This window comes from Vibrio sp. 2433-A1 (genome assembly GCF_056726085.1).
In genome coordinates, this window is record NZ_JBRESC010000002.1 from 57,672 (window position 1) to 114,670 (window position 56,999).

Below are 56,999 nucleotides of genomic sequence, written 5' to 3' on the forward strand. Positions count from 1 at the left end.
AGACGGCGCAGCCCCAAACAATCAACACGGATGCACACAAGGTGGCATTGGTATCGCAGCTTTTAATGAGCAGGGTGAACTAGAGCATCAAGATAGCATCACCATTAAGCGTAATACCACCAATGCCGAATTAGAGCTCATGGCATTAATCGAAGGTCTAGAGTATGCCCAAGATGGCGATATCATCTACTCAGACAGTGATTTCTGTGTAAAGGGCTACAACGATTGGTTAGATAACTGGAAAGAGAGAGGTTGGCGTAAGTCAGACAAGAAGCCAGTAAAGAACCGCCATCTATGGCAACAAATCGATGAACTGCGTTCTAAGAAATACGTAGAGGTGTTTAAGGTCAAAGCTCATTCAGGTAATAAGGGTAATGACATGGCAGATTTGTTAGCCGTTGAAGCGGCAGAAGCCGATTAAGACGATGATGCACAGTTTGTTGGCAGACCGCTAGCAAGCTGTGCGGTCGTGTTTTTGCTTTATCCCTAGGAACGGTGATTCGTCTTTAGGGTAGCGTTAAGCGTTTTTATAGATAACATATACCTGTGAGTAGATGCGATGTAGGGGGAGATCTGGTGGTCGCTCTTACTGCTTCGCAAACTTTGACCAAAAGTGTTTTAGATGGGAAGCTTGTATAAAGAAGCAAAAAAAGAATGGGGAGCGATCACGCTCCCCATTGTCATTTTTAGCCTTGGCTGGTGGCACTACTTCTCTTTGATGGCTTCACAACCTTTAGGAACCGTAACTGACGATACCTGTTTTCCTGTGTTTAGAGCTGCTTTCACATCTAGCTTGTATTGAGTGCATTTGCCTACACTGACATTAACCGCTCCCGTTTCTACCGATGGATTACCTCCAAGCGAACCACCACCTTGAGCCAAAACAAAAGGTGATGCTAGGGTAGTCAGTAGAACAAGTGTGTTTGTTGTGATGTTTTTCATTGTCGATCCTTATTGGTAGTTATAAATAGATGAGTTGTTTTGCTTTCGGTTTAGAAGGTGTAAACAAAGGTGCCAGCCGTTGAGGTGACTTCAATTTCTTTCACGTTATCGACGGTGCAGTTGTTGCTGTATCCCGTGTAGGTTTCACCGAACTTCAATGAAACGTTTCTAGACAGCTCTGAGGCCGTACCAGCTGGAAGACGACAATTACCTCGGTTAATTACAACGTCGGTGATGACGGTGTTATCGGTAATCGCTTGTAGGTCAAAGACTAAACTTCCCCAATGTGAGTTGGTGGATATCGATACTTCTATATCCGCAACGGCTTCAGGAGATTCTTCCTGCTCAGTGCATCCTGTTGCTCCAATAAACAGGGCTATCGTGACTGCGTATCGAACCGATTGGTTTAGTCGATGTTTTAGTTTGGTCATGGGTTTACTCTCCTCATTGGTGAGTGAAATTCTGGGTAGCCTGTTCCTTCGTGAGTCAGCATGAACTGCTCAACATTGAAGTCAGAGGGATAGGTAAATGAAAATGTCGATACACTGGCCTCATCAATAAGTGGTAAGGCAACGGTGTGTATTGGATGTTGGTCGGATAACCGAAAGAGCAGCAAGAGCGCGTCACACTGAACCGAGAGTCCCAGTGGTTCAATGAACGTTTGCTCTTGCTGCAAAGCTTGGCTAGAGACCTTTAGCATTCGGTTGTTAAGTAATGCTTCATGGACTGACCCTAAGACTTGTTGCTGCTTGTTACTCCAGCTTCTCGTATTAGGTAGGTTGAGATGTACTTTGCTTAGCCAAAGTCGTTCTTTTGAAATGGCTGAAGCCTTATCCAGTAAGGGTTTATCTCTCTCCGAGGGCCGACCTTGCCCATAATTCAGCGCATCAGGAATCAGCGGTTGTAAGTACTTGTTGGTCAGTTGCCAATAGAGCATTTCTTGCTTATTTAGCTTCAGTAATTGCTCGGATGTTTTTCGGTAAACATGGGGTATGCTCATCGAATCACACTCCACGTTAAACACCTCCACAATGACTTCATCGAGGTAGCGTTTAATACTGCGCGTGGTGCGGTGGATATCGATTAGGGCTAACTGCTGCTGCAACTCCCTAACGGTAATCCATCGATGTTGAGGAATAAGCATCAGCGTGTGCAGCAAAGCAGATAAGCCTTCAATGCTGGTTTTATTGCTCATAGCTGCTCTCTCAATACATAGCACTCCACACCGGAGTCGGACATTTAATGTCGGGAGAATAGAGGTGGGTTCGACACATAATGTCCAACGGTTAAAGCGTCATCAATCGGCTTAGCGAAAGCGTGAGTCGATTAACATTATCGATGGTTGTTTTTATCTCTCAGCTCTGAGATGGCTACCAGTAACCCAATCAGCAGTACCACTAGAAAGCCTAAGGTCGTTAGGGTTCCAATGGCACCAAAGAAAGGGGAAAGAGAAAGTAACGTGATGAGGGCAGAGATAAGTTTGATGGTTTGTAGAAGAAGGGAAGTCATGAGTTATTGCGGGGTAAGAGTAATATCGTCGAATGCCTCCATCTCAACGTATGCGAGAAAATTACTCTCCCACAATTTATACAGTTCGATAGCCCCACGGTTATCTTTCATTGAAAACCAGCCGTGGTAGCTGGCAAAACATTGACGAGCACGAAAGTCAAAATCCAAATTCCGCTCAAGCTCAGGGTAGTAGTTCCCCATATAAGCAAAGTCCGTGATGTACTCAATACACCATTCTCCTGTTGAAGATTGGCAAATAGACATTTCGACAGGGTGAAAGCCACCAGCATCAGCACTGTAACTTTTATCACGAAAGTTAAAGACCACATGACGGCTGGTGGAGAGCGTTTCATTGTTAAGTAAATGAGCCGAGTAACGCCCATTAAGCAACGCATACAGCTTCTTAGAAACTGGTAGGGGTAATGACGTAAAGGTTAATTGGGACATCGACAGTCCTCCTTGTTTAGGGATAAATCAGAAAGTAGGTAGGGGGTTAGTTAAACGAGCTGACCAACGAGAGTTGCACGCTATCAAAGACGTTTCGGGTTAGGTGGCGAGTTAATGCATTCACCCAAGCAGAGAGTACCTCTTGCACTTCTGGATGAGATAAATCCGTTGTTCCTGTATCGGGTTGATAGAACCAACGATTAGCAAGGTGAAAGTACAACTCTGGCTCTACTGAAGTACTGTTGTCATTGGGGTAAGAAAAGCTCGCAAAGAACACGATAAGCCAAGGACCTGAGCGTGAATCTCGTTTGAGCTGTATCTCAATCGGGTGCAGTCCTTGACGATGGCGGTAGTAACTCATTTGACGGCAGTTCAATACCAGTCTTTCAGCCTGTTCAGGCAGTGTATAACCAATAAGAAGATTTTCTAGTGACGAGAGCAGTGCATCATTAATACTGATATCACCATAGTGTTGTTCAATCATAACCAGCCTCGCTCAGCAAATGAGGTGCAGGTTTCGCCTGTTACGATATGGTCGAGAACGCGAACATCCACCAGCGCTAAAGCGTCTTTGAGTCTTTCGGTGATACGTCTATCCGCTTTTGAGGGGGTAGAGTCGCCTGAAGGGTGGTTGTGAGCCATAATCACCGCTGCTGCATTCACTTCCAACACAGTTTTTACTACTTCTCTTGGGTAGACACTGGCGGCATCGACGGTGCCATGAAAGAGCTCTTTAAACTCAATCAGTCGGTTTTGGTTATCCAGTAGCAGTAAAGCAAACACTTCACGTTCATAGCTGCCTAGCTTGCAGCGTACATATTCTTTAGTGGCGTTAGGACTAATTAAGGCATCACCACGCACATAGCGCGTCGCGAGTATCTCAGCGGCATGCTCTAGGATTTCATTCTCCTGATAGCGCTGTTGTTTTTTGTAATCAGAATTTTGGGTAGTTGCCATTACGGGCTCCTGTCGGATTCAATGATGGGTATTCACATTGATGACATATGCCTGAATATTTTTGGGGTTAGGGTGCGAAGCGATGGAAGATCATAAGGAAAGATGTGTTATTGAAGTGGGCGTATGGTTTGTTAGTTTTAGAGGTAGGTTAGAGAGGAAATCTGATAGCGTTAGAATGAGAGAGGGCAGGAGAGAGTCGCTGGTGATCACAACCAAACCGCCCCAGTGGTTAGCTCGGATCTTGCCCCAAAGTTTGTTTCGTCAAAAAGAACAGGATTGTTACTGGTTGAATTTTGACCAAGTATAACTAATCTGACATCCACGATTCACAAAGTACGAAAAATGGGCATCATTGTGCTGTTCTTGTTTCAAGCGCACTCGCTGACTTTTGCCCTGTAAATCAAGTTCAAAGTGTCACAAACTTTCAAAACGATTTTGGGCCATTTAGGTATAGATTTCTTATTAAAACCGTTGCTAACGCTTTCTAGGTAACAGGAAGCCTGATTTTTGATAGCTAACTTACGGATTTACCATAGTAGGAATAACCTGCACTTAAAAAAGCCTCCCGAATGGGAAGCTTTTTGGTTGTGATAGCTCATTCGTAGCAAGCTACTAGAAGTTATATCTCATACCAACTGTCACACCTTGAATGTTGATATCTACACCATCAAATTCAGCAGACCTGTATCTGTAGCCGATAGCAAGGTCTACATTGTCAAGCATGTAACCTACTTCCAATCCTGCTTGATAAGAGAACTTGGATTCTGATTCAGATATACCGAAGACGTTGGCTTCGCCCTTTAATGAACCAACGCCAAGAATGAGTGCGCTATATAATTTATTACCTTTATCTATAAACTTAGGGCGTGCGTTAATATAAAAGGCATCACCTTTAACACTGGCATCTTCATTAAATTCAGCTTCACCAAAATGTTGGTATTCTAACTCCACACCTAAATCTACATTAGGGTGAACTGCAAAATTATAACCAGCATACACACCTCCACCTAAGTCGTTGCTTTCATCAATAGTTGCAATACCAGCATCTAACTCAGTATTGTGACCTACAAGTAAATTGCCGCCGACATAAAAATGGTCTACCTCGTTTGCACTTGCACTTGCACTTGCACTTAAGAGTGCTAGTAAAATCAGTTTTTTCACTTTAAGTCCTTATAGTTGATTTGGAGATATTATGCATGCATGGGAGTATCGTTAATAGCGAATATTTAACGTAACGCTCGTTGTGCGCCTCAAGCCAAAGCCTAATCTTGAGGCAATCCTTTTAGCTAGCGCTATCTTAACCGAAGCGCTAGCTCTCCCAAACTCACTTTGCCATACAAAAAGTAATTTATGAATTGCTAATTTAAGTAGATGCTCTAGCTGATTTCTGTCCAGAAATTAGTTTCAAACCTTGCAAGTTGACTGTGATCACCAAGCGACTTTGGCGTTGATAATGGCAAAAAAAATAAGACTACATTGAAAGAGGCGAATTGATCGCCTCTCTTTCTTTTATTCGTTTATCGCGATCTCTCCTAAAGGCACATAACGTGCTTTGTTTTCTGTTCGGTAAAAGCTGATTTTCTTTATCTTCCAGCCGTAACGCAGATACTTGGTATCGGTTAGGTAATAGCCTTCTCCCATGGCAAAGCGTTCACGGTGTTCAACGCTTTTATCTGGGTCATTAAGAATAGCCGTTTCAGGGTGATTTAGACATGCTTTGCGCAGCTCTGGAAATAGGTTTCGAGAGTGTTTCGACCAAGCGAGAATAATAGTCTTCAACGTTTTGGTGTGAAACTCTCCTGCATACGGTTCACTGATTTCAGCGTCATAGTCTGTGAGTGTGGCAACAATCACGCCCTTTGCCCATTGTGGTACTTCTAAGGTTTCTTGAAACGCCTCTTCCGCTTGCTGGTGTTTACGCCACGCTCTTTCCCGCTCCTGTTGTTGAGCTTCTTCTTTCGCGGCTTCTTCGGCTTTAGCTTGCTCCTCGACCTGTTTAACCTGCATACGCCCTAGGTCTACGAATGAGTGGTCTAATTCATAAGTGTTTATGAGTTCGATTAACTGCTGGTGGTGTTTGTCATAAAGCCAAGGCTTATCGACATCCCCTTTATGCTGGCGATAATAACGAGCCATGCTTAAACAGTGCTCAGCAAAGCCTTGATCATTGCCACCACAACCTAAATCTAAGCGGCATTCGTGCTGATGTTCATTGTCAAAGGTCACGGTTACTTTTGTCTTATCGTACCCACCTAATGGATTGCGTTTAGCAACCTCCAGAGCTTTCTTTTCGAATTCATTAAAGTCATAGAGTGTCTCTTCAGTGAACTCGCGAGATTCAGACCACTGAACAAGTACCGTGATCGGTTTAATTTTTTTTGCCTCTGATGTGAGTAAAGAATCCTGTTGGTCTTTGGATGAGCTGTTTGGTTGTGTTGTTTGCATGAGTGCTTCCTTTTTACGAATAAAATAAAAAAGACCACCTTGTTATCAAGGTGGCCTCCAGATGGTGGGTGAACGTGTTTGTGGGTCGTTAAGCTGGTGGGTTGTGTTTAACGTATTAGATAGAATGCTTCTTTACAGCGTGATAGGGCGGTTCTGAGCCATTTATCCAGCACTTGCCTTGGTAGCCATTGATGAGCTGCTGAAATAGCCACATCTCAAAAGCAGATTTGGGTTTTATTGAGACATCAAAGCCATCGTCATCAAATCGTTGCCGTTCTTTCCAAGTTGCATCTAAATCACTTAGCTGCGTTTTTAACTCATCTAGTTGGGTTTGTTTTGAGGTATCTAATGGCGTTTTAAGCCATACCTCTAGGGTGTGACAATACGGCATCACTCCATAGTCTTTAGCATGATTCAGTGTGTTACGTAATGCACGTATCCAACCTTCTGCTTTGGTGTCACGACCATTGAGTTTGACATCTCCTGATTCAGCGGCTGCTGACCAGTCACAACCGTATTTCACGAGTAGTTGGTTGAATGTGTCTACACCACAGAACTGCCAGCTACGAGCTCGTTTGTTTGTCTCCGTGTCAAAGAGATTGCTAGAGCCAATGAGCATGTGGAGCATAAATAGGTCGTCTTCACGCAGTCTAAGTCTGTAACGTTCATACAGGGCTTGTTTGAGTTCGTTGGTGCTTTGGGTGTCTGTGTAGTTGAGGCGTTTTCTGAAGAAGGTACAGGCTTGCTGAGCGACATCTTCTTTTGGCATACGCAGTGCTAGTTGCTCATAGACAATGTCATAGGACATAAAGGGTTTCTCCTGTGAAAGAGTAAGGTAGTAAAATCGTGGTGATAGCTAGAAGCTAGGGAGCGGTGGTGGTTATCAACTGCGCTCAGGTATTAGCGGCTACGCAACTCGACTTGCTTGTAGACTCCCTTGGCTAAGTTAGCGATAAATTTGGATTCCCATAATGTGTATAGCTTGTCGATATTGGGGGCAGTCATACTCTTTAGGCCGGAGTATCGAGTGAAGACCGTGGCATGAGTGAAATCGAACTCAATGTCTTGCTCAAGTGTCGGGTAAGGGTATCCATTGAAGCTGAGGTCAGTGATGCAAAGGATTGTGTACTTGTTGTTAATGTCTTTCTTCAGTGCAATCTCAACAGGGTGGTAGCCTCCATGTTCAGCGGAGTAGTGCTTGTTACTGAAATGTATGGTGTGATGACTCTCTACGAGTCCTGTGTGTTTGTTTAGAACGTTGTTTAATGTATCCAGAAGAGCCAGAGAGATAGGCAAAGCTGTCTTGTTGAATGAAGTTGCGGGTAAGAGATTTCTATGCATAAGCAGCTCCTTTTTCTATCGGTGGGGTTATGCATAGTGATGAAATATATTTGAAAAGATTTTGATTCGAATGGATGGCAGGGGAGAAGGGCGTGATGCTGAATGGTGAGTCATTTCGGCTAAAGCAAAAAGTTACATATGAAACCGGAGTGCTGAAAGTTTGGTTTTGCGCATTGTCGACGTTCTAATTCTCCCGTATTCTCCGTGTTTCAAAATGGATAAAGAATTCGCGAGTGTACAACTCGGTGGTTGCTGAAATAGTAGCGATTAAAAAAATCAGCGACATAGTTAAAGTCAGCTTAGAAAAACACTTAGAGACTTGCCTTTAAAGATAGGCTCTCATCGGCTTCAAAGTCGGTGGCTTTTTGGCATTTAAGAGTGAAGCTCTCAAAGCGTAGATATAAGAGCAAGAAGTTCAGGTGAACTGAGCCTCCAAACACAATATGACGAACATGTGCCGACTGTTTTCACGATGTCGGTCAATAGTTGAAATGAATTGAGCAGAATATGAATAAGCAACAATTAGCGGCAAAAATCTGGGAATCAGCGAACCAGATGCGTTCAAAGATCGAAGCAAACGAATACAAAGACTACATCTTAGGTTTCATCTTTTATAAGTACCTCAGCGATCAACAGGTGCAGTTTGTCACCAAAGAAGGGATGACGTCTGATGAAATCAAAGCGCTAACAGAAGAAGACGCTGAAACAGTCAAGTACATTCAAGATAACCTTGGCTATTTTATTGCTTACGAAAATCTGTTTTCAACGTGGGTTGCTCCAACGTCCGACTTTGATGAATCAAACGTGCGTGATGCGCTTTCTGCTTTTAGCCGTTTGATTTCCCCTACTTACAAAAAGTTGTTTGAAGGCATCTTTACTACCCTAGAAACAGGGTTAAGCAAACTTGGCGAAAGTGCGGGTAAGCGAACTAAAGCCATCAGCGATTTGCTGCACTTAATCAAAAGTATCCCTATGAACGGTCAGCAAGGCTATGACGTTCTGGGTTACATCTACGAGTACCTGATTGAAAAGTTTGCGGCTAATGCGGGTAAAAAAGCCGGAGAGTTTTATACGCCTCATGAGGTCTCGGTTCTCATGTCGCACATTATCGCTCATGAGCTCAAAAATAAAGACACCATTGAGATTTACGATCCAACGTCCGGCTCTGGCTCACTCCTTATCAATATTGGTGAGGCTGTTGAAAAGTACGCTAAAAACAAAGACAGCATTACCTATTATGCTCAAGAGTTAAAAGCGAACACTTATAACTTAACTCGTATGAATCTCATCATGCGTGGTATTAAAGCCAGTAACATTAAAACCCGCAATGGCGATACTCTAGAAGACGATTGGCCATACTTCGATGAGAACGACCCACAAGGCACTTACGATGCTTTATACGTGGACGCTGTTGTCTCTAATCCGCCGTATTCACAGCAATGGGACCCTAGCTATAAAGATAGCGATCCTCGTTATTCGCGTTTTGGTCTAGCCCCAAAAACTAAAGCCGATTTTGCCTTTCTATTGCACGATCTCTATCACCTAAAGCCCGATGGTATTATGACCATTGTATTACCTCATGGTGTGTTGTTCCGTGGTGGTGAAGAGGGGGAGATCCGCAAGCAGCTGATTGAGCAGAACCACATCGATGCCATTATTGGTTTGCCGGGTAATATCTTCTTTGGTACGGGTATTCCAACCGTGATTTTAGTGCTCAAGCAAAAGCGCCAGAATACCGATGTCTTGGTTGTTGATGCGTCTAAACACTTTATTAAAGAAGGCAAAAACAACAAGCTGCAAGCGAGTGATATTAAGCGTATTGTTGATGTTGTTATCAATCGTGAAAGTATCGATAAATTCTCACAAGTCGTGAGTAAAGAAACTTTGCGCAGCAATGGCTACAACTTAAACATACCACGCTATGTGGACTCTTCAGCGGCGGCTGAAAGCTGGGATTTACACGCCACCATGTTAGGCGGCATTCCTAACAGTGAAATTGATGAACTCAATGCATACTGGCTTGCTTTACCACAGCTACGTGCTGCCTTGTTTACGGCTAAATCTTCCGCGTACAGTGAGCTGACTATTGCTAAAGACGCTGTTAATACAAGCATTAGCAGTCATCCACAGGTGGTTGAGTTTATAGCGGGTTATGAACAGGCTTTTGCAGGGTTTGATGAGGACTTAAACACCAAACTCATTCAAGATTGGGAAGGGGTTAAACGCAATCAAAAAGAGGCTTCATTAAGTGTTGAGCTATTTAACCGCCTAAGTCCTATTGCTTTAATCGACAAATATCAAGCTTACCAGCTCTTGAATAACCAATGGCAAATCATTAGCGCCGATTTAGAAATGATGCAAACCGAAGGTTTTGATGCGACTAAGCAAGTTGACCCAAACATCGTTATCAAAAAGACAAACGGCAAAGACACGGAAGTACAAGACAAAGCGACTCCATGGAAAGGTCACATTCTGCCTTTTGGCTTAGTGCAAAAAACTCACCTAAGCGACGACCTAGCAGCACTGGCTAAACAAGAGAATCGTTTGGCTGAAATCTCAAGTTCACTTGAAGACATTTTAGAATCGCTAAGTGAAGACGATAAAGAGCTTGCTACGGTCAAAGAAAGCAAAGATGCCTTTGTCAATGCTGAAGTAGCTAAGGCAGCTAAGGCATTCTTGAAAGAGCAGAAAGATGGGAACGTTAAGTTCACAGAAGATAGTCTTGTGCTTGAAGAAAGCTACAAGGCCAAAATTATTCGTGCTAACAAACTTATCAACGAAGAAAAGGCTCTAAAAAAAGCAGTGAAAGAGGCAGCAACTAAACTGCATCTTAAAACCAAAACTGCCATTGAGGGCCTAAGCGACGAGCAAGTGAACCACCTGCTGCATCTAAAATGGATCACACCATTGAGCAACGAGCTCGCTGCAATGCCAAGCAGCTTGATTACCCAGCTTACCAATAAGGTACAAGCCCTTGCGGATAAATACGCTGTAACCTATTCACAAGTCGCGAGTGACATCAAAACCACCGAAGATGAATTAGCGGAAATGATGGACGGGCTTACGGGTAACGAGTTTGATATGCAGGGCTTAGCCGAACTGACTAGCTTATTGAAGGGCGAATAAGATGAGTGTGGAAAATAAGGTGCCTGAGATTCGTTTTAAGGGATTTAGCTGGGAGTGGGATGCAGCACTTTTAAAAGATGTGTCAACATATTCAAACGGCGGTAGCTTTGAAAATGATGTTAAAGATGAAGGAAAGTATGAACTTGTTACTTTAAAGTCAGTGGATATGAACGGAAATTTAGTGTCTTCTGGGCGATGTATTGATGTGGAAGCACCAACTTTACCGAAAGATACTTTAGTCATGATTTTAAGCGAGCAATCTCCTGGCTTACTCGGTATGACAGCGAGAATACCAGTTAGTGATAAGTATGTGTTAAATCAGCGAGTAGCAGAAATTCGACCGTTGAAAAATATTGAAAGTTATTTTTTATCAATGGCCGTTAACAGGAATCAACGATATTTTAGTGAGCGTGGTGCAGGTACAAAAGTACAAAACATCTCAAAGCCAAATGTAGAAAATTACGAGTTTCTGATTCCTCAAAAGGAAGAACAAACCGCTATCGGCAACTACTTCCAAAAGCTCGATAGCCTAGTCAACCTGCATCAACAAAAGCATGACAAGCTCAGTCACTTGAAAAAAGCGATGCTGGAAAAGATGTTCCCGAAGCAAGGTGAAACCATTCCAGAAATCCGCTTTAAAGGGTTTAGTGGGAAGTGGGAGGAGAAAGAGCTAGGTAGTATTGCGCAAGTAACCATGGGGCAGTCGCCAAGTGGTCAAAATTATACAAATAATCCAAATGACTTTATTTTGGTTCAAGGTAACGCGGATTTAAAAAATGGGTTTGTTGTACCAAGGGTTTGGACTTCAGAAGTAACAAAAAAAGCGGTTAAGGGGGCTTTGATTTTTAGTGTCAGAGCACCTGTTGGGGAAGTCGGTAAAACTAATTATGACGTTGTTCTCGGCCGAGGAGTTGCTGCGGTATATGGCAATGAATTTATATATCAACAGCTACAAAAACTTAAATCTGATAACTATTGGCACAAGGTTTCGGCAGGTTCAACGTTCGATGCCATATCATCCACAGAATTAGCTTCGACGCTGATTTGGATTTCAAGTGAGCCAGAACAAGAAAAAATAGGTAATTATTTCCAAAAACTTGATACGCTGATTAACCAACACCAACAACAAATCACCAAGCTCACTAATATCAAGCAGGCTTGCTTGAGCAAAATGTTTGTTTAAGGAATGACAATGACCATTTTTAAAACCGAAGCGCAATTTGAGCTGGCTTTTATTGAAGTTCTCACCCAAAAAGGGTGGGAGTCGGAAATACTTAAAAACAAAACAGAGGCCGAGTTACTGCAAAACTGGGCAGACATTTTGTTTGAAAACAATCGCCAACAAGATCGCTTAAACGATGTGCCGCTGACTGTAACTGAAATGCAGCAGATTATTGAGCAGATAAAAGAGTTGAAAACGCCGCTCAAACTCAACGGTTTAATTAATGGTAAAACGGTCGCGATTAAACGAGACAATCCTGATGACTCGCTGCACTATGGCAAAGAAGTCAGTTTGAAAATTTATGACCGCCAAGAGATCGCAGCGGGTCAAAGTCGTTACCAAATTGTGCAGCAACCCAAGTTCGAACGAGGTAGCCCGTTACGTAATGATCGTCGTGGTGATGTACTGTTACTAATAAACGGTATGCCCGTTATTCATATTGAGTTAAAACGTAGCGGTGTTCCGGTCAGTCAAGCAGTCAACCAAATTGAAAAGTACTCTAAAGAAGGAATTTTTAGCGGCCTCTTTTCGCTTATCCAACTCTTTGTTGCGATGGAGCCAGATGAGGCTAAATACTTTGCTAACCCCGGCCTAGATGGCAAGTTTAACCCTGACTATCAATTCAGTTGGGCCGATTATAATAACGAACCTGTGAACCACTGGAAGGATATTGCCTCTACGTTGCTATCGATACCGATGGCACATCAGTTGATAGGTTTTTATACCGTCGCTGATGATACCGATGGGGTCCTTAAAGTCATGCGCAGCTATCAGTATTACGCTGCTAATGCGATATCGGATCGAGTAGCTAAAACCAACTGGAAGCAGTTAGGTGGTGTAAACAATAAAGACAGGCTAGGTGGTTATGTGTGGCATACCACAGGCTCTGGTAAAACCATGACCAGCTTTAAGTCAGCGCAGTTGATTGCTCAATCAAAAGACGCCGATAAAGTGATTTTCTTAATGGATCGCATAGAGCTTGGTACTCAGTCTCTCATTGAATATCAAGGGTTTGCCAGTGATGGAGAAGTGGTACAAGCCACTGAGAATACCCATGTACTGGTGACCAAACTAAAGAGCACTAAACCTGCTGATACTTTGATTGTTAGTTCCATTCAAAAAATGAGTAATATCTTTGAAGAAGTGGGTGATGAGGGAGTAGCAACAAACTCGGCTGATATTGAAAAAATTCGAGCTAAGCGCTTGGTGTTTATTATTGATGAGGCGCACCGCTCAACGATGAGCGCAGGAAAAGAAGATAAAGAAGGCATGTTGGTCAGGGTGAAAAAAACCTTTCCTAAAGCTCTCTTCTTTGGTTTTACAGGCACGCCCATTCATGAAGAGAACCAAGTCAATAGTAATACGACTACTGATGTGTTTGGTAATGAGTTGCACCGCTATAGCATTGCTGATGGTATTCGTGATGGAAACGTGTTGGGTTTTGACCCTTACAAAGTGTCTACCTTCAAGGATGGCGAACTAAGAGAAAAGATCGCTTTACAGCAAGCTAAGGCCGACTCGGTTATTGATGCGATGGCAGAGTCTGGCAAAAAGAAAAAATTTAATCACTTTATGAATGATGTGCCGATGGCGGGTTATAAAGACGCCGCAGGCAAATATCATAAAGGCATTGAAGACTATGTCCCTAAAAGCCAGTATTTGACGGATGCTCACCAAGAAAAAGTCGTCGCTGACATCTTGGATAAATGGGATGTGCTGAGCCAAGGCAGTAAATTTCACGCTATTTTAGCCACTAATAGTATCGCTGAGGCGATTGATTATTATCGCCGTTTAAAAGCAGAGAAACCTGAGCTAAAAATATCGGCCCTATTTGACCCTAACATTGAGAACGATGGTAGTGGTGACCGTGGCCCTACGTTTAAAGGTGATGGTCTAGAAGAGATTATGGCTGATTATAACGCCCGCTATGGCCTAGAGTTTGATTTTGCCCGTCACTCGGCCTTTAAAAAAGACATCGCTGCGCGTCTTGCCCATAAAGAGCAATATAAGAATATTCACAAAGAGCCTTCAAAGCAGCTAGACCTACTAATCGTGGTCGATCAAATGCTGACTGGCTTTGATTCCAAGTGGTTGAATACTCTGTACTTAGATAAAGTGATTAAGTATCAGAATATCATTCAGGCTTTCTCACGCACCAATCGTTTGTTTGGTCCCGACAAGCCTCACGGCATTATTCGTTATTATCGCTATCCACATACCATGGAGCAGCACATTAATGATGCTGTCAAACTCTACTCCGGCGACAAACCTATTGGGCTGTTTGTTGATAGGTTAGCAAGTAACATTGAACTTATGAATAGGGTGTCAGCGGATATCTCTGAGCTGTTTGTTAATGCTGGTATTGAAAATTTTGAAACGCTGCCAGACGATGTAGAGCTCTGCGCTAAGTTTACCGAATTATTTAATACCTTTAACAAGCACCTAGAAGCTGCCAAAGTACAAGGTCTGAATTGGGAGCAGTCTACCTACACTGACTCGTTAGAAAGCGAGAATGGTGCTGAGCGTGAGGTCACTCTGGCTATCGATGAACTCACTTACATGAGTTTAGTTCAGCGTTATAAAGAGCTTGCTGGCAAAGGGGATGGCAAGGGAGAAGGAGCGGGTGGTGATGTTCCTTTTGATATCAGTGGTTATTTAACAGAAATAGACACGGGTAAAATCGACGCCGACTACATGAATAGTCGCTTTGATAAATATCTAAAGGAGCTTAATCAGCACCAAGACTCTACTAGCGTTGAAACTACACTCAATGAGCTACATAAGTCATTTGCGTCACTAAGCCAAAGCGAACAAAAGTATGCCAAGCTCTTTTTACACGATTTGCAGCGTGGAGATGCGCAGTTAATTGAAGGCCATACTTTTAGAGACTACATCAATGACTATCAAAATCAGAAAGAACAGTTACGAATAGCCGCTATTGTTGAGGCTCTTGGTTTAGATAAGGATTTACTTCTTCAGTTGATGACTGGTGATGTGAATGAGCAGAACATTAACCGCTTTGGTCGCTTTGATACACTGAAATCAACGGTCGATAGAACTAAAGCAAAAGTCTTCTTTGAGCGTCTTGAAGGCTCGGCGATCCCCCCGTTCAAACTGAATATGCGGATTGATAAGTACCTTCAAGAGTTTATCTTTGGGCAAGCGGAGGATTTTCTGGGCGATGTTCGCTTAGGTGATCTCGAAGATATTAATAGTTAATAAGAAACTAATTAAAGAAGAGAAAGGCACTCAACACTAGCACTAAGAGCTAGCGAAATATGACCCTAATGTGAAAGTTTAAAATTTTTTATAACTTAAACATTTACTTCCAGTTATGAAGAGGCAGCTTTTGACTGCCTCTCCTATATGCACGAGCTATCAGCATATCGTTATGTACAATGCTTTAGCTAACTAGTAGGGTTAGTGAGTATTGAGGCTTGGTTGTCAGCTCCATAAAGATTAACTAACAGCCTTTAGACTTTTATAACCAGTTAAAGATAAATTACCGTAACTGGCTTGCTCGATATATTTATTCACCAGCTTATTATCAGACGTCTACGTTTAAGGATAACATCTAAATGACAATGTAATTTTTAACTAAATTAGTGACTTTTCCCAGTGCTTCTTTGCGCTCTTCAAGGTAATCATATCTATCGTAGATACCTTCTACACCTTTTAACTTGTGATTTAAACAGCGTTCAGCAATATGGCTAGGCACTTTAACTGAAGCTAGTAGGCTACGGCAGGTGCGGCGTAGATCGTGAACCGCAAAGTGTTTGATATCGCCCATTTTGTTTTCTGGTTGTACCTTACGCCCTGGCTCTCGGCCAAATAGCTTTGAAATAGCCCTGTTCAGTGTGTCTTTGCCCATGTGCGGTACTTTGCTTTCCCTTCTATTTGGGAAGACGTACTCCGAGCGACAAGCTCGCTGATGTAGTTCTTTAAACCATTCAATACACAGCTCCGGAAGCGGAATCGTGAAACCTGTTCCAGACTTGCTTCGCTCCGCTGGCAGGTGCCATAAAGCATGATCAAGATCGAACTCTGCCCATCTTGCTTCTATTAGCTCTGATTTGCGAACGCCAAGACAAAGAAGCAGAGCACAAGCTAGGTAATTGTCTCGATTGAAGCTATAAATGTTTTGGTTGAAGACGGAAAAAACATGTTTAATTTCTTCAAGCTCTAAGACCCGATCTCGGCTCTCTTCAATACCACCGGCATCATAGTTAGAAAATGCTAATGCAGGATTAGACTCAATAACACCAATCTTCATACCGTGTTTAAAAAGCTGCTTACAATACATTAGTGTGTCGTTAGCTGTGGTTGGACGGCCACTGTCTGCGACTATTTGGATGATATTACGGATATCTAAAGGTGTGACACGTTTCAACGTGTATTGACCAATTTGCGGAGAGATCTCTTTCTGGTAGATACGCTTAGGTATATTGGGGTGCTTGAGCCTTTTGGACAAATCCTTGTACCAGTCTTCGAAGAGATCATCGATTATTTGTATATCGGCTTGCTTACTCCGTTTTCTTTCTGCAATTGGGTTAATCCCTTCGCTTATTTGCTTTCGAAGCTCAGATGCTTTCAACCTTGCATCTGCAAGAGAAAGTTCATTGACCTTGCCAATAGTCACCTCCCTTCTTTTCTTAAAAAGGGTGTACCTTAGCATCCAGTATGGTCGGCCTACTTTAGGGATCATTAGATAGAAACCATCACCATCGGCATGACGACCTGTTTTTTGGTCTTTTACTAGCGCCTTAACTTGGTTGACGGTGAGATTACCCATCTCTATCTCCTTGAATCCATAGCTCTAATCGAAGTTATTATTACATCACTCTCCAGAAGTGGGGAGTATGTTGTGATATTTATACTACGGTGGGGAGTAAATAGCAAAGTTCTACCCATAATACTCCCCGTTTGTTCGTGGCTGTTGATGAATTTTATGGATGTCTATGGATGGTAAAAACAACAAAGCCCTTATAAATAAGGGCTTTATGGAAGTGTGTGGAGTAGAGGGGAATCTATTCTATATTTTGGATCTGTTCACGCATCTGTTCAATCAGAACTTTAAGCTCAACACCAGACGCTGTGATATCAGTGCTGATTGACTTAGAGGCTAGCGTGTTCGACTCACGGTTAAACTCTTGCATCATAAAGTCTAGACGGCGGCCACAAGCGCCACCTTTGTTCAGGATATTGGTAGCTTCTTTGACGTGCGAATCTAGGCGGTCTAGCTCTTCCGCTACGTCAGATTTTTGTGCTAGTAGGATTAGCTCTTGTTCTACGCGTGATGAATCAAGTTCAATTTTGGCTTCTTCAAACTTCGAGAACAGACGCTCACGTTGCCATTCTAAAATTTCAGGCATACGCGCACGCACTTTAACCACTTCTTCAGTGATCGCATCTAAACGCTGAACAATCAGCGCTTTCATGTTTTCGCCTTCACGGCCACGCGCTTCAATAAACTCGCTGACGGCTTCATCGAATGCACCTAGCAGGTCTTTGTTTACCGCATCCATATCTTGCTCAGACGTTTCCATTACACCCGGCCAGTTCATGACTTGGAATGGGTTTAGGCGGCTTTCTTCGCCCGTCATCTGCATTACTTGGTTTGCAGCATTGATCACTTGTTGTGCTAGGCTTTCATTGATGCTTAGCTCGCCTTTTGCCGCTGGGTTAGCTTCAAAGCGCAGTGCACATTCAACTTTACCGCGCGCTAGGCGCTTACGGAAACGCTCACGCAGCATTGGCTCTAGGCCACGGAACTGTTCTGGCAGACGGAAGTAGGTTTCAAGGTAGCGTTGGTTAACACTACGAATTTCCCATACGGCGCTGCCCCAATCGCCTTTCACTTCTTTACGTGCGTAGGCTGTCATACTGTAGATCATCGAATTTTCCTGTTTAATCATCTTTGAAAATAACGCGAGGCAATAGTAGCACAAATCTCGGATGGATAGCTTTGTAGAGCAAACTTCGCTATAATCCTGCTCCAACCAAAAACGTCTCCCCCTTCATAATAAGGTAGATGCCCATGCGTCCAAACGATCGCAAGGCGGACCAAGTTCGCCCAATCAAAATTACTCGTAACTACACAGCTTATGCAGAAGGTTCTGTATTGGTTGAATTCGGCAATACAAAAGTACTTTGTAATGCGACCGTTGAAGAGAACGTTCCACGTTGGCTAAAAGGTCAGGGTAAGGGCTGGGTAACGGCTGAATACGGCATGCTGCCACGCTCAACACACTCACGTATGCGTCGTGAAGCGGCAAGTGGTAAGCAAGGTGGTCGTACGATGGAAATCCAACGTCTGATCGCTCGTAGCTTACGTGCTGTGGTTGATCTAGAAGCAATGGGCGAAATCATGGTGACAGTAGACTGTGATGTAATCCAAGCGGATGGCGGTACGCGTACTGCGTCTATCTCTGGTGCGAGCGTTGCGATGGCAGATGCATTCCAACACCTAGTAGAGAAAGGAAAGTTAAAAGCGAACCCAATGAAAGGCCATGTTGCAGCTGTTTCTGTGGGCATTCTAGGTGAAGATATCCTTTGTGACCTTGAGTACACAGAGGATTCAGCAGCAGATACCGATATGAACGTAGTGATGACCGAAGATGGTCGCATGATCGAAGTTCAAGGCACAGCAGAGGGCGAACCGTTCACTCACGCTGAGCTGATGAAGTTGCTGGAGTCGGCGACCAAAGGTATTACCGAGATCGTAGCGGCGCAGAAGGCGGCGTTAGAAAATTGATTTTATTAAATAGCTTCCATTTGGAAGCTATTTTTTTGTTTTCTTCTTAGATAACTTAACAGCGTTGTTAGCTTCAACTTTTCACTCCATCACATAGCGCACTATGCTCAGGAGCTGAAAAGTATTGCTGCCTAGCTGTAAAGCTATCTACTTTGAAAACACTCTTGTAGTTTGAGTTATCTTTTCTAGGGACTAGAGACTAGGAACTAGAAACTAATAAACGGAGAAAGTAATGAAAGCATACCAGCGTGAATTTATTGAGTTTGCACTAGAGAAAGAAGTCCTAAAATTTGGCGAGTTTACTTTAAAGTCTGGCCGTAAGAGTCCGTACTTCTTTAACGCTGGTCTTTTCAATACGGGTCGTGACTTGGCGCGTCTAGGTCGTTTCTATGCAGCAGCGCTAGCGGATTCTGGCATTGAGTTCGACGTACTATTTGGCCCTGCGTACAAAGGTATCCCAATTGCGACGACAACAGCGGTAGCACTTGCTGATCATCACGATGTGGATACGCCTTACTGTTTCAACCGTAAAGAAGCAAAAGATCACGGTGAGGGTGGCAACCTAGTCGGTAGCGCGCTTGAAGGTCGTATCATGCTGGTGGATGACGTTATCACAGCAGGTACAGCAATCCGTGAGTCAATGGAAATTATCCAAGCAAACGGTGCGGATCTTGCTGGCGTTTTGGTTGCGATTGACCGCCAAGAGAAAGGTAAAGGTGAGCTATCTGCAATTCAAGAAGTTGAGCGCGACTTTGGCTGCGCAATCATTTCAATTGTTAGCCTGACAGACCTAGTGACGTTCCTAGAAGAGAAAGGTACTGACGCAGAGCACCTAGAAGCAGTAAAAGCGTATCGCGCTGAGTACGGCATTTAATTAAGCCGAGAGCTTCGAGTCGCTAGTTGCGAAAAGCAAGATAAAGAAAAAGGGTTGACGCTTTCACGTCAACCCTTTTACTTTCGAAACTCGAAACTCGAAACTCGAAACTCGAAACTCGAAACTCGAAACTCTACTTATATCGAATGCCTTTCTCGGCACTTTCATCTTCCATCGTCTTATAGCGCTTATGTACCCACATCCATTGATCAAGCCCTCTTAAGATGACTTTCTCGATGGCTTTATTCATCACAATAGCGGCACCTTCCGCATCCTTACGCGGAAAATCAGCACTAAACTCATCATCAACTTGAAGAGTATAATTTGTTCCTTTTCTGAAGCTTGATGCTGTCACGACCGCACATTTACTAGCATCTATGAGCACGCCGGTACCTGCTGTCGTACATGCCTTTTCTACGGCAAAGAACGGGACGAAAACGGAGTTACGACGGCCATAATCATGATCAGGTAAATACCACAAGCGGTCTCCTCTGCGTAATATTTTCAGCATTCCTTTCACGTTTTTACGGTCTACCATTTTATTTCCACAACGTGTTCTTCCCCAGGTTTGGATAAAATCATACACTGGGTTGCTATGTGGCCGGTAAACGCCATAACCCGGAGCAAAAGTAGCGAATGCTCTGGCGGTAATTTCTAAATTAAGCGCATGCGTACAAACAACCAAGACCCCTTTTTTGTTCTTATCCAACTCTATGATTGGTTCAATGTTTTGAAATTTGATAAGGCGTTTAAAACGCCATTCAGGCCAAAACCACGCAATCCCTGTCTCAACTAATGCCATCCCAGTATTTTTAAGGTTCTCTGAGACCAGTTGTTCTCGCTCGGACTCATCCATTTCTGGAAATGCCAGTTCCAAGTTACGTCTAGCAATCGCAACACGTTTTTTCGCCAGTCGTGGTGCAAATGAACCCATTCCACGCCCCATCGTCAGCAACAGTCGGTATGGGAGCAGAGTAACGATAAGTGCGAGCAGGCCAAAGCTAATCCAAACCCCCCAAAATTTAGGCAACAAAAAGTGTTTAGAGAATGGAGGTGAATAAGTCGTATTATCTTGAGTCATAATATTTACTTAATTTGTGCGCTTAGTAGAGCCCAGTACTCTTCGAAATTAGCAGTAGGCTGGTATTTAAAGTCAGAACGAACAAAGCGGTTAAGGCTACCTTCCACCTGTCCTAATAATTGGGCAGCTAAGATTTTTTCATCAACAGGGAAAGATTTACCTTCACGCAACTTACGCTCACGTAAAATTTGACGAATAGAGGTTTCGATACGCTCAAATAGTTGATTGATGCGTTCACGTAGACGTTCATTTTCAAACATCAAAGCGTGGCCGGAAAGGATTCGGCTCAGACCTGGGTTACGCTCTGCAAAAGCTAAGATCAGCTGCAATACTAATCGAATACGAGTCAGGGTATCTTTTTCTTCATCTAAGATACGGTTGATGCGAGACATTAATGACTCTTCGATGAACTCAATCAATCCTTCAAACATGCGAGCTTTGCTCGGGAAATGGCGATACAGAGCAGCTTCAGAAACACCAACTTGCTTCGCTAGCTTTGCAGTCGTGATGCGAGAAGCGCCTTCATTGGACTCCAACATTTCTGCTAATGCTTGCAAAATTTCTTCTCGGCGGTTGGATTTTCTTGTTCCGGCCATGAACTGTTTTCCTTCTGTTACCATTCTGAATTAAAGGCTCCGTTAATCTCGAAGCCAAATAGTATAAGCTCTATTACTTATCGCTGAGGATTACTCAATGAGAGCAATGGCTGTTTAGGCTTCTAGTCGCTGTGCGATAGTAAGGATGATTTGTGATGCAATCTGCTGCTTGGATGCTAGAGTAAGTGATTGCTTACCATCTTTCCAGTACATGGTGATGGCATTGTCGTCACTGTTGAATCCTTGTCCTTCTACTGAGACATCGTTAGCACAAATCATGTCAAGGTTCTTCTTTGTAAGCTTGGTGCGTGCGTAGTGTTCGACGTCTTGAGTTTCTGCTGCAAAGCCAACAGTAAACGGTCTTGATTCGCTAAGCTTGGCGACAGAAGCAACGATATCGGGATTCTTGACCATAGTAATCGTCATTTGGTCACTATCATCGGTCTTTTTGATTTTCTGCTCAGCGATGGTTTGTGGGCGATAATCAGCCACGGCGGCACAAGCGATAAAGATATCGTGTTTTGTTGCGTTATCCATCACGTTATCAAACATGCTTTGAGCACTATCGACATTAATGCGCTCAACGTTAGCCGGAGTTGCCAGTGACACTGGGCCTGAGACCAAAGTAACTTTTGCACCGAGCTGAGCTGCCGCTTGTGCTAATGAGAAGCCCATCTTGCCTGAACTATGGTTAGAGATATAACGTACAGGATCAATTGCTTCACGAGTAGGCCCAGCAGTAATAAGTACTGACTTACCTTGCAGAGGTTTATCACCAAAGAACTGTTCACAGCGCTCAACAAGCTGCATTGGCTCAAGCATTCGACCAGGGCCGACATCCCCACACGCTTGCTCGCCTGCAGCCGGTCCCCAAATGTGCATTCCTCGACGCTCCAGAGTAGCGATATTCTCTTGAGTCGCGAGATTACGATACATCTGTTGATTCATCGCTGGAGAAACGGCAATAGGGGAGTCCGTGGCTAAAACCAGTGTAGTGAGCAAGTCATTACCCATGCCCGCACTCATTCGCGCGATAAGGTCAGCCGTAGCGGGAGCAAGTAATACTAAATCTGCCCATTTCGCCAACTCAATATGTCCCATAGAGGCTTCAGCGGCAGGGTCTAATAAACTATCTGATACTGGTCTGCCAGATACGGCCTGCATGGTTAATGGAGTAATGAACTCTTTTGCTGCCTTAGTCATGACAACTTGAACTTCGGCGCCTCGTTCAATAAGGCGGCGTGTCAGTTCGGCACATTTATATGCGGCAATGCCACCACTAATGCCCAAAAGGATCTTTTTGCCAGCGAGTGTTTGCATGATGATCTTCCTTAAAAATACTGCCCGTAAGATACCATGGCTGCTATTTACGTGCCTAGTTTCGGTATCTGAGATATTGAAGTTGAAATATGAGTCAGCACGCCAAACGGCCTACTTTGATTGTAATTAATACATTAATTATGAGGAGTTAGCTCGTGTTCCAGCGGTTAACTTTCAGCTGCTCGTGGTTGTTTAAGTACTCTCTTGGCTATAAATCAGCCAGAGAGTCTATAAATGAATGCGCTACCCAAAGAATCCATGCCGCGAGAGAAGTTACTTTCACATGGTCCACATTCGCTCACCGATGCTGAGCTGTTAGCGATATTTCTGCGCACCGGAACGCAGGGAATGAACGTATTAGCGTTATCAGACCAGCTTATTAAAGAATTTGGCTCACTAAGAGCGTTACTTTCAGCTGATCTTGATGAATTTTGTGGTCATAAGGGGTTAGGTGTGGCTAAGTTTGTTCAATTGCAGGCGACGTTAGAGATGACTCAGCGCTATTTGGCTGAAACACTTAAGCGGGGTGAAGCGTTGACGAGCCCAGAACAGACCAAGCTCTATTTATCCGGATTACTAAGAGATAAGCAGCGTGAAGAGTTTTATGTACTATTTTTAGACAATCAGCACCGAGTGATTTGTGGTGAGCCACTATTTCAAGGCACGATTGATGCGGCCTCTGTGTATCCTAGAGAGGTGGTGAAGCGTTCATTAGAGCATAATGCAGCCGCTTTAATTCTTGCTCATAATCACCCTTCAGGCGTTGCAGAGCCTAGCCAGAGCGACCGAAGAATTACTCGGCGTATTATAGATGCTTTGGTTTTAGTCGATATTCGAGTTTTAGACCATTTTGTGGTTGGAGATGGTGAAATTGTTTCCTTCGCAGAACGTGGTTGGATTTAAATCACATTTTTAGTTGTGAGTTCGCTGATTTCTGCTACAATCCCCCGACATTTTTTAGCACATAAATCAGCTCTGCCTAAAAAAGATCAGGAAAACCTGTAAAAAGGATCTGTTCGGGTCTTGAGCAATGCTACTCAAGTTAGTATAATGCGCGACCTTTGATAGCCTTGTATGGGTTTCCATAGCGGTATAAGACCTCAAACTTCTAATTTAGAAACTGAGAGGTTCGGCCACCAAGGTTGATATCGAGCTGAAACGATTTTGGAGAAGACATTCATGTCACGAGTATGCCAAGTAACTGGTAAGCGTCCAGTAACGGGTAACAACCGTTCACACGCACGCAATGCTACTAAGCGTCGTTTTCTGCCGAACCTACAAACTCATCGTTTCTGGGTAGAGAGCGAAAAACGTTTTGTTAAACTACGTCTATCTGCTAAAGGTATGCGTATCATCGACAAGAAAGGCATCGATGCTGTTCTTGTTGATATCCGTGCAAACGGCGAAAACGTTTAAGAGGAAATAGACAATGGCAAAGAAAGGCGTACGTGAGAAAATCCGTCTAGTATCTTCTGCAGGTACTGGTCACTTCTACACGACTGATAAGAACAAGCGTAACATGCCAGGCAAATTTGAGATCAAGAAATTTGATCCAGTAGTTCGCCAGCACGTTATGTACAAAGAAGCTAAAATCAAGTAATTGATTCTTCTTTGAACTTCCTTCGGGAAGCGTGAATTGAAACCCAATCATAGCAATATGATTGGGTTTTTTATTGCTAGAAGAAAGCTCGGACTTCGTCCTGCGAGTTTCGAGTGCGGCTTCGCCTCCGAGTTTGAAGTTACGAGCATTGAGTTGACACTAAAGCTTACTTATGCAAAATTTTTCTCGCCACTCGCCACTCGCCACTCGCCACTCGCCACTCGCCACTCGCCACTAGCTAGTCTTTCCACTTTGCAGAAGCTATTATCTAGTCACTATCTTCTAGGAACTTCTTTTCATGCGAGTGTCACCTGCCCGTCGCCGACGTTGGAACAACATCCTGATTCTGGGTATTATTGCCTTTATTGGTTTGCTGAATTTACCAACGTTAATCAAAACCTACTTAATTGATAAGCCAGCGGTTGTCAGTCAGCACCCGTATCTACTCAATCCAACTCAAGATATTCAAGCGCTGCATTTTGCTAATTGGTCACTAGAAAATAACCAAGGCCGTTGGCGAAGCTCTATTCCTAGTGCGATTCCAGAAGCTGACCTCGTAAAACGCTGGCAAGAGCTAGTGGGTACAGAAGTTAATCAACAAAGCTTTGATGATTTGAAGCCTCAATTAGGCTCACCTGAAACTATCGAGGTGTGGTATTTCGATCAAGAAGAGCCGCAAAGGATCACTTTTTACCAAACTCCGCAGTTTTGGCTGCTGAAAAATTGGCAGGGCAAGTGGATAGCAATCTCAGTCGAACCTCGTTATCTTATGCCTGAATAGCCACATCATAGGACATTGTCATGCCTGAATTACCTGAAGTAGAAGTCAGCCGGATGGGAATCTCTCCACACTTGATTGGAGAAACCGTTGCTAAGCTGACATTTCGCACGCCAAAGCTGCGTTGGGATATTCCCCAAGAGTTAAAGCAGATGGAAGGACAGGTTATTCGCAACATCTCTCGCCGAGCCAAATACTTGCTGATTGAGACCGATGTAGGCTGTGCGATTGTCCATTTAGGTATGTCTGGTTCATTGAGAGTACTGAATGCTGAAATTGCACCAGCCAAACATGATCACGTCGATCTCAAGCTAACTAATGGTAAAGTGCTACGCTACAATGACCCAAGACGTTTTGGAGCTTGGTTATGGACGGAAGATGGCAGTCATACTGCGCTTGGCGCAATGGGGCCTGAGCCGCTAACAGATGAATTTAATGCTGACTACATAGCCGAAAAAGCCAAAGGGAAGCGTGTTGCAGTTAAACAATTCATTATGGACAACAAGGTGGTTGTCGGAGTGGGGAACATCTACGCCAATGAGTCTTTATTTAGCGCCAGAATTCATCCAACTCGCCCAGCAGGCAATATAACGAGCAAAGAGTGGGCATTACTTGTTAGTGAGATTAAGCAAGTACTCAATACTGCTATCAAACAAGGGGGTACAACCCTCAAAGATTTTGCTCAAGCCGATGGAAAACCGGGCTATTTTGCTCAGGAGTTGCAAGTGTATGGCAAAGCTGGTGAGCCTTGCCCAATTTGTGCAGAGCCGATCTCAGAGCAGAAGATAGGTCAGAGAAATACGTTTTTTTGTGGTAATTGTCAGAAGTAAAGTCAAGATGTCCGTTTTCTTACACAGTATTACTAAGATTGCGTGAAACATATGTACACTCAAGATATAATTTGTTCCTTTGTTTCGCCACATATTGTTGTAGGAGATACCTTAAATGGTGCAACCCATTGAGCATGTGTTTGTTATTCACGTAAGTGAAGGATATGACGAAAGACGAGAACATATCGACAAACATTTACCAGAGTCAGGTCTGGAACGCTTCGAGTATATGCTTGATGGTGATATTAAGGATTTGACAGAGGACGTTTTAGGAACACTTTTTAAAGGTAGTGACCAAACGCCACCAGAGCAGTCATGCTTTTATAAACACTATCTTACCTATAAAGCTATAGTAGAGAGGAAAATCCCCTTTGCTTTGGTGTTGGAAGATGATGCTTACTTAGCTAGTGAGTTTTCTAAAAAGCTAGATTCAATACTTCAAGAGTTAAACGGAAAGTCAAATTACTTAGTTAATATTGAAAGTGCTTATCTTAGTGTTCCCCTAAAGTATCGAAAATGCAATCAGCATATCTACTTAGCGAGTCATACAAAGATGACTGGTGGTTATATTATTGATTACGTGGCGGCAAAGAAACTCTATAATTACCTTAATCAATATCCAGTTCATTTACCTATTGATACCTATCAAAGCGAAATGCGTGATGTAATTGGCTTCAATATATATTGGTCTCAACCTGCTTTAGTTCAGCAAGGGAGTAAAAATGGTACTTTTGCGAGTGCTATTAACGCTGAAGGTACAGGGGTAATGGACAAAGTGCGCTATTTAATAAAAAACTGCCATAAAAAATATATTTGGAGTCATGTAAATAAACGAGTTTTAAGAGTTTTTAATAATGTTAAATATCATAAAGAGTAAGAAACTCCCCTCAGTATTGTTTCTTATTCCAGTTGCATGGATGACTACTGGAATGTTGTGGGATGGGGATGGAGATATGCGTTTGGTGCCAATGGTTTTGGTCATTGCTGCTATTTCCATGTTTCAGTTTCGCTTTGAGGTAATCAAAGATAATTTTAAGAATAGTTTTTGGATTAAATTGCTGCTTATCAATGGATTATTTGGTGCTATTGCATACGAGGTGTATGGGTTTGACTCGAGAGAGTTAAGGGCTACTTTAGTTGTGTTAGTTTTACTAGTGGTGACCCCTCGACGTTTGTTTAGTAAGAATATTATGCAATGGGTTCTTTTAGTCGCTGCAATTTTCTGTGTACTATATGGCTACTATTATCAATATTATATTCACTTATTTCGTGGTGACTGGCCTATCAATGCAATTCCATTTGCTACTATTTGCGGTTTGATTCTTCTCACTGCTCTAGGGCTCTTTTTTACTCATTTCGAAGAGAAATCATTGATTGCTATACTCTCGTCAATTATTCTTTCTTTGGTCAGTTTATTACTAAGTCAATCTCGTGGCCCCCTAATCGCCCTATTATTAGTTGCATCATTTCTTCTAATATATGCATCGCAAAAAAAAAGCAAGTCTTTGACGATATTTGTTTTGCTTGCAATTTTTGTCTCTATAGTAGGGGTTTCGCAGCTTCCAGTCATAGAGAAAAGGGTGGAAATAACCATTCAAGAATATAACCAAATCAAGGAAGGAAAGTTTAACTCTCCTGTTGGGGAGCGTCTTCAGATGTTCCATATAGCTAGTGACCTATGGTTGAGTAACCCATTGGTAGGGTATGGTACAGATATAAAAGTTGAGTTTGATAGGTTGGAACAGGAAAAAAAAATTGAGCCTTATGTAAACAGACTTATCTCTATGACATTCCACAACGGGTATTTAGATAAATTTGTTCTTTATGGTGTTGTTGGTGGCAGCATCTTTCTAACTTTCCTTGTCTATCCTATTTGGCTTTCTAGGGTATATTCTATTGAAAATGGTTCAGCATTGTTGTGGCCTCCTGCACTATTTGTTGCAATCTGTAATATATCAGATGCGCCATTCATTAATGCCCAAGCCGCAATCTACTATATGTTTATAATCGGTAGCGTTACTATGATGTTGTCAAATAAAAAGGAGATTGAGTGAAAATACTGTACTATCTCAAGCACGCCTTTTTGGAATTGATACCACGATTCTTGTTTGATTTTCGCCAGCGTTCATTAGAAAATAATTATGCTAATCATAGTGATTGGATACAAGCGCGGGTGAATTATTATTGCAAGATTGATAGTCATTTTGAACTTAGTAACCAATTCACAAAGATTTCCGATTACAAACGCAAAGGTTATACATCTTATTACTTTGATCTAAAAGAATTCCTGCACTACTTCCCTAAATCATATCGATTTAACTATTACTTTGGCGATGAAACACATATAGAACCCGTTCCTACGCTCTTTAAAGCTAGGCCGATTGAAGGCGATAACTCCAATTCAGTACTATTCAAGCTAGATAAACGCAGGCACTTTCGCTTTGTACAAGACCGACTTAGTTTCGCTGATAAAAAGAATGGTGCGGTATTTCGAGGTGCGGTGACCCAACCACATCGAATTCGATTTATGCAGGAAATGTTTGACCACCCCTTAGTTGATGCTGGCCAGTCAAACTGCTCAGATGAACACCCTGAATGGCAAAAGCCATTTATGTCTGTTGAAGAGCAACTTCAATACAAATTCCTGATCTGTTTAGAAGGGAATGATGTTGCCTCCAACTTAAAGTGGGCTATGTCTTCAAACTCTGTAGTGGTTACACCAAAAATGAAGTTTGAAACTTGGTTTATGGAAGGCACTCTTAGAGCGGGTGTTCATTATATCGAAGTGAAAGATGATTGGTCTGACTTTGAAGAAAAGATTCAGTATTACATCGATAATCCACTAGAAGCAGAAAAAATCGTCAGAAATGCTCATGATTATATCGCTCCATTTAAAGATGCGAAGCTAGAGCAGTTAGTATGCATTAAGACATTAGAACGATACTTCGAGCTATCCGGGCAGTTAGAGAAAAAATAAGCAATGGAAAAAATTCTAATCGTAGGCCCTTCTTGGGTTGGTGATATGGTCATGTCTCAGGGTCTGTATATTGAACTTAAGAAACAATATCCAGACTCACAGATAGACGTGTTAGCGCCAGCATGGTGTAAAGCTATCCTTGAGAGAATGCCACAAGTTGACCAAGCGCTAGAGATGCCACTTGGTCATGGACAGTTTGACCTCAAAACTCGTTACCAAATGGGTAAGCGATTAAGAAATTCAAACTACACTCAAGCTTATGTTTTGCCTAATTCGGCCAAGTCAGCTCTGATCCCATTCTTCGCTAAAATTCCTCAACGAGTTGGCTGGAAAGGGGAAATGCGTTTTGGCCTTCTCAATGATATTCGCACCAATAAAAAGTCGTTCCAGTATATGCTAGAGCGCTATGTTGCTTTAGCTCACTCAAAATCTGCGATGACAGGTAGTGGGTGTTTAGGTGAGTTGAAAGATTTGCCGTATCCAGCTTTAAGTTTACAGGCAGATACTCAGCAAGCAACAATGCAGCAGTTTGGGCTTACTGAAGAGCGTCCGATTCTTGGTTTATGCCCAGGAGCTGAGTTTGGGCCTGCTAAGCGTTGGCCAGAGGGGCACTTTGCTCGCGTGGCTTCAGAGATGATTAGTAAGGGCTACCAAGTCTGGCTATTCGGTTCAGCAAAGGATCGTGAAGTGACTTCTGCCATTATCGAACAGGTCGTTCCTGAGAATCAGCAACATTGCTACAACCTAGCGGGTAGTACTTCTTTAGTTCAAGCTGTCGACTTGATTGGTGCATGTAAAACGGTTGTGAGTAATGACTCAGGACTAATGCATGTCGCCTCTGCGGTGGGTTGTAACGTCGTTGCAGTATATGGTTCCAGCTCTCCGAAATATACCCCGCCACTCACTGACAAGCTGGCTATTCTAAATACAGATATTGAATGTCGCCCTTGTTTTGAACGTACTTGCCCTAAGCAGCACCTTAAATGCTTACAAGAACTTATGCCAGAGAAGGTTATTGAGGCAATTACTAAACTCGATGCTTTGGTAGTGGGTTAATGGCTGTATTAGTTCGCTTAGCTTATAGCTTGTTACTAGCATGTGTTAGCCCCTTACTACTTTGGGGGCTTTATCGTTCAAAACCTAATAAACCCAAGTTTGGCCAGCGATGGAAAGAGCATTTTGGCTTTACACCTAAACTGGATACTCAGAAAAAAGGTGTCATTTGGGTTCATGCTGTTTCTGTAGGGGAGGTTCTGGCGAGTAAGGGGTTAGTGAGTCGCTTAGCCGAGCAATACCCGGATAAGCAACTACTGGTCACTACGACAACCAGTACTGGCGCTGAGCAAGTCTCTAAATTGGGTAGTCATGTTACTCATCGCTATATGCCAATCGATTTCTCTTGGTGCGTACGTAAGTTTCTTAACGTTATTAAGCCTGAAGCAATGCTAATTATTGAAACAGAGCTATGGCCTAACACTATACATACTGTTGCTTCGCACAATGTACCTATGATGCTTGTGAATGGTCGCCTATCTCAGAAGTCATTTTCAAACTATCGGAAGCTTAGCTTACTGATATCACCAATATTGCAGAAACTGTCGACAATAATGACGGTTCACGGTGATGATGCAGAGCGCTTTCGACAATTAGGAATTAGTAGTAAAAAGGTTATTTATACTGGTTCTATAAAGTATGATGTGAAAGTTGATGAAGAGTCATACCACCAAGGCCAAGAGTTAAAGCTTCAATTTGGTGATAACCGTAAGGTCTTGGTTGCAGCAAGCACGCATTTCGGTGAGGACGAGCAAATCCTTTCTGCTTTTAAATCTGCAAAATTGGAACATCCAGAATTACTACTTGTACTTGTTCCACGCCACCCTGAGCGCTTTGATTCTGTGGCTGAACTTGTAATAAATGAGCAGTTATCTTTGGTTAGGCGAAGTAGTGGAAGTTTAGATAGGTTACCTGAAGGTACAGATGTCTATTTGGGTGATACTATGGGGGAAATGATCAAGTTTCTTGCAGCTAGTGACCTTGTTTTTATGGGAGGGAGCCTTCTCGGAGATAAGGTTGGTGGACACAACTTTATCGAGCCCGCTATGCTCTCTAAGTTGACTATTACCGGTCCAAGTTATTATAACTTTGCCGATCTTGGCCGGCAGCTTATTACAGCAGGCGCTCTAGAAGTTGTTGAGAGTGAAGAACAATTATCCTGTAAGGTTATTGAGTGCTTATCGTCATCTAAAAAGTTAGAGCAAGGTGGTAGGGCGGCTTTGTCCGTTGTAAAACAAAACCAAGGTGCGCTTCAGCGCAGTATCGATATTATCATCAGAGTTATAGAGAGTTCTAAGTGATTAAAACATTCATCATTCATGTCAGCAAAGGTTATGAAGACCGCCGTAAGCATATCGATAGTCATTTGCCAGCAATTGGTATTACTGATTATGAATATATGCTTCGTGGTGACATTGACGATTTGACTCCTGACATCCGCTCTAACTTTTTCTCTAGTTGTTTATCGCTTCCTCAAATGTCTTGTTTATATAAACATTACCTTGTGATGAAAAGGGTTGTTGATGAACAAATACCGCAAGTGCTTGTGCTTGAAGATGATGCGTTATTAGATAAGAACTTCATTAGCATACTAGAACAGTTCCGTAACGAAGCTTTGGGTGAAATTGGCTACGTGATTAATATTGAGGAGGCGTCAAATCTAGTGCCTCTTAGTGTCCGTAATGAAGATCAGTCTTTATATTTGTGTGCAACGAATAAATTAACGGGCGGTTTAGTTTATGACCTTGAATTTGCTAAAAAGATGGTTGGCTACTTAGAAAGTACAGTTACAGATGCTCCCATAGATGGGCTTATTGGCAATGTGCGAGAAGAGCTAGAATATAATATCTATTGGACGCATCCGCCAATTGTACGACAAGGTAGTAAGACAGGTATCTTTGAGAGTGAATTGAGTGGTAGAAGCTCGGGTTTATATGCGACGGTTAGAAGTTGGTTCAAAGAAGGCTATCGAACACATATTCGAAGCCATCTAAGTAAAAAGCAAAAAGCTCTATTTGAAAACGTAACGAAGTACTGACCATGACTAGAACAGCAAAGAAATACTTAGCTTTTGTCATTTATGGTAATGATAAGACCTATTATCAGGGCGCTCACTTCTGCATCTTGTCTTTTTTAGCTAACTGGCAAGGAGACGAGAGCTCTAGGCCTGAGGTTGTTGTTCTTGCAGAAGAAACGGATCATTTTTCGGGGTTACCTATTCATCTTTTCCCAATTAATGCGGAGCAAAAGAGTGAGTGGAGCCTGAATAATACTTATCACTTTAGAATCAAAAATCGAGGCTTAAAGTACATTGGTGAACAGTTAGATCTAAAAGAAGAAGATAAGTTACTTTTCCTTGATACTGATACGTACTTTGAGCGGTCGACGAATATCTACTTTGATTCCATCTCTGCAGAGCAGTCACTGATGTTTTTTCCTGAAGTGTCAATCAACTCTCTGCCTGACACTAATGAATACGCTGTTATTCGTAACAAAATCTTTGATCTTGAGGATGGTTCGACTTATAGCGTCAATGACAAGTCGACAATGTGGGCTTCGGCTGTTATCGGAATTACCGGAATGCAATTGAAGGCATTTGACTATGCAGACCAACTTATCAAGGCGCTGCGTAACGGTGACTGTAAAGCTCATACATTGGAGCAGTTTGCTCTATCTGAAGCCTTGAGCCGAGAAGTAACATTAGTACCAAGCAAAGATTGGCTCAAGCACTATTCTACTAGCGGTCGTAAGGACTGGGGAAGAAAGGTGCTAGAAAGTTTCTTTGCGTCTCACGGTAATAAGCCTTTTGAAGAGCAAATAAAACTAGCAAAAGATGTTAGTTTTACTCGTCCGTTTTCCGAGGTGATTCGCGGTCATATATACAAAAAGAAGAAAAAACTGCGAAAGCTTTTCGGATTGAAAGAAGAATAAACGAGGGGGACTATTGTCCCCATACTTTTTTAAATAGTGGGATTAGCTTACTCGCACCATATTCACTTAGGTGGTCATCATCGAAGTATAGTGGTCTACCTTCGTCATCGCCATAGCAGTACTCTTGGTCGCAGAAAGTATCTGTCGGGTCGATAATCGTCACATCGCATCGACTCTCTAAATCAGCATAAAAAGCATCTACCTGTTCTGAGCGTGATAGGTAGTCAGACACAGGAATCTTAACCCTTATGTCATCTTTACCTTGTATTGCTCTCTTAAACATAGTCTTTGGAACATTATTGATAAGTTCAGGCGTTGTTTTTAGTACGACAACTGGAGAGTATTGACTGATTTGACATATCGTAGATCCAAACTGTGCTAAAAAGTTGGTGCGGTAGTTATCATCTATCACTGATGATCTCTTTTCATCAATAATCAGGTTGGCTTTTTCTCTTTCCCCTTTCCAATCTGCATCGTTTGCTCCCCACAGATATAAAGGAGTTCTATTCACTATAAATACAGGAACGCCTTGATACTGCTTTGATATCTTTTCAATACTGCTACTAACAAAGTTTCCGCAGTCTTCAGAGATAGTTCCATCGGGTAGAACTCTTTTGACTCCAGAAATAGTAGGGCATGAGCTCATGGTCCAGTCTAAAGTGGATACGTTCTCTGGCGTAGACTTCTCTACACTTCTTACGACAGACTGTGCGTGGCTATCACCAAGTACAATGGCACCCACTTCTCCATCACCATATTTACACCCGGGGACTTCCCCAAACTCTACATGGCATTGTTTACTTCTTGGGTTTCGATCTTGAATAGCCTCAGCGATGATTAGTTGGTTTTTACTTAACCTCCAAAGCAAGCCGTCACTGCCATAGATTAGTTGTCCAATAATGGCAGTGATTAGCATAATGACTACGGGTGGAAAAGTAAAAAATCCCTTAACTCTAGAATGCTTAACAATAGGCTTGTATTGCTCAATTGTTGAGTAAGACAGCCAGCCTAGAACCACTGACAGCAGGATGCCTATGGCATTAAGAAGTAGAGTGCTGCTAGTGAACGACTTGATGAAAACGTTAATAGGCCAATGCCATAGGTAAATGGAGTATGACCATAATCCTACGCGGGTTATTAATTTATTATCAAACTTTGATTGAAGATTTGGGCTACTCGCGTTGCCGTATAATACAAGGGCAGTCCCCAAAACGGGTAATAGTGATCCAAACCCTGGCCAAGGAGTCGTGTGATCAAAGAGAAATAGAGCACTGACTATGGCGCTTAAGCCAACCAAAGATAGACCTAATTGTACATTGCGAGAAAAAATCTGAGGAATTTTCTGGGTTGCAATTACACCGCCAATGAGCAATTCCCATGCTCTGGTGTGAAATAGGTAATAGGCTTGGTCTGGGTTGTTATGAACATAGTATAAACAAAGCGAAAAGCTCGTTATGGTTAAACACCACAATGCGAGGTTTAGGCTCACTTTAGGTAGAGCCTTTTTTATACTTACCAATAAAACGGGATAAACAAGGTAAAACTGCCATTCAACGGAGAGCGACCAAGTGTGGAGTAGCCACTTACTTTGCGCAGCAATGTCAAAGTAGCCGCTTTCTTTTAAGTAAGTGACGTTGGATACAAAGCCAATGCTGACTAATATGTGCTTGCCAAGCTTTCTCAGATCCCACGGTGTCAGGTAAAAAAGGCATACAACTAGTATCGTCATACACATAACTGCTAAGGCAGGGATAATACGTTTTGCTCTCGCTGCATAGAAGCTAGCAAAGGAAAAGTTTCCTTCGTCTAATTTGCTCGTGATAATCCTAGTCATTAAGTAGCCGGATATCACGAAGAAGATATCGACCCCTACATAGCCACCGGGTAAGTATGTCGAGAAAAAATGGAAGATTACTACGCTAACAACGGCGATAGCTCTCAGGGCATTAATATCGTGGCGAAAGTTCATGGTTTTATACGTCTTCGTTGCTTTTATAGCCTTCATCTAGGCTTATCCAAGCATAATCTGGGAGTTGGATTGTACCGAGCCGAAGCTCTTTGTCAAAAGAACGTTTGAGTCTATCTAGATTGCTTTGCTTCCAGCCACTATCTTTCTCTTCGGCCTTACACTTATCAAAGTCGATAATCCAAACTTGGTTGCTTTGGTCGATTAAAATATTGTGAATATTAAGGTCGGTGTGATTGACGCTTGCATCATGCATTTTCTTTATTTCCCAACCGACTTTTTTGAAAAGCTCTTTAGACAGAGCTTGTTGAGATAGCAATCCGACAAGGTCGTGAGCATTACTGATCCGCTGAACAATAATATCCGCTTGATAGGTTAGACCGCTTTTAGTCACTCGAGCTGCGATAGGAGCGGGCACATTTACATCGCATTCGCTCAGATGGCGTAATAGTTTTAACTCTTGATAGGCTCGCGTATCTTCTAGTGAGGTAAACCAATAGCTATCTTTGATGAGTTTGCCAAACAGCCCACCTCTGCGGTAATGCCTTAGTGCAAACTCACCTTGTTCCCCTTGTACAAACCAAGTTGTTCCACGGCCTTGAGCACTGCCTGTCACGGCATTGTTCGCTTGCCAGTATTCGATAGAGAAAGCCCGTTCAACATTTTCTGACAAAAGCAAAGGGTCGTGCCAGTATGTGGTGTTATTAATTTGGGTTTGCTTGAACATCTATCTCTGTCTCGACTTGGTCAGTTTATGGCATACTAGACAGATGATTATATCAAACACTTGCCACAAATGAGCCTCTCAAATAATTATCGAAAGATTCTTGTCATCGCAACACACTGCATTGGAGACAGTTTGTTGATTACAACCTTTACTCGTAGCCTTCGAGCAGCGTATCCAAATGCTCAAATAGATGTACTGGTGAATGCTAGAGGTGAGATGGTGTTTGGTACTAACCCAGATATTAATCAACTGGTTGAAATTCCTCCTCGTCCAAAGGTCAAAGATTACTTGCGTATTCTTCGTCAGCGTGGGCGTTATGATCTTGTCGTCAATGAAATGCTCAATGATCGCACTGCTATCTACAGCTTTGTGTTTGGGAAAAAGCGTCTAGGGGCTGTGGATGAGTCTCTTGGCGGCGCTTGGTTAAAGAAGTTTATCTTTAATCACCATATTGTTGAGCAACATCGTTTTGAACATAAAATGAGTCGCGCCGCGCGGATGCTGAAATTGATAGGGGTTGAGATCGAACCTCGACTCATTTCTCCAGAAGAAGCATTAACTAATCAGGTAATGAAGAAACTGCCCGACTCTTTCATTGTGGTTCATGCGCCATCATCCAATGAAATTAAGCAATGGCCTGTTAACTATTGGCTAGAGGTGATAACAGCGCTATTGGAGGATGGATACAAGATAGTGTTGACTGGGGCTGATATTCCACGCGATAGAATGATTGTGGAAGAGATCCTCGCCTCTTTACCTGAATCACCACATCTAGTGAGTGTTCTTGGTCAATTGACTCTTGCTCAAACATCGAGCTTACTAAAGATGAGCCAAGGCTTTGTTGGTCCTGACAGCGGACCTGGGCATATGGCATCGGGCTACCCAATCCCAATTGTTTCGATTATCAGTGTTGCACCTGCGAGCATGTGGTCACCATGGCCATACGCCTTGTCTGTCGATGTGGACAAGAATCTTTATACCAATGGCACGCCTGCTCAAACTGTAGGTAATATTCGTTTGGTTCAGTCACCGCGCGAATGTGTACCTTGTTATGGTAATAAATGTAAGATCAGTGATGATTTATATTCTCCATGCCTTCAAGATATTACCCCTGCTGCCGTCGTCGACGCTGTTAGAACAATGATTCCTTTGCAAGAGAGCGAGTAAATGATCCCTGAACCACAAAATATCTGTGTATTGAGGCTCTCTGCGATTGGCGATGTTTGCCATGCACTCTCTGTCGTGCAGCAGATTCAACAACGCTATCCGAGTTGTAACATTACTTGGATAATGGGAAAAATTGAGGCGCAATTATTAGGCGACCTTGAGGGTATTAATGTTGTTGTCTTCGATAAAAAACGCGGTTTTAAAGGAATGCAAGAGGTATGGCAGCAGCTTAAAGGGCAGCGCTTTGATTACCTATTACATATGCAGGTTGCATTGAGAGCAAGTCTGTTAACGCTTGGGATAAAAGCCAGAAAGCGAGTTGGGTTCAGTTGGAATAGAGCAAAAGAAGGTCAGTGGCTATTTACTAATGTTAAACTGCCTGCAACAGATGCACCTCATGTCCTTGACAATTTCGCTCAGTTTGCCCTTTACTTGGACTGTCCTGCCCAAGAGCCAAAGTGGGATATCCCCCTTGCAGAGAGCGATTATTCAGCGCTGGATCAACTTGGTGGTAAACCCTTTATTGTGATTAGCCCAGCAGCCAGTAAAGATGAGCGTAATTGGCTTCCCGAGCGTTATGCGAGTATTGCCGATTATGCGGCTGAAAAAGGTTATCAAGTCGTGCTTTGTGGTGCCCCTACTGATAGAGAGTATCGCCTAGCAGATAGCATCATAGGCTTTGCCGAGACATCGATTCATAATCTCGTTGGACAGACCAACTTAAAGCAATTAACGGCGGTACTCTCAAAAGCAGAAGTTGTGATTGCTCCCGACTCAGGCCCCGCCCATATTGCGACAACTCAAGGCACACCTGTTATTGGTCTCTATGTTCATAGCAACCCTCGCCGAACAGGACCTTATAATAGTTTGCCATATGTGGCTTCTGTTTATGATCAAGTTGCAGAAGCCACATATGGTAAAGTTGTCTCTGATTTACCTTGGGGTGCGAGGGTAAAAGGAACTGACTTAATGTCGAACATCTCTGTTGAGTTAGTCGAGCAGCAATTAGATAAAGTATTGACTGCACCACAAGCTGAAAAGCCAGCGGTGCAATAAGAAACGGAATATATAGGATAGTTATGCGTATCGCCATCTACCCAGGTACTTTCGATCCAGTGACCAATGGTCATTACGACTTAGTAAAACGAGCAGCGAGTATGTTCGATCACCTCGTTATTGGTGTTGCAGAAAGCCCGAGTAAGAATACGTTGTTCTCTCTTGAGGAGCGAGTAGCACTGCTGAGAGAAACCTGTTCAGAACTTAACAATGTATCAGTAGATGGCTTTAGTGGTCTGCTGGTTGATTTTGCAACAGAAAAGAAAGCGACGATATTGGTTCGCGGCTTGAGAACGACAATGGACTTTGAGTATGAGTTTGGCTTAACGACCATGTACCGCCGTCTTAAGCCAGAGCTTGAAAGCTTGTTTCTAACACCTGCTGAAGAGTATGCGTTTCTTTCTTCTACTCTTGTTCGTGAAGTCGCAATTCATGGCGGTGAAGTAGAGCAATTTGTTCCCAAGTGCGTTCACCGTGCGATTACCAAAAAGTTAGCGGCTAAATAGTAAAGAGAGTCCAATGAACATACTGATTTATACTCATGCGACTTTGCCTGTAGTGAATTACGGTGGCACTGAGCGTGTAATATGGGATCTTGTCTATGCTCTTCATCTACAAGGTCATCAGGTTACGCTTCTTGCTGGTAAAGGAACGGTTTGTGATTGGGCTAGGGTAATCGAGTACAACTCAGAGATGCCACTTGAAAATCAAATTCCTAGTGACGTCGATGTCGTGCATTTTCATGGTGATGTTGAGCCTATCTCGCGTCCTTACGTGATGACTCAACACGGCAATTCAAACGGACCTATTGATCCAAATACTATTTTTGTCTCTTCGCAGCACGCACGTAATCATGGAGCGCAAGCCTATGTGCACAACGGTCTGAACTGGGATAATTACCTCAAACCAGACCTAAACACTGATCGACAGCGCTTTCACTTTTTAGGTAAGGCGGCATGGCGAGTTAAGAATGTTCAAGGGGCGATTGATATAACCAAGCGAGCTGGTGAGCAACTCGATGTTCTTGGGGGGCATCGTCTCAATTTCAAGATGGGCTTTCGTTTGACACTAGACCGTCATGTCCGTTTCTTGGGGATGGTTGATGATACGACTAAGTCGCAAGTGATGACTAAATCTAAGGGGTTAATCTTCCCTGTGACTTGGCATGAACCTTTTGGACTTGCAATTACAGAAAGTCTCTACTTTGGTTGTCCTGTGTTTGGTACTCCTTATGGCTCACTTCCTGAACTCGTGAGTCGCGATGTCGGTTTTTTATCTGATAAACAATCAGAGCTTATTGAAGCTGTAGGTAGTTCTTCAAACTTTACTCCGACTATTTGCCATGAATATGCACAAGATTTGTTTAACGCGGATGTAATGGCGAAAGCGTATGTTGCTATGTATCAGAAGGTGACTTCAGGTGAGGCGCTTAATCCTCATTTAGGCAACATTATTACTGACTTTAAGCGTCTACCTTACATAAAGTAAGACCACGCATGTGCGTGGTCAATCTATGATTAATAACCGACATAGGGATCATTGCCATCTCTGCGCGTCTTGAGTAATTTAAGTATCCACATATATTGCTCTGGACGCGGACTGACAAATTGCTCGACCACTTCATTCATGACTCGAGCGTCTTTATGTTCGTCGCCAGATAACTCCTCAATCGGCGCTTTTATCTCAATCTCATACTTGCCAGTTTCGATATTGTAGCTGGCAAAAGTCGGAACAATTTTAGCGCGGCTCACTTTAGCTAGCTTACCTAGCCCCGGGAGTGTGGCTTTTTCTGTCGCGAAGAAATCAACGAAAATGCTTTGTTCGGGGCCGTGGTCTTGGTCCGGTAAGTAGTAACCCAAATAGCCATCTTTTACCGATTTAATGAACGGTTTAATGCCACCACTTCGGTGATAAACTCGACCACCATATTGAACTCGCTGTTTATGCATCAACCAGTCGGTAACAGGGTTCTTCTGGCTATTGACTATTCCAGATACAGGCAACCCACGCGATGCCAGTAATATTGCTGGGATATCAATACACCAAGAATGTGGCAGAAGCAAAATAACACTTTGACCGCTCTCTCTTAGTGTGTGAAGGTGTTCAATTCCCTTTATCTCAGACTGCTTTTCAAGCCATTTTTTACTTCTCAGAGTAATAGCGGGAAAGCCAAGTAGAAATGCTCCGGCTGTCGTTAAGCATTTTTCTAGGATGGCTTCACGCTCTTGCTCAGATTTTTCTGGGAAGCAAAGTGATAAGTTAATACGAGCTTTTTGAATAGAGCCTTTTTGCTTTTTACACAGTTTCTTAGCGACAAAGGATGCCACTGAAGCCCTAACTGAATTAGGCAGTAAAGAAATAGGTAACCCAATTAATAGCCCAAGCCATGTACCCCAATGTTTGGGAGCAAGGAACGCTTTCTGGAATGTTGGGTTATATGCTTTAGGGTCGTAGTCGTTGCGATCTGTAGTCACGAAAAACCTTTATCTGACAAGAAAAGAAAAAAGCCAAGAGTTATTGCTAAGATAACGCCTTGGCTTTCAATCAGCAAATAGTTCGATCAGCTGTTAATCAAGCTCATATATTCAGCAACGCCTTCGGCGACTGTTTTGAACTGGTGTTCACAGCCTGCTGCACGCAGTTTTGTTAGGTCTGCTTGAGTAAATTCTTGGTATGCGCCTTTAAGGTGCTCAGGGAATGGGATCGTTTCTACTTCACCCTTACCATGGAACTTAATCACAGCTTTAGCGACTTCTTCGAAAGATTCGGCGTTACCTGTACCTAGGTTAAAGATGCCTGATTGGCCGCTTTCCAAAAACGATAAGTTTACTGCTGCAACATCACCGACGTAAACGAAGTCACGTTTGAAAGTCTCGCTACCAGCAAATAGCTTTGGATTTTCGCCTGCATTCATCTGGTTGTTTAGATGGAAGGCAACAGATGCCATTGAGCCTTTGTGTTGCTCACGTGGACCATAAACGTTGAAGTAACGGAAGCCCGTAATCTGAGACAATTGCTCACCATGCTCTTTTGCATCTTGCCAAATACGGCGTACATAGTTATCAAACTGCTGCTTTGAGTAGCCGTATACGTTTAGTGCACCTTCGTACTGTTTCTCTTCAATGAAAGTATCTGTTTCACCGTAAGTCGCAGCTGAAGAAGCATAAAGGAATGGGATTTCACGTTCTAGACAGAAATGCAGTAGCTCTTTTGAATACTCATAGTTATTGAGCATCATGTATTTGCCATCCCATTCAGTCGTAGCAGAACAAGCACCTTCATGGAAGATAGCTTCGATAGGCCCAAAGTCATCACCAGCCATGACTTGAGTTAGAAAATCGTCACGGTCCATGTAATCTGTGATGTCTAAATCAACCAAGTTCTGGAACTTTTTACCGTTCTTAAGATTGTCGACTACCAAAATGTCGTTAATGCCTTTTTCATTTAATGCTTTAACGATGTTGCTGCCAATCATGCCAGCGCCGCCTGTTACGATGATCATAAATATATCTCTGATAAAAGTTATTTAAAGTAATAAGATAGATTCTATCTAAATGCAGATAACTAGTGAGGTTTAGTCGGGATCACTTAGGCACCCACTGATACCACCGCTAGCACTAATGCATGCACCCTGGACAAAACCAGCATCTTCAGATGCAAGAAAGCTTGCCAATTTAGCCACTTCAATGGGAGTGCCAACGCGCCCCATCGGATGAAAAGATTCAAGTTGGCGGTATTTATCTTCTTTTCCTTCGAAACCTGCCTTTAACATATCAGTTGCTATCGCTGCAGGTTCTATAGCATTTATACGCACTTGATTACCGATATCTAGTACCATATTTCTCGTCATAGCGCTCAAAGCAGCTTTAGTTGTAGCGTAAGCAACAAATTCTTTTTTTGTTTGTGTTGCGTGTATACTACTAATATTGACAATGGAGCCGCATTCTTTTATCAAATCTGGTAAAAATAGCTGAGACAAAAAAAATGGCGCGGTCAGATTAACATTGAAGCTAGATGTCCACTGTTCTCTAGTTAATGTCTCTGTAGGAGATAGTAGCTGTATCGCAGCGTTATTTATCAAAGTATTTATATTAGCACCAGATGTAATGGTTTTTACATTCTTATAGAATGTACTACTGAAGCTTTCACTTAGAGCTATATTTTCCAAATCTAGTTTTAAGAAAAAAACGTTATCCAGCTCATCAAAGTTATTTGCTTCTTCCTTTATGTCAGTTGCAATAACAAAGTAGCCTTTATTGGCAAACTCTTGGACTAGTGCTTTTCCAATACCTCCGTGAGCTCCAGTAACTAGAGCCCACTTATTGAGCTTATTTGTCATTTTGTCTTACCTAATAGAAAAGATGCAATCTCTTCTAATGCTTTATATGTAGCTCTACGAACACCTTCTTTCGTATTTGAACCATTATGTGACCCGAATATACATTGGGGCATCGTACGTAGTCGAGAATCCACAGGTAAAGGTTCCTCTTCAAAAACATCTAGCCCTGCTGCTGAAATATGACCGCTATCCAATGCCATGATAAGTTCGTCTTCGTCAATCAATGGACCTCGTGCCACATTGACAATCATCGAGCCTTTTTTCATTAGAGAAAGTACTTCACGGTTTATCATGTGAAAATTATTCTCATTTAGAGAGCACGTTAGTATCAGAAAGTCACATTCTGCAATGCCTTCAGGGAATGACTTACGTTGTATAAAACCATAACCTTTAGTCCCTTCTACCATTGGGTCATAAACCGTTGCAGAGACATCGAAACCACTAAGTCTCTTAACTAAGCTTTGGCCAATATCACCAAAGCCCACGATTCCGATATGTTTGCCTGATATGCTCATACCTGATGGCTTCGGCCAAGAAAAATTATTGCGAATCTCTCTATCAACATAATGTGTTTGGCGGGCAAGTGAAAGCAACATAGACATCCCTAAGTCAGCCACCTCTCCACCAAACATGTTGGGTGTATTGGTGATTGGAATGCTGAGTTCTCTACAAGCTTCAAAGTCCACGTTGTCAACGCCGATACCCCATTTGACAGCGGCTTTCAAATTGCCACTAACACCTGCCTCGAAGACTTTTTTTGTCGCTGGATCATCTCCAATAATCCATCCATCGTAGTGTGGAAGCATGGCAATTAATTCGTCTTCAGACAGTGTTTGGGTAGTCTGTGCAGGTACAAGATTTATCCCTAACTGTTTGGCTGGCTCAATAAATTCGTTGAGCATTCCTAGCATCGGTGGGCAGGTAACTAATACTTTCATTTCTACTCCATTAAGTGTTTGTTAAATCTTAGTAGTATTATAAGATGCTAGTGCAGCAACAACATCCCAATCATGAGGCTCATCGATATCAAATGACTCCAGAGGAGGAGTTTCCATCATTAATGGTTTTTGCCCAATACGAGCGTTGGTGCTAGCGAAAGACTCTTTAGTGAAGAAGTATAAGCATGAGTTTTCTTCATACCATGCTTCGAGATCCTGGGTACGAATTAGATTGTTTGGATCATGATTGACTGCGCTAGCATCCTCACGATAAAAACGCGTCTGGGTTTTATTAACGCTAAAGAGAGAATCATTTTTAGGGTTTTCGATTAACTTCTTTAATCCGGCTTTAATTGTACTTGGTTTTATTAATGGATTTGTTGTATGAGTCATAATGTATATATCGGCGTTGGTAGCCTTTATATCGTCAGATATTATGTTATTCATACTTACAAAGTCGCCACAAAGTTCAGGCTTTCTGTCTCTAATAGTAACTCTATTACTCTCCTTTAGCCCGTTATTTAATAATATGTCACGAGCATCAGTGTTAATTATTACTTCATCTATTTCCTCAACAGATAATAGAGCGTCTAGGATCCACTGAAATAAAGGTTTTCCTTCAAGTAGTCTAAAGTTCTTACCTTTAACGCGCTCGCTGTTAGCTTTCATCGGAAGTAGAGCAACGATTTTTTTAGTCATGATATTTTCCTTTTTCTAAATTTTTAGGATAGAAATACATTAACTTTTTCTGTTTAGATAGTTTACGCACTTCATGATTTCCTATATAGGTTCCCCAATAATGATTGAATCTAAATAGTAGAATATCGATAAAGTTACGTAAGAAACACTTCTTTCTTATCGCTGAGGCGCTGTCACTCAGAACACTAGAAATGTAGTATCTGAAGACATCACTAAGAGAAAAGTGTACATCCGGCATTATATCCTTTAGGGCATATGCTTCTCTTTCGTAACGAGTGCGGACTTGTTTCCATGATTCGTCATGTATGTGGTAGACTGACGCATTGGCTACATAAGCTACTTTTCCGCCGTTAGATATAAGCCTTTTGGCTAGATGCATATCCTCTAACCCAGTTAACATCTCACAAAATTTATATTGATTCCAGACACTGCGAGTTATTGCTGCATTAGCGTTGTTACAAAAATATCCATCCTGGGGAACCTTGCTGTATTCAGGAAACCATTTGTCAAAATGGCATTGTTCTGAGAATTTTGTACTGTCTCGCCCTATTTGGCGTCCGTAGGAATACTGAGTGCTGCCTTCAATCAGTGGGCGGCATAACTCATCTAGCCAATCGTTTGAGGCGGGGATACAGTGTCCACTTATGAACACTAGGTAATCTCCTTTGGCAAAGTTACATCCAAGGTTCAGGGAACGACCAAAAGTAAATTCTTCTTTGCTGATTGAAGTTATTCTTGCGCCATAACTTCTCGCAATTTCGAGTGTTCTATCCGACGATCCTGAGTCAATAATCACTATTTCTAATTCGACTAAGTTGCAATTTTGTTTTGAAATAGAAGATAGTAGTTCATCTAGATATTTTTCTTCGTTAAGGGTCCTAATTACGACACTAGCTAACATGATTTCTCCAGTTTAAATGCTGGGACATCTAGCCCTCTTACATTAAGTTCGTGAATGAATATACTGCCAGATAAGGGGGAGGCATTTAGTTCGTGATCAGACATAGACTCCCTAGCGCTTGTAATTAATAGATGCTTCCCGTCTGGACCACCGAAACAGCAGCTGCTAGGTTGAAGAATGGGTAAGGGTAGCTCATCAATAACCGTTCCATGCTGATCTAGGCATGCGACCTTAGCTCCCCCCCAGAGTGCAACCCATAAGTTACCCTCTACATCAAACGCTCCACCATCGGGAGTCGAACAGCTTTTTGATAAGTCGAAGAACTCTTGGCCGATCAAATCTAATTCTCCATCAATGTAGGAATGTTTGTATATCTTTTTACAATAGGAATCGCTGATTAGCATATGTTGATGACAAGGGGAACAAGCGAATGTATTTGGAATACCAATATTAAGGGAGTGCTCGGATACATGAAGTGAGGGCGCAACAGAATATACGCTACCATTTTGTCCTGTAGGCGTAGTTTCCATAGTACCGAACCATATTTTTCCATCGATTCCAACACATCCGTCGTTGGTTCTGAGGCCCTCTTTCACGGGCAATGTTGCTAATAGGCATATTTGATGAGTATCAACGTTAAACGAAAACAAACCTTGCTTCGAGATCAATAACAGGTTGCCATCCGAGCCTAAGATTAAGCATGTTACCTGCATTGGTAGGTGTATCGTTTTCATTTTGAAATCTAGTTTTTGAACGGAATGGAATGGTATCTCAAGGAGCCTTTGCTCTACAATGTCAATAAAAAACCAACTCTGTCTAGCACTATGCCACAACGGAGATTCGCCTAGTATTGTAGGTGGAGCTAATTCTAAAGCTTTTGCTGACATACCTTAATTCTCTGGATTAAAAATGAACGTGAGTATTCTACTCTGTAACTTCAATAGAACTCAATGAGTGCGTCAATTTTACTGGGTATATATGGATGCCTATAGCTTGATACGTTAATCTTGTGGATGCGGTACGGATGTGATGTCAGCAGTGAAGTCACAAATTGCATAATGAGTACAGCGATCACAGAATTGTGATGGAAGTCTTTATGCTTCCAAGATACCATTCTCGCTTGCGTTTGAGCAATGATTTACAATTGCTCAGCTTTTTATTGAAACACTTTTTTTGTATTGGCTATGTTTGGACATATTGAAATCTATGATTGATATTATTGCACATCGCGGTTTTTGGGTGACTCCAGAAGAAAAAAACATGCGCGTTGCATTTATGCGCGCAATTGACAATGGATTTGGTATAGAAACTGACTTACGAGACTATGGAGAAAAGCTAGTAATTAGCCATGATATCCCAAATGAAAATAGTTTGAGTTACGTAGATTTTCTAAAGCTTGTTGCAAATAATAAGGAAATAACATTAGCGCTAAATGTTAAGTCAGATGGTTTACAAAAGGAAGTTCAAGGAAATCCATTGAGGAATCCTCATTTTTTCTTCGATATGTCTATCCCTGACATGCTTGGTTATATGAATGAAAATTTGAATTTTTACACAAGATATTCAAATTTAGAAAAGGAGCCCATATTATATTCAGAGTGTTATGGTGTATGGGTAGATAATTTTATTGACGACACATTGAATTTATGTGCAGTTGATGGTTTTCTTAATGATGGTAAATATGTTGCTCTTGTATCTCCAGAATTACATGGTAGAGAACATGATAGGTACTGGTCTGATCTCAAACAGTACCTTAGTAAAAACATAAAATTTATGAAAAAAGTAAGTATATGCACGGATTTTCCTGACAAGGCAATGGAATACTTCAAATGAAAAGAAATATTAAAGCAATCATCTTCGATATGGACGGAGTTTTAATTGATGCAAAAGATTGGCATTATGATGCACTAAATAAGGCGTTAGATATATTTGGCCTTACGATTAGTCGACACGACCATTTAGTGACATTCGATGGTTTGTCTACTGGGCAAAAGCTCAAAATGCTTTCTAAAACTCACGTATTACCAGAATCACTGCATCCTTTCATTAATGAAATGAAACAGCAGTATACAATGGATATTACACATCAACTCTGTAAGCCTGTTTTTCACCATCAATATGCATTATCAAAACTAAAAGAAAATGGTTATAAGTTGGCAGTCGCATCTAATTCAGTTAGAAATACAGTTAAAGTTATGATGGATAAAGCTGCTTTAGCCGATTATTTAGAATTCTTTTTGTCAAATCAAGATGTTGCAAATGGTAAGCCTGATCCTGAAATCTATAATCTAGCAATAGAAAAGTTAGGCTTGAAGCCAGATGAGTGCGTTATTGTCGAGGACAATGAAAATGGTTTACGCGCAGCTCGAGCAGCAGGAGCTCACGTTTTAAGAGTGGATACTGTAAATGATGTAACGTACGATGCCATCATTAATTTTATTGAAAAGGTGGAAAATATAAATGATTAATATCTTAATTCCCCTAGCTGGAAAGAATACTTTTGCTACTAACACTACTAATGCCTTTCCGAAAATATTAAGTGATGTAGGTGGTGAATTGCTCATAGAGCGAGCAGCTAAGCCATTTATCACTCTAAGCATGGATAAAAAAATAGTTGTTGCAGTACCAAAATTAGAAGTAGAGAAGTATAAACTCAACAATGTAATTCCCCTTCTATCAGATGATGTAGAGCTGTGTATAATTAATGGGGATACAAAAGGTGCAGCCTGTTCAGCATTACTTGCGATAGAGAAATTAGACCTTGATAAACCTTTAGTCATTTCCAGTTTCGAGCAAGTACTTGACTTCGATTTAGCTCCATACTTTGATGAATTTATTAGCAAAGGCTGCGATGCTGGGGTGCTAACGTTTGAAGCAATCCACCCCAAATGGTCGTATGTTAAAGTTAATCGGGAGGGGGGTGTAGTACAAACTGCAGAGAAAGACCCGATTAGTAAAAATGCAATTGCCGGTATTTATTTCTTTAAAAACGCTCGACTATTTTTAGACGCTGCAAAAAATATGATTCGTAAAGATGTGAAGACCAATGATCTGTTTTATATTTCTCCAACTATTAATGAGGTAATCTTGAATGAAGGTATAGTGAAAGCGATACCTATTGATAAAAAACATTACTTTCATATAAATGATGAGCATGCTTTGGTAAGCTATGAAGATAAAGTAGCATCTGAAAAAGATAGTACTGCTGACTTGTTGCTAAAGAAAACTGAGCAGTATGTTCATGCATTTAACGATAAAAAAATCCAAGATGTTAAATCATTCTTTTCCCCAAACTTCCGTCTAACAGACCCTAGTGTTAGACTGCAAGGAATTGAGGAGGTAGGTGACTATATTGCTAGTATTTTTGATGAATCAAAATCACTGAGCTTTAAAGCGAAAGACATCTTTGCTTCAAAAGAATATCAAAGTGTCATAGAGTTTGAGTTAGAGATTGACGGTAGCTCTTTACTAGGTACTGACGTCATTCGTTGGACTGAAAACTTAGAAATGGTCAGTATGGACGCTTACCTTTATGAGAAAAAAAATGAACAAGAGTAATTTAAATGATTTTGTAAGAGGATGGTTTGTAGGCGGTTTTGAACCATCGCTTTATAACACTACAGATGTTGAAATAGCAGTTCAAAAGTTTAAAAAAGGAGATAAGGAGGCCTCTCATTGTCATAAAATTGCAACGGAAATTACAGTCATAGTTTCGGGTTTAGCTCGAATGAACAACATTCTCCTTAATGAAGGCGATATACTGAAAATACTACCAGGCGAATATACAGACTTTGAAGCGCTTGACGATACGATCACAGTGGTTGCAAAATTGCCGGGAGCGTTGAACGATAAATATTTAGAGGAAGAAAGATAGTGTTAAATATAGTAGTTCCTATGGCTGGTAAAGGAAGTCGTTTCGCTAACGCAGGGTACTCTCTTCCAAAGCCCCTTATTGATGTGCATGGAAAGCATATGATTGAGGTTGTAATAAATAATCTTAAGCCTCAATGTGAACATCGATTTATATTTGTTTGTCAAAATGAACATATTGAAAAATATGAACTTAGGCGTGTGTTTAGTAATGCTTGCGAGAATTTTGAAATAATTGGTATTGACGGTGTTACTGAAGGCGCAGCAATTACAGTACTGAAAGCTAGGGAATATATTAATAACAACTCTCCACTTATGATCGCAAATTCTGATCAGTGGATAGATGCTGATATTAATGCCTACATCAAGGATATGGCAGATCGCAATCTCGACGGATCTATGTTGACGATGAAAGCTGATGATCCTAAGTGGTCATACGCAAAAGTAAACTCTGAATCACTTGTTACCGAGGTTGTAGAGAAAGTTGTAGTATCTGACGAGGCTACAGTAGGAATATACAATTTCAAAAGAGGCTCAGATTTTTGTCGATATGCGGATGAAATGATCGAGGACAATATTCGTAGTAATGGAGAGTTTTATGTGGCTCCAGTATATACTTTCTTAGTCAATTCTAGCGCAGCGAAGATAGGTGTATACAATATAGGCGAAGAGGGGAGAGGGATGTATGGTCTAGGCATTCCAAGTGACCTAGAGTTATTTTTAAACATACCTGAGTTAGTTAATAAAGCTACAAACTTTTAATTAGGACGGAGCTGTCTGTGTTTGAAGAACTCGTATGGGGATATAGAAAAAAATTAACCTCAAAAAATAAGATACTTTACCTATCTAAGCCTGATATTAGTCACACTATTCGTATAATAAATAAATATAAAGTTGAGCCCGAAAGCCTTCAGTTGGCGACTTTGAATTTTATTTTAGACAGACAACCCAAGGCAAAATATATTCTGAAAGATGTCGATACATTATTGAAAAATGGTGGTGTTTTACGAATAAATGCAACGGTATCTGAGCATCATGGTTGTTTTACCCGATCACACTCTCAATTGATGTATATGGTGTCAACCTCTTTGAATGGTCGCTATGTACTTGTTGATGATAAAATAGTCGGAAGAGTAAGAACTTATAGCTTTCGAAAGACAGAGCCAACTCTGCCTCAATGTGATGACATTTCGTCTTGGAGCTTTGGTATTGTTAGCTCAGGCAAAGAAAGCAGTAAGGTTAGTAGACTGATTGATAGTATAATCGAGCAAGAAATACCAAATTTTGAGATATTGGTATGTGGTGATTATAAGCCCAACGAACATCAAATCAGACATGTATCGGTTCTAGAAGATGTTTCTAGTGAAGATATGAGAGCTCCCATATCTAAGAAAAAGAACAAAATTATCAGAGAATGCAAAAATAATAATGTTTTAGTTTTCCATGATAGATTCACGTTGCCAAATGGTTGGTACTCTAGAATGAAAAAATACGGCAATTACTTTGATATTCTTTCAATGCCAAACATAGGGCCAAATAAAGGTAGGATTAGTGATTGGAATTTATTCTCTAGCTTTCCAGAGTCCACTTTTCGTTTAGACCTGGTTTTACCAAGTTACGATAAATGGAGTAATTGGTGGTACTCGCAAGGGGGTGTTCTCCTTGTTAAGAAGCATTTATATGCTAAAAGTCCACTTGATGAAAATTTACATTGGTCTGAACTGGAGGATATTCAGTTTTCTCAAAGGCAAAATCTTTTAGGCTCTTGCTATTACTTTGATACTAATAATTATTTCTTGAGTGATAAAAATAGATTGCCGGAATCAGACCTAAAAGTAAGTCGAATACGTATTTTCTTCAGGTACATCAAATCGTCATTGCAATACTTGTGCTCCATGATAAGAAATATATACAACTATACTAACAATCGTCGGTCTGATAATGAGCTTTAGAAAGATCATTAATAGCCCAGTAGTGGCTACATGGGCTTCCTATTTTGTGCAATTTGGAGGTGCTATACTTCTACTTCCAATTGTACTAATCAAGTTCAATGATACAGAAACTGCCCTATGGTTTCTTCTGTATATGCTGATGGGGCTCACTCTGCTGATTGATGTTGGGGTTGGACCGACATTAGTGAGAGTCGTCTCACTGCTTCGTTCAAGTCAAGACGCTCAAAACGGCATGGTTTTCTCTGAGCTCTACTCTACAGCAAGAGTGGTTTACTTAGCTATTTCATCTTTTGCTGTCACATTCTGCATAATAGCTTTTCCAATCCTGAGTGAAAATATCTCGAAGCAGTTGGACAACCCCGAGCTTATGGCTTCTTTGTTTTATGTCATCGCCATAAGGATCTACATTGCTATTAACCAGATAAGGTGGAGCTCTATACTTTGTGGTTTGAACTATGTTGCTTTAGTTAGATATGCCGAAGCGAGGGTCAATATGTTGAAACTTGCTCTCATCTCTATATCACTTCTTTTCGAAGGGGGGTTATTGTTACCATTTATAATCGAACTTCTCTCGAGCTTGATACTCTATATCTACTTTGGCAATAAGGCTAAGGGCTATATCTCAAATGAGTATCCGGAAGCAAAAGCATCATTTTTGTTTTTTAATCGTACTTTATTTCAAGAAATTTGGGCTCCCGCTTGGAGGTTGGGGCTTATTCAGTTTGGTGGGTATGTTGCAAACTATGGAGGCTCTATTGTTATAGCTCAATTTTCAAGCCCTAAGCTTGCGGCTAGCTTCATGCTTACACAACGACTATTACTTTTTATTCGACAAGTTTCTCAAGCACCAATTTACTCCAAACTACCTCAAGTGTACAGTATGTATGCTCTGAATGAACTGAAGAAGCTAAGAATGTTTACAACTCAGAATATTCGGCTATGCATAATGTTACAGATCTCTGGAATGTTAGGTTTGTTCTTTATTGGGGGGGAATTGATTACACTGTTAGCACCAGATAAGCAATTGTTAGCCGGCTCATTTTATGCGATCATGAGCTTGATGTATCTAGCTGAGATGCATCATGCAATTCATAGCCAGATATACATGAGCACTAACAAGGTTCCATTTCTTATACCCTCAATTATCTCAAGTGGTAGTTTTGTTTTCTTGGCGTACCTATTTGCACCATCGTACGGTGTCTTAGGAGTGCTCATCGTTCAAATGGTCATACAAGCGATGTATAACAATTGGTATCCGGTGAAACTAAGCCTAAACATGATGGGATTAGGTTTTATTGAATATATTAAGTGTATTCTCTTTAAGGGATATAAGTATGGCAATTAATTCAACCATTAAAATAAAAGCTAATAAACTTTTGGAAGAAATTCTTTCTTTTTTCTGGGGTAATATAGCGCTTTCTTTTAAAACAATAAATATTCTACTTAAGAGGAAGAAAGTATTAATCTTCACCGATTCAAGAGGATATGAAGTAACTCGTTTCATAAACAAAAGAAATCCATTTTCTTCTTATGCTGGTCGACTAATTAGGAACTATGCATGTGATGTATATTTATGTCCCAAAGAACATACTAGTTTGCTCGATTTTATCTATTTGTCGAAGAAAATTGATTTGTCTTCTTATGACCATATAATTTTACACTGTGGTGTGGTCGATTTTGCTCCTCGCCCTAAGTCCTCATATGAAAAAATGTTATCATCGAAAAGAGAAATTATCAAAGATATGGAAATTGATAGCTTTTTCTCCGAGCATGCCAATTATTCCGGAGGTGAATATGAAGGTGAGAGAACATACCATTTTATGAATGAAAATTTATTGAAAAATGTCGTTTTGCCAATATTAGAACAGAAAAATAACATCATATATATAAATATCAATAGAGTTATTAATGAATGGAGTGGTAATTATTGGAGGAAGAGGCCTTCAAATTTAAATGAGCAAATGAAATTTGATGACATTGTTTGCTCAAGACTAAATCATATATCTCTTCGTTGGTTCAGTGATGAAGATATAATGAATCTAACATCTGACAATATACATTACACCAATCAGGGCTTTAAATATATTGAAGATGAGATAATGAAGAAAATAATCAGGAATAAATCGTGAGCTTATACTATTCAAGTGCAATAAGAAATATTGCTAAGATTTTCCTAAAAAAGGAAAACATACCTTATGGACTTTTTGAAGAACCTTTTTGGTTTAGAAGACATAGTAAAAGTAAGTTGAGAGAACTTAAGGACAAGTTTAAAGGTGAGAGATGTTTTATTATTGGTAATGGACCAAGCCTTAACAAGGCTGATTTGAACAAGCTATCCAATGAGTACTCCTTTGGTGTTAATGGGATATTTTACAAAACAAGAGAGAGTGGGTTCGTACCAACTTTCTATGTTGTAGAAGATTCTCATGTCATGCAGGACAATATCCAAGATATCAATGATTACAAGGTTGATTACAAATTCTTTCCTGTTAATTACAAGTCATACATAAAGAATAGAGATAACGTCGCTTTTTTTCGGATGAATGAAGGTTTCTATGTCGAACATAGCCCTAATTACTGTGTCCCTCGGTTTTCTGCAGATGTTAGTGAGCGAGTTTTTTGTGGACAGTCGGTCACGATGATCAATTTTCAATTGGCGTACTACCTCGGATTTTCAGAAGTTTACCTTATTGGAATGGATTTCAACTATGAAATACCTGAATCTGCTAAAGTTGAAGGAAATGACATAACATCAACGGAAGATGATATTAACCATTTCCACCCAGACTACTTTGGTGCAGGAAAAAAGTGGCATGATCCTCATTTAGATCGAGTTTTAAATTCTTATAAGATGATGAAAGTAATCTTTGAAGCCGATGGCCGAAAGATATTTAATGCAACCCATGGTGGGAAGTTGGAAGTATTTGAACGAAAGAATTATGAACAGTTGTTTGAAAGCAAGTAACCAACCTATCGTCACAATATGTATCGCAGCCTACAATGCGGAGCGATACATCCGTGCTGCTTTAGACTCAGCGGTAAATCAAACTTATAAGAACGTTGAAATTTTAGTTATTGATGACTGCTCAGCAGACAATACTGCCACTATTATCTCTGAATATGCTAAACACTATAAGAACGTCCGTTTAGAGAAAAATATTGAGAACTTGGGTTACCTCGCCACGTTCAATCGCTTATTGTCTGCATCTAAAGGGGATTTTATTTCATTTTTAGATGCAGATGATTGGATCAAACTAGATAAGGTTGAACGTCAAGTTGATTATCTGCTAAATAATAAAGAGGTTGGCTTTGTCGGTACTGCAATCAATAGGTGTGATGAAACAGGTCGAATCGTAGGTGGTGAATCCTACCCATTACTACCACATGAGCTAGCTAGTTTGGTAAATGAATCATCTCAGGTTCCTTGGTGTGGATCGTCAGTTATGGTCAGACGTCGGATTATTGAGCTTGTTGGAGGATATAGAGAATATTTCACAGGATGCCCAGGAGAGGATTACGACTGGATTTTGAGAATGCTAGACTTTACCGAAGGAGGTAATATACCCGAGAAACTGTATAACTACAGGTTTGCAGATCGCTCCCTTACTCGCAAAGTTCACTATGATGTGAAAGCGAGGCATGCACATGAAATTGCATTTTTCCTACGTAGAGAGCGCATTCTTAACGAAGAATACCATGACTCATTATCTACCGGTGAAACTTATAAGCTTGACGATTTTCTTGCCGATTTAGCAGAAATATATGAAACAGATCCAAGTCTATTGTACAAAAAGACTGCTTTCGAACATGCTGTGAATGGTGATTTTATACTTTCTATTAAAGATGTCTCAAGATTTTACAAAAACAAAAGAGATATTTTAAAAACTATAAAATTAATTATCACTATCATACCTGTTCTATTGCTACCGAATAGTTTTCTATTAGCAGTAAAAAATTTATTTGGTGTTAAATCGATTTCAGAGAAGATATGAAGATTAGAATTTCAGAGTCAATAATTAGGTTTTCATATTTATATATACCAATTTTAGCTTTTTCATATAAGTACTTTTTAGGTAATCAAACTACGAAATATTTTTTTGATCTTCAGTTTGCTCTTTTGGGATTAGTTCTTATATTCTTTTTTTCGAAAAGGGAAGTTGATTATAACCCCAGATTTATTCCAGTTTTCTATTTAGGGATTGTAATGGTGATTAGCTTATTGATTAGTAATTTAAGTAATCAAGTTAATCACAGTGGGAGTGAAATATTTTACATTGGTCCTTTCATCGTCTCGGCTAAGTTGCCAATATATTTTCTGGTTCTTGGAGCTTTTTTCTCTATAATCCCAGGGCCACATTTATCTCGATTTCTGGTCTTATCTAGATGGATGAGTGTTATGATAATAACTGATTTCCTGATTAGATATTTCTTTGTAAATGGCTTTGTCGTTAGACCAAGTGTAATAAGTGAAACTAACTATGATGCGATTTTTGTTTTATTAGGTTTGTGTGCTCTTTTTACCCTGAAAAGAGGGAGGCACTACTATGTCGACTTATCTCTGATCGCATTATCTATACTAGCAACTCAATCAAAAACGAGCATAGGCTGCTTTATTATATTAAGTTTTATTTATAATTTTAAATGGAGAGATATTCTCTCTATATTGCTTGTGGGCGGTTTTTCAGTTGCTGGATTTTATATTGTACTACAAAGGATGAGTATTCTCTCTGATTATATCGATCTTGACAGATTTCAAATGCTTTTAAGTTTTTCAGAAACGATTAAGAATGCCAACGTCTCCCAGTTATTCTTCGGTTTTTCTCCAGGATATCCTTTGCGTGATACTGACCCCTATTTAGGTTTTTTTATTGGTCACCTTGTTGAGAAGATGGGAGCAGAAGGTTTACATTCATTTTTGTTCCATTCGATGTGGCTACGGCTAATAACGGATTATGGCTTAGTAAGTTGTTTTTTCTTTATTACCTATATTGTCTTTTGCGCGTATAAAAGCCCAAGCGCTAGACCTCTTATAATTCTTATGTCTCTACAAGCGTTTACTATGGGGTTATTTTATATTAGTGTTTGTGTTATCGTTACACTCATGTACCTTAGGTCTTGTTTCGACTACGATCGCTTGGAAGTATCTAAATGAATCTCAGTTCCACTTTTAACTTTTCACCAGATAAAGGTGCTAAAATTATTACATTTGCTAATCCGTATTCTTATTATATCCTTAAAGATGAGGTTGGGTCGGATTTGGAAAAATTTGGCGCGATTTATGCAGACGGGATATTATTAGTTAAACTTTATAATCTTATACACCGAACCAAAATCGAGCGCCTTAGCTTCGACTACACGTCTTTAGCGCCAATAGTTTTTAGTCATGCCGAAAAAGAGTCTTGGAATGTCGCTATTGTTGGGGGAACTCAGGAAGAAGTCACTGTTGCAAGATCAAAGATCGAATCTAAATACCCCAGCATAAAAGTCGCGTGTGCCATTAGTGGGTACTTCAATGTCCAGAGCATGGAAGATGCAATAGACGATTTGGCGTTAAAAAGTGTCGATGTTATCATCTGTGGAATGGGGACTCCGTTGCAAGAGCGTTTTCTCTTGAGGGCTCAAGAGAAAGTTTCTTCGTTGAAGTATGGATTCACATGTGGGGGCTTTATTTCTCAGATAGCGGATAATGAAAATTATTTCAATCCGGTAATGAGTAAACTACACCTGCGCTGGTTGCAAAGGTTTATCCGACATTCATATGTTCGGAAGCGCCTACTAATATCCTATCCTATGTTCCTAATCAGGTTTATTTGTGATGTGCTTAAAAAATAACATACTTATAACGGGCTACTCAGGTTTTATCGGTCGTCACCTAGTCGAAGCTTTCCGCGGTATATCGTCATTGAGGCTTGTTGGGCGTACTTTCACGACAGATGGTGATTATTTTCCTTGCGAACTGACTAAAAGCTCAGACCTATCAGAGCCACTTCGCGATTGTGATATAATTATCCATGCTGCTGCTATTTCTTCATCTGACAATCAAAATGAAGACCTTGTTTTTGAAACAAATGTTCTTGCAACTATCAATTTAGCTAGGCAGGCGATAACGGCTGGTGTAAGACGGTTCATTTTTATCAGTTCAGTCAAAGTGCTAGGTGAATCTACAATGTCAGGTGAGAGTTTCAATGAATCCTCAGTCCCTTCACCTGAAGACGCATATGCTCGTTCTAAGGCAAAAGCAGAGGAATTGCTTATCGAGCTGATCCGTACATCGGATATGGAGTTAGTAATTATTAGGCCTCCTTTGGTATATGGTATGAATGTACAAGGCAATTTCTCTTCGCTACTGAATATTGTAAACAAAGGCGTTCCACTACCTTTTGCATCGATTACCTCTAATAAACGAAGTATGGTATCAGTGACCAATTTGACTGATCTAATAGTCTTATGCTCAGTGCACCCAAAAGCCGCAAATCAAGTTTTTCTTGTTTCTGATGACTCAGATATTTCTACTTCCGACATGGTATTTGAAATGGCTACAGCTCTAGGTAAATCTACTTTGCAGTTGCCTTTTCCTCTTGGATGCTACAGATTTTTTGGT

60 protein-coding genes (2 of these 60 cut by a window edge) are annotated in these 56,999 nt (G+C 41.3%); 35 read left to right on the forward strand and 25 right to left on the reverse strand.

The features are described 5' to 3' along the window. Positions 1-421, forward strand: the 3' portion of a protein-coding gene (locus ACU01J_RS02725) for a ribonuclease HI (RefSeq protein ID WP_481084308.1). The gene continues 20 nt to the left of window position 1, outside the view; only the last 421 of its 441 coding nucleotides appear in the window; the start codon falls outside the window, past its left edge; the stop codon is at positions 419-421. Between the two features lie 284 nt (positions 422-705). Here the strand turns inward: ACU01J_RS02725 and ACU01J_RS02730 are convergent, their stop codons facing one another. The 11 genes from ACU01J_RS02730 to ACU01J_RS02780 all read right to left on the reverse strand — a co-directional run bounded on the left by ACU01J_RS02730 (position 706) and on the right by ACU01J_RS02780 (position 7,641). Then, positions 706-942, reverse strand: a complete 237-nt coding sequence (locus tag ACU01J_RS02730; RefSeq protein WP_171981486.1) for a hypothetical protein — start codon at positions 940-942, stop codon at positions 706-708. A gap of 50 nt (positions 943-992) precedes the next feature. Then, a complete protein-coding gene (locus ACU01J_RS02735; RefSeq protein ID WP_481084309.1) occupies positions 993-1,373 on the reverse strand; it encodes a hypothetical protein in 381 nt (126 codons plus the stop codon). Beyond that, on the reverse strand, positions 1,370-2,137 hold the full coding sequence (locus tag ACU01J_RS02740; protein WP_239917507.1) for a transcriptional regulator: 768 nt from the start codon (positions 2,135-2,137) through the stop codon (positions 1,370-1,372). Before ACU01J_RS02740 ends, ACU01J_RS02735 begins: the two co-directional genes overlap by 4 nt. Before the next feature lie 137 nt (positions 2,138-2,274). Beyond that, positions 2,275-2,451, reverse strand: coding sequence for a hypothetical protein (locus ACU01J_RS02745; RefSeq protein ID WP_004735711.1), 177 nt, complete (start codon positions 2,449-2,451; stop codon positions 2,275-2,277). Positions 2,452-2,454: 3 nt separating this feature from the next. Next, a complete protein-coding gene (locus tag ACU01J_RS02750) occupies positions 2,455-2,898 on the reverse strand; it encodes a DUF2787 domain-containing protein (RefSeq protein ID WP_481084310.1) in 444 nt (147 codons plus the stop codon). 46 nt (positions 2,899-2,944) lie between these two features. Continuing rightward, positions 2,945-3,382, reverse strand: a complete 438-nt coding sequence (locus ACU01J_RS02755; protein WP_481084311.1) for a DUF2787 domain-containing protein — start codon at positions 3,380-3,382, stop codon at positions 2,945-2,947. Continuing rightward, positions 3,379-3,855 carry a RadC family protein gene (radC, locus tag ACU01J_RS02760; RefSeq protein WP_481084312.1) on the reverse strand — a complete coding sequence of 159 codons (477 nt, stop codon included), beginning with the start codon at positions 3,853-3,855 and terminating at the stop codon, positions 3,379-3,381. Before radC (ACU01J_RS02760) ends, ACU01J_RS02755 begins: the two co-directional genes overlap by 4 nt. A 612-nt stretch (positions 3,856-4,467) precedes the next feature. Beyond that, complete coding sequence (locus ACU01J_RS02765; protein WP_025594094.1) at positions 4,468-5,016, reverse strand: outer membrane protein; 549 nt, start codon at positions 5,014-5,016, stop codon at positions 4,468-4,470. 348 nt (positions 5,017-5,364) lie between these two features. Further along, positions 5,365-6,300: an LPD25 domain-containing protein gene (locus ACU01J_RS02770; RefSeq protein WP_481084313.1), complete on the reverse strand. Its 936-nt coding sequence runs from the start codon at positions 6,298-6,300 to the stop codon at positions 5,365-5,367. 115 nt (positions 6,301-6,415) lie between these two features. Beyond that, positions 6,416-7,108, reverse strand: coding sequence for a hypothetical protein (locus ACU01J_RS02775; RefSeq protein ID WP_481084314.1), 693 nt, complete (start codon positions 7,106-7,108; stop codon positions 6,416-6,418). A gap of 92 nt (positions 7,109-7,200) precedes the next feature. After that, positions 7,201-7,641: a DUF2787 family protein gene (locus ACU01J_RS02780; protein WP_481084315.1), complete on the reverse strand. Its 441-nt coding sequence runs from the start codon at positions 7,639-7,641 to the stop codon at positions 7,201-7,203. Between the two features lie 507 nt (positions 7,642-8,148). On the opposite strand from ACU01J_RS02780, the gene ACU01J_RS02785 reads away from it, so the two are divergent. From ACU01J_RS02785 to ACU01J_RS02795, 3 genes are read left to right on the forward strand one after another with little or no spacing between them, the layout of a single operon-like run. Beyond that, positions 8,149-10,767 (forward strand): type I restriction-modification system subunit M, encoded by a 2,619-nt coding sequence (locus ACU01J_RS02785; RefSeq protein WP_481084316.1) that lies wholly within the window; start codon positions 8,149-8,151, stop codon positions 10,765-10,767. Between the two features lies 1 nt (position 10,768). Then, complete coding sequence (locus ACU01J_RS02790; protein ID WP_481084317.1) at positions 10,769-11,950, forward strand: restriction endonuclease subunit S; 1,182 nt, start codon at positions 10,769-10,771, stop codon at positions 11,948-11,950. A 9-nt stretch (positions 11,951-11,959) separates the two neighbouring features. Further along, a complete protein-coding gene (locus tag ACU01J_RS02795) occupies positions 11,960-15,208 on the forward strand; it encodes a type I restriction endonuclease subunit R, EcoR124 family (RefSeq protein WP_481084318.1) in 3,249 nt (1,082 codons plus the stop codon). 355 nt (positions 15,209-15,563) lie between these two features. Here the strand turns inward: ACU01J_RS02795 and ACU01J_RS02800 are convergent, their stop codons facing one another. After that, complete coding sequence (locus ACU01J_RS02800) at positions 15,564-16,781, reverse strand: tyrosine-type recombinase/integrase (protein ID WP_481084319.1); 1,218 nt, start codon at positions 16,779-16,781, stop codon at positions 15,564-15,566. Between the two features lie 235 nt (positions 16,782-17,016). After that, on the reverse strand, positions 17,017-17,883 hold the full coding sequence (locus tag ACU01J_RS02805; RefSeq protein WP_481084320.1) for a YicC/YloC family endoribonuclease: 867 nt from the start codon (positions 17,881-17,883) through the stop codon (positions 17,017-17,019). A 143-nt stretch (positions 17,884-18,026) separates the two neighbouring features. On the opposite strand from ACU01J_RS02805, the gene rph reads away from it, so the two are divergent. Both rph and pyrE read left to right on the forward strand, forming a co-directional pair. After that, entirely contained in the window at positions 18,027-18,743 is a 717-nt protein-coding gene (gene rph / locus ACU01J_RS02810) for a ribonuclease PH (protein WP_004410877.1), read from the forward strand. A gap of 232 nt (positions 18,744-18,975) precedes the next feature. Then, positions 18,976-19,617, forward strand: coding sequence for an orotate phosphoribosyltransferase (gene pyrE / locus ACU01J_RS02815; protein WP_005472617.1), 642 nt, complete (start codon positions 18,976-18,978; stop codon positions 19,615-19,617). A gap of 133 nt (positions 19,618-19,750) precedes the next feature. On the opposite strand, the gene lpxL is transcribed toward pyrE, so the two are convergent. From lpxL to coaBC, 3 genes are all read right to left on the reverse strand, one after another. Then, positions 19,751-20,698, reverse strand: a complete 948-nt coding sequence (gene lpxL, locus ACU01J_RS02820) for an LpxL/LpxP family Kdo(2)-lipid IV(A) lauroyl/palmitoleoyl acyltransferase (protein ID WP_481084321.1) — start codon at positions 20,696-20,698, stop codon at positions 19,751-19,753. Positions 20,699-20,703: 5 nt separating this feature from the next. Beyond that, the gene (gene slmA / locus ACU01J_RS02825) at positions 20,704-21,294 is read right to left on the reverse strand and encodes a nucleoid occlusion factor SlmA (RefSeq protein ID WP_004410873.1); all 591 of its coding nucleotides are present in this window, start codon (positions 21,292-21,294) and stop codon (positions 20,704-20,706) included. Positions 21,295-21,408: 114 nt separating this feature from the next. Further along, the gene (gene coaBC / locus ACU01J_RS02830; protein ID WP_481084322.1) at positions 21,409-22,614 is read right to left on the reverse strand and encodes a bifunctional phosphopantothenoylcysteine decarboxylase/phosphopantothenate--cysteine ligase CoaBC; all 1,206 of its coding nucleotides are present in this window, start codon (positions 22,612-22,614) and stop codon (positions 21,409-21,411) included. A gap of 234 nt (positions 22,615-22,848) precedes the next feature. Here coaBC and radC (ACU01J_RS02835) point away from each other — a divergent pair, with 234 nt between their 5' ends. The 12 genes from radC (ACU01J_RS02835) (at position 22,849) to ACU01J_RS02890 (ending at position 32,783) form a co-directional block, all read left to right on the forward strand. Further along, a complete protein-coding gene (radC, locus tag ACU01J_RS02835; protein ID WP_481084323.1) occupies positions 22,849-23,517 on the forward strand; it encodes a RadC family protein in 669 nt (222 codons plus the stop codon). Positions 23,518-23,793: 276 nt separating this feature from the next. Then, positions 23,794-24,030: a 50S ribosomal protein L28 gene (gene rpmB / locus ACU01J_RS02840; RefSeq protein WP_004410867.1), complete on the forward strand. Its 237-nt coding sequence runs from the start codon at positions 23,794-23,796 to the stop codon at positions 24,028-24,030. 13 nt (positions 24,031-24,043) lie between these two features. After that, positions 24,044-24,214: a 50S ribosomal protein L33 gene (gene rpmG, locus ACU01J_RS02845; protein WP_004410866.1), complete on the forward strand. Its 171-nt coding sequence runs from the start codon at positions 24,044-24,046 to the stop codon at positions 24,212-24,214. 298 nt (positions 24,215-24,512) lie between these two features. Then, a complete protein-coding gene (locus ACU01J_RS02850; RefSeq protein WP_481084324.1) occupies positions 24,513-24,995 on the forward strand; it encodes a hypothetical protein in 483 nt (160 codons plus the stop codon). 20 nt (positions 24,996-25,015) lie between these two features. Next, positions 25,016-25,822: a bifunctional DNA-formamidopyrimidine glycosylase/DNA-(apurinic or apyrimidinic site) lyase gene (mutM, locus tag ACU01J_RS02855; RefSeq protein WP_481084325.1), complete on the forward strand. Its 807-nt coding sequence runs from the start codon at positions 25,016-25,018 to the stop codon at positions 25,820-25,822. 115 nt (positions 25,823-25,937) lie between these two features. Then, positions 25,938-26,699, forward strand: coding sequence for a glycosyltransferase family 25 protein (locus tag ACU01J_RS02860; protein ID WP_481084326.1), 762 nt, complete (start codon positions 25,938-25,940; stop codon positions 26,697-26,699). Next, on the forward strand, positions 26,677-27,876 hold the full coding sequence (locus ACU01J_RS02865) for an O-antigen ligase family protein (RefSeq protein WP_481084327.1): 1,200 nt from the start codon (positions 26,677-26,679) through the stop codon (positions 27,874-27,876). The genes ACU01J_RS02860 and ACU01J_RS02865 overlap by 23 nt, the downstream gene beginning before the upstream one ends. Beyond that, a complete protein-coding gene (locus ACU01J_RS02870; RefSeq protein ID WP_481084328.1) occupies positions 27,873-28,799 on the forward strand; it encodes a glycosyl transferase family 90 in 927 nt (308 codons plus the stop codon). Before ACU01J_RS02865 ends, ACU01J_RS02870 begins: the two co-directional genes overlap by 4 nt. Positions 28,800-28,802: 3 nt before the next feature. Beyond that, positions 28,803-29,855 carry a lipopolysaccharide heptosyltransferase II gene (gene waaF, locus ACU01J_RS02875; protein WP_481084329.1) on the forward strand — a complete coding sequence of 351 codons (1,053 nt, stop codon included), beginning with the start codon at positions 28,803-28,805 and terminating at the stop codon, positions 29,853-29,855. Continuing rightward, positions 29,855-31,153 carry a lipid IV(A) 3-deoxy-D-manno-octulosonic acid transferase gene (gene waaA / locus ACU01J_RS02880; RefSeq protein WP_481084330.1) on the forward strand — a complete coding sequence of 433 codons (1,299 nt, stop codon included), beginning with the start codon at positions 29,855-29,857 and terminating at the stop codon, positions 31,151-31,153. Before waaF ends, waaA begins: the two co-directional genes overlap by 1 nt. After that, positions 31,150-31,890, forward strand: coding sequence for a glycosyltransferase family 25 protein (locus ACU01J_RS02885; RefSeq protein ID WP_481084331.1), 741 nt, complete (start codon positions 31,150-31,152; stop codon positions 31,888-31,890). The genes waaA and ACU01J_RS02885 overlap by 4 nt, the downstream gene beginning before the upstream one ends. A 2-nt stretch (positions 31,891-31,892) precedes the next feature. Then, positions 31,893-32,783 (forward strand): hypothetical protein, encoded by an 891-nt coding sequence (locus ACU01J_RS02890; protein ID WP_481084332.1) that lies wholly within the window; start codon positions 31,893-31,895, stop codon positions 32,781-32,783. Between the two features lie 10 nt (positions 32,784-32,793). Here ACU01J_RS02890 and ACU01J_RS02895 read toward each other — a convergent pair whose 3' ends face one another. Next, on the reverse strand, positions 32,794-34,788 hold the full coding sequence (locus tag ACU01J_RS02895) for an acyltransferase family protein (RefSeq protein WP_481084333.1): 1,995 nt from the start codon (positions 34,786-34,788) through the stop codon (positions 32,794-32,796). Further along, entirely contained in the window at positions 34,757-35,476 is a 720-nt protein-coding gene (locus tag ACU01J_RS02900; RefSeq protein WP_481084334.1) for a 3-deoxy-D-manno-octulosonic acid kinase, read from the reverse strand. The genes ACU01J_RS02895 and ACU01J_RS02900 overlap by 32 nt, the downstream gene beginning before the upstream one ends. Positions 35,477-35,545: 69 nt before the next feature. Here ACU01J_RS02900 and ACU01J_RS02905 point away from each other — a divergent pair, with 69 nt between their 5' ends. The 4 genes from ACU01J_RS02905 to ACU01J_RS02920 are packed head-to-tail and all read left to right on the forward strand — an operon-like array spanning position 35,546 to position 39,187. Continuing rightward, positions 35,546-36,643 (forward strand): glycosyltransferase family 9 protein, encoded by a 1,098-nt coding sequence (locus ACU01J_RS02905; RefSeq protein ID WP_481084335.1) that lies wholly within the window; start codon positions 35,546-35,548, stop codon positions 36,641-36,643. Beyond that, positions 36,644-37,699: a glycosyltransferase family 9 protein gene (locus tag ACU01J_RS02910; RefSeq protein WP_481084336.1), complete on the forward strand. Its 1,056-nt coding sequence runs from the start codon at positions 36,644-36,646 to the stop codon at positions 37,697-37,699. A 23-nt stretch (positions 37,700-37,722) separates the two neighbouring features. Next, positions 37,723-38,205 (forward strand): pantetheine-phosphate adenylyltransferase, encoded by a 483-nt coding sequence (gene coaD / locus ACU01J_RS02915; protein WP_053438737.1) that lies wholly within the window; start codon positions 37,723-37,725, stop codon positions 38,203-38,205. Between the two features lie 13 nt (positions 38,206-38,218). Continuing rightward, complete coding sequence (locus ACU01J_RS02920; protein WP_481084337.1) at positions 38,219-39,187, forward strand: glycosyltransferase; 969 nt, start codon at positions 38,219-38,221, stop codon at positions 39,185-39,187. A gap of 29 nt (positions 39,188-39,216) precedes the next feature. Here ACU01J_RS02920 and lpxM read toward each other — a convergent pair whose 3' ends face one another. From lpxM to ACU01J_RS02955, 7 genes are all read right to left on the reverse strand, one after another. After that, positions 39,217-40,173 (reverse strand): lauroyl-Kdo(2)-lipid IV(A) myristoyltransferase, encoded by a 957-nt coding sequence (lpxM, locus tag ACU01J_RS02925; RefSeq protein WP_481084338.1) that lies wholly within the window; start codon positions 40,171-40,173, stop codon positions 39,217-39,219. Positions 40,174-40,259: 86 nt separating this feature from the next. Continuing rightward, a complete protein-coding gene (rfaD, locus tag ACU01J_RS02930) occupies positions 40,260-41,201 on the reverse strand; it encodes an ADP-glyceromanno-heptose 6-epimerase (RefSeq protein ID WP_481084339.1) in 942 nt (313 codons plus the stop codon). A gap of 72 nt (positions 41,202-41,273) precedes the next feature. Next, the gene (locus ACU01J_RS02935; RefSeq protein WP_481084340.1) at positions 41,274-42,038 is read right to left on the reverse strand and encodes an SDR family NAD(P)-dependent oxidoreductase; all 765 of its coding nucleotides are present in this window, start codon (positions 42,036-42,038) and stop codon (positions 41,274-41,276) included. Beyond that, complete coding sequence (locus ACU01J_RS02940; RefSeq protein ID WP_481084341.1) at positions 42,035-42,976, reverse strand: phosphoglycerate dehydrogenase; 942 nt, start codon at positions 42,974-42,976, stop codon at positions 42,035-42,037. The genes ACU01J_RS02935 and ACU01J_RS02940 overlap by 4 nt, the downstream gene beginning before the upstream one ends. A 21-nt stretch (positions 42,977-42,997) precedes the next feature. Next, positions 42,998-43,675, reverse strand: coding sequence for an acylneuraminate cytidylyltransferase family protein (locus ACU01J_RS02945; RefSeq protein WP_481084342.1), 678 nt, complete (start codon positions 43,673-43,675; stop codon positions 42,998-43,000). Then, on the reverse strand, positions 43,668-44,576 hold the full coding sequence (locus ACU01J_RS02950) for a glycosyltransferase family 2 protein (RefSeq protein ID WP_481084343.1): 909 nt from the start codon (positions 44,574-44,576) through the stop codon (positions 43,668-43,670). Before ACU01J_RS02950 ends, ACU01J_RS02945 begins: the two co-directional genes overlap by 8 nt. Further along, positions 44,570-45,463, reverse strand: a complete 894-nt coding sequence (locus ACU01J_RS02955) for an SMP-30/gluconolactonase/LRE family protein (RefSeq protein ID WP_481084344.1) — start codon at positions 45,461-45,463, stop codon at positions 44,570-44,572. Before ACU01J_RS02955 ends, ACU01J_RS02950 begins: the two co-directional genes overlap by 7 nt. Positions 45,464-45,782: 319 nt before the next feature. Between ACU01J_RS02955 and ACU01J_RS02960 the strand changes: the two genes are divergently transcribed. The 13 genes in view from ACU01J_RS02960 to ACU01J_RS03020 are tightly spaced (at most 17 nt apart) and all read left to right on the forward strand, a layout consistent with a single transcriptional unit that may run on beyond the window. Further along, positions 45,783-46,409 carry a PI-PLC domain-containing protein gene (locus ACU01J_RS02960; RefSeq protein ID WP_481084345.1) on the forward strand — a complete coding sequence of 209 codons (627 nt, stop codon included), beginning with the start codon at positions 45,783-45,785 and terminating at the stop codon, positions 46,407-46,409. Continuing rightward, entirely contained in the window at positions 46,406-47,044 is a 639-nt protein-coding gene (locus tag ACU01J_RS02965) for an HAD family hydrolase (protein WP_481084346.1), read from the forward strand. The genes ACU01J_RS02960 and ACU01J_RS02965 overlap by 4 nt, the downstream gene beginning before the upstream one ends. Next, positions 47,037-48,134 (forward strand): nuclear transport factor 2 family protein, encoded by a 1,098-nt coding sequence (locus tag ACU01J_RS02970; protein WP_481084347.1) that lies wholly within the window; start codon positions 47,037-47,039, stop codon positions 48,132-48,134. Before ACU01J_RS02965 ends, ACU01J_RS02970 begins: the two co-directional genes overlap by 8 nt. Beyond that, positions 48,121-48,450 carry a hypothetical protein gene (locus ACU01J_RS02975; RefSeq protein ID WP_481084348.1) on the forward strand — a complete coding sequence of 110 codons (330 nt, stop codon included), beginning with the start codon at positions 48,121-48,123 and terminating at the stop codon, positions 48,448-48,450. Before ACU01J_RS02970 ends, ACU01J_RS02975 begins: the two co-directional genes overlap by 14 nt. Then, entirely contained in the window at positions 48,450-49,208 is a 759-nt protein-coding gene (locus ACU01J_RS02980) for a glycosyltransferase family 2 protein (protein WP_481084349.1), read from the forward strand. Before ACU01J_RS02975 ends, ACU01J_RS02980 begins: the two co-directional genes overlap by 1 nt. Positions 49,209-49,225: 17 nt before the next feature. Further along, positions 49,226-50,398, forward strand: a complete 1,173-nt coding sequence (locus ACU01J_RS02985) for a hypothetical protein (protein WP_481084350.1) — start codon at positions 49,226-49,228, stop codon at positions 50,396-50,398. Then, positions 50,388-51,743, forward strand: coding sequence for a hypothetical protein (locus tag ACU01J_RS02990; RefSeq protein WP_481084351.1), 1,356 nt, complete (start codon positions 50,388-50,390; stop codon positions 51,741-51,743). The genes ACU01J_RS02985 and ACU01J_RS02990 overlap by 11 nt, the downstream gene beginning before the upstream one ends. Further along, positions 51,733-52,527, forward strand: coding sequence for a hypothetical protein (locus tag ACU01J_RS02995; RefSeq protein WP_481084352.1), 795 nt, complete (start codon positions 51,733-51,735; stop codon positions 52,525-52,527). Before ACU01J_RS02990 ends, ACU01J_RS02995 begins: the two co-directional genes overlap by 11 nt. Beyond that, complete coding sequence (locus ACU01J_RS03000) at positions 52,524-53,363, forward strand: 6-hydroxymethylpterin diphosphokinase MptE-like protein (protein ID WP_481084353.1); 840 nt, start codon at positions 52,524-52,526, stop codon at positions 53,361-53,363. Before ACU01J_RS02995 ends, ACU01J_RS03000 begins: the two co-directional genes overlap by 4 nt. Further along, the gene (locus ACU01J_RS03005; protein ID WP_481084354.1) at positions 53,350-54,390 is read left to right on the forward strand and encodes a glycosyltransferase family 2 protein; all 1,041 of its coding nucleotides are present in this window, start codon (positions 53,350-53,352) and stop codon (positions 54,388-54,390) included. The genes ACU01J_RS03000 and ACU01J_RS03005 overlap by 14 nt, the downstream gene beginning before the upstream one ends. Next, entirely contained in the window at positions 54,387-55,550 is a 1,164-nt protein-coding gene (locus tag ACU01J_RS03010; RefSeq protein ID WP_481084355.1) for a hypothetical protein, read from the forward strand. Before ACU01J_RS03005 ends, ACU01J_RS03010 begins: the two co-directional genes overlap by 4 nt. Beyond that, a complete protein-coding gene (locus ACU01J_RS03015; protein WP_481084356.1) occupies positions 55,547-56,230 on the forward strand; it encodes a WecB/TagA/CpsF family glycosyltransferase in 684 nt (227 codons plus the stop codon). Before ACU01J_RS03010 ends, ACU01J_RS03015 begins: the two co-directional genes overlap by 4 nt. Further along, on the forward strand, positions 56,214-56,999 hold the 5' portion of the coding sequence (locus tag ACU01J_RS03020) for an NAD-dependent epimerase/dehydratase family protein (RefSeq protein ID WP_481084357.1). Its footprint extends 180 nt past the window's final position; only the first 786 of its 966 coding nucleotides appear in the window; its start codon is at positions 56,214-56,216; its stop codon lies off the right edge, out of view. The genes ACU01J_RS03015 and ACU01J_RS03020 overlap by 17 nt, the downstream gene beginning before the upstream one ends.

What these genes read in the sequence shown, in the direction of transcription:
- ACU01J_RS02960 (WP_481084345.1), top strand. Translation starts at nt 45,783, where the DNA reads ATGATTGATATTATTGCACATCGCGGTTTTTGGGTGACTCCAGAAGAA.
- ACU01J_RS02990 (WP_481084351.1), top strand. Translation starts at nt 50,388, where the DNA reads ATGAGCTTTAGAAAGATCATTAATAGCCCAGTAGTGGCTACATGGGCT.
- ACU01J_RS02995 (WP_481084352.1), top strand. Translation starts at nt 51,733, where the DNA reads ATGGCAATTAATTCAACCATTAAAATAAAAGCTAATAAACTTTTGGAA.
- ACU01J_RS02945 (WP_481084342.1), bottom strand. Translation starts at nt 43,675, where the DNA reads ATGACTAAAAAAATCGTTGCTCTACTTCCGATGAAAGCTAACAGCGAG.
- ACU01J_RS02850 (WP_481084324.1), top strand. Translation starts at nt 24,513, where the DNA reads ATGCGAGTGTCACCTGCCCGTCGCCGACGTTGGAACAACATCCTGATT.
- rph (WP_004410877.1), top strand. Translation starts at nt 18,027, where the DNA reads ATGCGTCCAAACGATCGCAAGGCGGACCAAGTTCGCCCAATCAAAATT.
- ACU01J_RS02860 (WP_481084326.1), top strand. Translation starts at nt 25,938, where the DNA reads ATGGTGCAACCCATTGAGCATGTGTTTGTTATTCACGTAAGTGAAGGA.
- ACU01J_RS02785 (WP_481084316.1), top strand. Translation starts at nt 8,149, where the DNA reads ATGAATAAGCAACAATTAGCGGCAAAAATCTGGGAATCAGCGAACCAG.
- mutM (WP_481084325.1), top strand. Translation starts at nt 25,016, where the DNA reads ATGCCTGAATTACCTGAAGTAGAAGTCAGCCGGATGGGAATCTCTCCA.
- ACU01J_RS02935 (WP_481084340.1), bottom strand. Translation starts at nt 42,038, where the DNA reads ATGACAAATAAGCTCAATAAGTGGGCTCTAGTTACTGGAGCTCACGGA.
- waaF (WP_481084329.1), top strand. Translation starts at nt 28,803, where the DNA reads ATGGAAAAAATTCTAATCGTAGGCCCTTCTTGGGTTGGTGATATGGTC.
- ACU01J_RS02910 (WP_481084336.1), top strand. Translation starts at nt 36,644, where the DNA reads ATGATCCCTGAACCACAAAATATCTGTGTATTGAGGCTCTCTGCGATT.
- ACU01J_RS02950 (WP_481084343.1), bottom strand. Translation starts at nt 44,576, where the DNA reads ATGTTAGCTAGTGTCGTAATTAGGACCCTTAACGAAGAAAAATATCTA.
- ACU01J_RS02805 (WP_481084320.1), bottom strand. Translation starts at nt 17,883, where the DNA reads ATGATCTACAGTATGACAGCCTACGCACGTAAAGAAGTGAAAGGCGAT.
- ACU01J_RS02795 (WP_481084318.1), top strand. Translation starts at nt 11,960, where the DNA reads ATGACCATTTTTAAAACCGAAGCGCAATTTGAGCTGGCTTTTATTGAA.
- rfaD (WP_481084339.1), bottom strand. Translation starts at nt 41,201, where the DNA reads ATGATCATCGTAACAGGCGGCGCTGGCATGATTGGCAGCAACATCGTT.
- ACU01J_RS02900 (WP_481084334.1), bottom strand. Translation starts at nt 35,476, where the DNA reads ATGTTCAAGCAAACCCAAATTAATAACACCACATACTGGCACGACCCT.
- ACU01J_RS02800 (WP_481084319.1), bottom strand. Translation starts at nt 16,781, where the DNA reads ATGGGTAATCTCACCGTCAACCAAGTTAAGGCGCTAGTAAAAGACCAA.
- waaA (WP_481084330.1), top strand. Translation starts at nt 29,855, where the DNA reads ATGGCTGTATTAGTTCGCTTAGCTTATAGCTTGTTACTAGCATGTGTT.
- ACU01J_RS02965 (WP_481084346.1), top strand. Translation starts at nt 46,406, where the DNA reads ATGAAAAGAAATATTAAAGCAATCATCTTCGATATGGACGGAGTTTTA.
- radC (WP_481084323.1), top strand. Translation starts at nt 22,849, where the DNA reads ATGAATGCGCTACCCAAAGAATCCATGCCGCGAGAGAAGTTACTTTCA.
- ACU01J_RS02865 (WP_481084327.1), top strand. Translation starts at nt 26,677, where the DNA reads ATGTTAAATATCATAAAGAGTAAGAAACTCCCCTCAGTATTGTTTCTT.
- ACU01J_RS02745 (WP_004735711.1), bottom strand. Translation starts at nt 2,451, where the DNA reads ATGACTTCCCTTCTTCTACAAACCATCAAACTTATCTCTGCCCTCATC.
- ACU01J_RS02740 (WP_239917507.1), bottom strand. Translation starts at nt 2,137, where the DNA reads ATGAGCAATAAAACCAGCATTGAAGGCTTATCTGCTTTGCTGCACACG.
- ACU01J_RS02895 (WP_481084333.1), bottom strand. Translation starts at nt 34,788, where the DNA reads ATGAAGGCTATAAAAGCAACGAAGACGTATAAAACCATGAACTTTCGC.
- ACU01J_RS02940 (WP_481084341.1), bottom strand. Translation starts at nt 42,976, where the DNA reads ATGAAAGTATTAGTTACCTGCCCACCGATGCTAGGAATGCTCAACGAA.
- coaBC (WP_481084322.1), bottom strand. Translation starts at nt 22,614, where the DNA reads ATGCAAACACTCGCTGGCAAAAAGATCCTTTTGGGCATTAGTGGTGGC.
- ACU01J_RS02780 (WP_481084315.1), bottom strand. Translation starts at nt 7,641, where the DNA reads ATGCATAGAAATCTCTTACCCGCAACTTCATTCAACAAGACAGCTTTG.
- ACU01J_RS03015 (WP_481084356.1), top strand. Translation starts at nt 55,547, where the DNA reads ATGAATCTCAGTTCCACTTTTAACTTTTCACCAGATAAAGGTGCTAAA.
- ACU01J_RS02890 (WP_481084332.1), top strand. Translation starts at nt 31,893, where the DNA reads ATGACTAGAACAGCAAAGAAATACTTAGCTTTTGTCATTTATGGTAAT.
- ACU01J_RS02770 (WP_481084313.1), bottom strand. Translation starts at nt 6,300, where the DNA reads ATGCAAACAACACAACCAAACAGCTCATCCAAAGACCAACAGGATTCT.
- ACU01J_RS02755 (WP_481084311.1), bottom strand. Translation starts at nt 3,382, where the DNA reads ATGATTGAACAACACTATGGTGATATCAGTATTAATGATGCACTGCTC.
- rpmG (WP_004410866.1), top strand. Translation starts at nt 24,044, where the DNA reads ATGGCAAAGAAAGGCGTACGTGAGAAAATCCGTCTAGTATCTTCTGCA.
- ACU01J_RS02750 (WP_481084310.1), bottom strand. Translation starts at nt 2,898, where the DNA reads ATGTCCCAATTAACCTTTACGTCATTACCCCTACCAGTTTCTAAGAAG.
- ACU01J_RS02905 (WP_481084335.1), top strand. Translation starts at nt 35,546, where the DNA reads ATGAGCCTCTCAAATAATTATCGAAAGATTCTTGTCATCGCAACACAC.
- lpxL (WP_481084321.1), bottom strand. Translation starts at nt 20,698, where the DNA reads ATGACTCAAGATAATACGACTTATTCACCTCCATTCTCTAAACACTTT.
- ACU01J_RS02775 (WP_481084314.1), bottom strand. Translation starts at nt 7,108, where the DNA reads ATGTCCTATGACATTGTCTATGAGCAACTAGCACTGCGTATGCCAAAA.
- coaD (WP_053438737.1), top strand. Translation starts at nt 37,723, where the DNA reads ATGCGTATCGCCATCTACCCAGGTACTTTCGATCCAGTGACCAATGGT.
- ACU01J_RS02955 (WP_481084344.1), bottom strand. Translation starts at nt 45,463, where the DNA reads ATGTCAGCAAAAGCTTTAGAATTAGCTCCACCTACAATACTAGGCGAA.
- rpmB (WP_004410867.1), top strand. Translation starts at nt 23,794, where the DNA reads ATGTCACGAGTATGCCAAGTAACTGGTAAGCGTCCAGTAACGGGTAAC.
- ACU01J_RS02790 (WP_481084317.1), top strand. Translation starts at nt 10,769, where the DNA reads ATGAGTGTGGAAAATAAGGTGCCTGAGATTCGTTTTAAGGGATTTAGC.
- ACU01J_RS02975 (WP_481084348.1), top strand. Translation starts at nt 48,121, where the DNA reads ATGAACAAGAGTAATTTAAATGATTTTGTAAGAGGATGGTTTGTAGGC.
- radC (WP_481084312.1), bottom strand. Translation starts at nt 3,855, where the DNA reads ATGGCAACTACCCAAAATTCTGATTACAAAAAACAACAGCGCTATCAG.
- pyrE (WP_005472617.1), top strand. Translation starts at nt 18,976, where the DNA reads ATGAAAGCATACCAGCGTGAATTTATTGAGTTTGCACTAGAGAAAGAA.
- ACU01J_RS02735 (WP_481084309.1), bottom strand. Translation starts at nt 1,373, where the DNA reads ATGACCAAACTAAAACATCGACTAAACCAATCGGTTCGATACGCAGTC.
- ACU01J_RS02730 (WP_171981486.1), bottom strand. Translation starts at nt 942, where the DNA reads ATGAAAAACATCACAACAAACACACTTGTTCTACTGACTACCCTAGCA.
- ACU01J_RS02970 (WP_481084347.1), top strand. Translation starts at nt 47,037, where the DNA reads ATGATTAATATCTTAATTCCCCTAGCTGGAAAGAATACTTTTGCTACT.
- ACU01J_RS02920 (WP_481084337.1), top strand. Translation starts at nt 38,219, where the DNA reads ATGAACATACTGATTTATACTCATGCGACTTTGCCTGTAGTGAATTAC.
- slmA (WP_004410873.1), bottom strand. Translation starts at nt 21,294, where the DNA reads ATGGCCGGAACAAGAAAATCCAACCGCCGAGAAGAAATTTTGCAAGCA.
- ACU01J_RS03010 (WP_481084355.1), top strand. Translation starts at nt 54,387, where the DNA reads ATGAAGATTAGAATTTCAGAGTCAATAATTAGGTTTTCATATTTATAT.